Raw genomic sequence first — 56,609 nt, forward strand, 5'->3', positions numbered from 1 at the left:
TGGATCTCCCTCATGGTCTCGCCGAGTGGTGGAGCATTCTGTACCCAACCCCTGACGCCTGATTCTTGCCGCTGCTTCGCTTCCGCAGGGATCAGGCGTCCACCCGCGTGGTTATTTGTTGACGGCATCCTTGAACTTCTGGCCCGCCTTGAACTTCACGGTCTTGGCCGCGCTAACCTTAATTTCCTCGCCAGTCTGAGGGTTGCGCGCCATACGTTCGGCGCGGTCGCCCTTGCTGAAGCTGCCGAATCCGATCAAGTTCAAGGTGTCACCCTTGGCCACGGCGTCCATGATGCTGTTGAGGGTAACGTTCAGTGCCTGTTCCGCTTTGGCTTTCGTCATACCGTCCACACCAGCAGCGATGGCGTCGATCAATTCGGTTTTCGTCATGTATTGCTCCTTCTAAAGTTGATAAGAATTTCAGCTCTACGCTTCTTCCAACGCCTTGAGTTGAACCTGCATGAACTTCGATGCCGTGGAGCCCACGGAGTCCCTGTACACCGCCATCGTTTTCCATGGCTTGATGAACTTCAACACGCTCTCTTCGATGTTGAGCTTTTTGCAGGACGCGCTCCAGTAGTAGCTATCGATGCCTAACAGGATCTTGGTGCCCACTGTTGTGATAACCGCCTCCGGGAAATGGGACGGTGCTTGCGAAACAACCCATAGCGCCATTCCAAATTTGCGAAGTTCAAGACAAATTTTATTGTAGATGCTGTCGGGGTCGTCATCGAAGAGGTTGTGGGCCTCGTCCGCGCCGAGTATCTCCCGCACTTGGGGAACCGGGCCCAGCAGTTTCCGACGACGGGCGATGTACTGCGCTCGGACCATGCAAAAGAGCGTCTTTTCTTCTTCCGACAAACTCGTCAGGTCATACGACCAAACCTTGGCGTCGGGATTGAATGGCGGAGGATTCGCATTGAAGATGCCGCGCGCCTCGAAGTTCTTCAGCCGGTCGATCACACCTTTAAGCGTTTCCTTGCTGTCGTACTTGATAAGGTTGTCGAATTCCAGTCCGTTCTCGATGGATGCGATGTACTCGTCTACCTTGTCGCGGAACATTGCGACCGCCGCGTCGAAGTCCTTCTGCGCCTTCTCTTTTTCCTCCGAGGAAAAGGCCTTCTCCTGCTTCACCTGGGCCCGGTACTTGCGGGCCGCAGCACTGTTCATGGCCTCCAGCGCGCCCACGGCACGGAAGCCGGATTCGCTACCGTTCAAGCCGCCGTACATGGCCTTCAGGCGACGCTCCGCAAAGCCAATGGCATCACGCAGCGTCGGGTAGTAGAGGTTCAATTCGCCCCACCGGCGCTGCTCCCAGATCTCGTCACGCAGCGCTTCGGTCATCTCCTTGCGCACCCAGGTGTCAGGCTGACGTTCATGGATTCCATAAAAGGCGTACAGATCCGTCAGAAGGTTTCGTAGCGTGGCCTCCTGTCGATCCATCAGCTTGCGAGACGTCTGGTTGATGGTGGAGATCAAGAAATTGATCTGGCGGTTTACGCCGCCCGTTCTGGGGTCCGTATCAAGGACTAGCGGGTTGTATCCGTATCTGGTCTCCCCGTCGAACCTGACACGAGACTCTCCTTCGATGATCAGGTCGCCGTGCACGTCGAGGTTGTGGTACCGCTCGAACTCTTCCCCTGCAGTTGCGACCGCCTCAGCAATCATTTGCTTCAACCGAGTGCTCTTGCCAGTGCCAGACTTTCCACACACGAGTACGTGAGGGTTGATGATGCTCGCCGGGTCCCAATAGACGGGCACGTCTTGGGACTGGTGCTTTCGCTTGTAGTCGTCGTAGCCGAGGAAAACTCGCATGATATTGATGCCGAAGGCGGTGCTGGGTCGCGTGGCTTGTTAGCGGCGCAGCGCGTTCCCGGGAAATTTGATGTGAACCAGATAGCGAGGGCCGACAGTCACCAGCATGCCTAAGGCAGCGACAAGGCACGCGACGGATTTCTGCGCACCGTCAATCCCCATTACGGGAGCAAGGCGGTCAGCGAGATCCTCCGCCGCAATACATAGCCAGACTGGATGACTCGCCCAGATTGCGAACGACGCAGCAAGCCAGAGGCAAGCAATGACAACGATCCCACGAATCTTCATGCCGTCCGCACTGCCGCTGTGGGGCGCAGCTCGCTCACGTTGGTGGTCTCGCCGCCTTCGTCCCGATGCATTTCAACCCGCGCATTCGCACCGAGATCGATGCCCAGTTCCTTGACGGGGTCTGGGTTGGCAGAATGCTCGGCGACGACATTCGGAATCACCATGGTCAGTTTCCCGTCGAGTCGTGCGCCTTCTGCCATTGCCAGCGTGCTGTACCGAATGTCGCCTCGCACGGCTGCTGCCTCGGTGAGAATCACGCGCTCGGCTTCGATGTCACCTTCTACCTGGCAACTGACGATGACCGCCTTCCCCCGGATGTTCCCATGCACGCTTGATGTGTGAGTCAGGATGACCTGGTGATCACCAGTGACAGTAATGTTGCCGCGGACAGGGCCTTGAAAGACGACGTTCTCGCCAATCTCGATTTCACCGACAACGGTCATTGAGGCGGGTATCAGCGTGTGGACTACCTCTGTTCCATCCACGCCTGGAATCTTCACCTTGGTCGGGATCGCCGGAACGAGCGCCTTGCCCGCTTCCGGCTGAGCGGCATGCGGCGACGCAGCGAGCGGCGTGCGCCCTTGCTGGCGCTCTGCATCCTGGATCGATTTCATCGGCAGTTCCGCGGGCTTCTTGCGTACGATGCCCGCAGATAGGAGGATGCGCGTGAGGATGGGAGGATTGCTTTGCATACTGGCCTCAGTTCGGCACGTTGACAATGCGCTTGTCCGTTACGACCGTGCGCGATTGAGGATCAACAGCGACGAGCAGTTCGCCACTGGGAAGGCGGTGGCCGACTGGGTGCCGCGCGCCGGCTATCACGACAGATTCTTTGTCGAATGCGCTGATTCCGCTCTTCTCGGCGGTCATGAACTCAACGGGTAGAGCACTCACATCAACTTTCGCGGCCTTGGCTGTGGCCACCGTCTTTCGTGCCGCCTGCGTGGATACGGTGATCTCTTCCTTGCCCTTCTGGGTTGTCGCCTTCGACAGGGACGCCAGAAGCGTTTCCAGATCGGCCAGGGTTCGTTCTGCCTCGGCCAGCCGCACATTCTGCGCTTCTGCCGTCGCACGCAATGCTGCAAGCATGACGGTTGACGTGGCCTCTCGCTGAGCTTCACGAGGAGACTCCCTCGCATCGGGGTGTACCACCGGACCCGCCGCCTCCCACTTTTCTGGGCTTACTAGGGGTTGAGGTGTCCGAGTTTGCGCCTCTCGCAAGTCGGGACTTGCAGCCCAAGGCCAGCGCACTACCTGCGAATCGATGGACAGGTATCCCGCTATGCCAACACACAGGAGGATCACCAGAAGTACCCTTCCTGAAGCGGTCATCTCATACCCAGCTGTCTTGACTGCAGACTCTGTTGCCTGCGTCTTCAAATTGCCCTCGATCTCCATCTCGCCCCCTTCTGCATCTGCGTATCTTATATACGATACGGAAAACGAATGATGGCAATTATTTGCATACGAGTCAAGAAATGCAGGCCTGAGCGTTGTCGGGCAGCGTCGCAATGGGTCACGAGCTGCCCGCGCTTCGAATCCTTACAGCACCACTTCGATATCAGGATGCAGGCGTGCACTGGCGGCAACTATGTGCTTGTAATCGCTGGGAAACGAGGTTGCTGTAAGCGGCAGGGTGTGGAAACTAGTCATGGCTGGGTGCGTTACCACATGGACATGGGTAAAGCCTGGTAAGCGCAGGAGCCGTGGGATGAAGTCTGGCCGGCGAGCTATCAACTCCGCCTCTTTCAGAGAGCCGTAGTCCACGCCGCGACGGCCTTCTTCGGAGAGCCAGTCTAGCCAATGCTCTCGAATGCCTTGCATTAACTCCTTGCTGCTCCGTATAAGGTTCAGAAGGTCCACATTAGGCAGATCTTCGGGCTTCAGCACCTTCGGATACAGCGGCTTTTCGACCTCCACCGAGAGATCCACTACGATCATCTCCAGCTTCTTTTCATCGGCATACTTGCGCGCATGCATCATGCCGACAAGACCGGACTGCCCCGACAGTCCGGAAATAAAGCCTGGTATCCGGTTGACCAATGGCATCGAAAAGTCGCGGATTCGAATCTTGTCCGGAATCGCGGCCTTCTTGAAAAACAGCACAACGGCCACGTCGATGCCCGGTGCCCCTTTTGTCTTTGTCATTCAGCTCTCTCTCCCCGAGTTAGCCTTTTCGCCAGGTGGCCCGTTCAAACAGGTCTGAAATTCCTAGGCGTTCGGCAATCTTGATTGCGTGTGTCCGCAGCAAAGTCCTCTTCTTTGCTCCAACGAGGTGAATTCGGCTATAAGCCTCAATAAGTCGCTCGACTGGCTTGCTGTAGTTCCCCTCTCCAGCAAGCCAACGGTACACAGCTGCAGGCTCGCGCCCCACGAGCACTGCGAATTCCTTCTTGTCTGACGGATTTTCAGGATCGAAGCCCAGTTCGATCATGAATTGCTCAATGTCGAGTTGCCGGACACTCGGCATTGATTCCGGATGAGACTCGTATATTTCCAGAAGCTGACAGACCGCCTTGTCTTCGATTGGCTCTTGCGGCCTTGATCGCATCTCGGCAAATTTAGCGCGTTGCAAGCCCAGCTGCTCACATGCCGCGCTCACGGTCAGGCCATTCTTCAAGCGCCACTTCTCGACCTCAAGATTCTTGATTGGTTCGGCCAAGGTTCGGTCTGTCTTTTTCATAATTTAGGTTGTTGGTCGGCTCCCCTTTCCAAATCCGGAAAGGTCATCCGCCTGCATTTCCATCTCAAACAGGTCGTCGTTGCCCACCAGGGCTGCGTGTTGGGCGGCAACGCGCTCGATTCCTGCTTTTTCAGCCGGGGGCAAATGCCCAGCGGCTTCGAGTTTGCTCAATACATCCTGCACCGCCGCTGGCGGCTCCGAGACAGGGCGCAGCTGTCGAAACGGCTTCAATTCCACTACGTTTTCCGGCAGTTCCTTCGTGGCCTGATGCTTCAGGGCAAGCGCGTTCCTGAGCGCATCCTGCCCCACCCCGTACTTGTCAAGCAGGCCTGCCAACTCAGCTTCGCTGTAGCCGGCTTCTAGTGCGGTCGCGCAGATCTGCTCTCGCGCCCGACGCTGCGCTGCCAACGCAGAATCGAGCCGGTCCAGCTCAACAACGTAGGGCGTCATCTCGCCCTGCGGGTCGAATTCGCGAGCTAGCGTTCCGCCGCCGCGGCGAATGTCGCTGGCAAACACCGCTAGTGCATCCTCTGCGCTGACGTCCAGTCGGGCAGCAGCCGGCGAAATGTGGACCAGGATTCGCGATTCCAGATCAGAGACCACGCCATTCATTTGTCGATCCAGGTCGCAATTTGACTGGAGCAGTACCCGCAGAGCAATCTTCGGATCCGCGAGTTCCGGCGTGCTAAGCGCGGCCCGCAGGGAAGCAGACAAATTTTGTCCAGTAGCCGACTCCACCAGGCCGGACACCATGGTCTGGACCCGGTCAAGGATTTCCTGTGGCCCCTTGACTTGGAAGCCCTCGGGGGATTCCGTTGCCATCAAGGGAGGACCGTCATCGTAGCCACCGCCCTTGATCGGATCGGCCTGACCCTCGGCACTGGGACCGCTCGCGGCTTCCGGCCTGCCAGTAAAGAAACTCACGATTCGGCGCAGCAAGGCGCGAATGGCTTCGATCAAGTGACGCAGCGTGATGCCTTCGGCCTCCTGACCTTGCACGGGAGATTTCTTCACCCGGCTTGCCAGCGCGGCTTTGTCCAGCCAAAGCTCGCCGTTACCGGCTGTGGCCACCTCCTTCTCTGCGGGACTTCCAAAGTAACTTTCCGACATTACGCCCGGGGTCATAGAGTGCTCCAGCGCGATTCTGTATCGCTTCAATTATACGGGGTTGCAAACAGGGAGAGCCTAAAACAGCCTCATCCAAAAGAGTGAGAAGAAATTACGGAGTGCTTTCTAGATCACTATCGTGCCCTCCATGTCCTCACACGCTCATCGACGTCGTTGTGTACGAAGTCCCTCTGGGTGTAGAACCCAACCCCGCCCTGCCGCGCCAGATAGGCCAAGCGCCCCAGATATTCAGCAGAGATCTCGCGGGTGCTGAAATCTACGGCCCGGAACACTCCCATCTGATTCGGCAAGTGCCGCGAATTCTGAACCCCACCTTCGCGGCTATTGGTGGAAACCACGCGGCATCCGGAGTGGACGACAAACGGGATCGTGTAACCGTAGGCCGACAGCCACGCCTGCTCCCAGGCCAGCAGCCGAAGCAGCGCAGGATGCGGGCTACCAGTAAAGCCGGCCTGGACGTCCCGGAGTAGGTACGCCGCAGCACGATATCCCTCAGGCGTAGCGAAGTCGATGCGCGCCTGGTCCTTGCCGCGGCGCAGCCACAGAACAGAAGGCATCGCGGCCTCCTGCCCCAATGCCTCATGCACCCCCACAGAAGGGGCAATCGCGGCTGCCGCCACGGCTGCGCGGAGGAAGTCTCGCCTCAACATCACCGCGCCTTGTTCGCCGATTTCTCGATGTTCGCCTGCATGCTTCCGAAGAGTTGCTCAATGTCTTCGATGCTCATGTCTTCAGCAGGCTGACTCCACTTCAACTGCGCTGAGATCTCGCTCTCGGTGGCCTTCACCGCCTCCTGTGGCTGCTCGCTACCGAGTGCCTCTTCCATGCGCACCAGCATGTCTGCCGCCTCCTGCGTAAAGCCGATGACGACTGGATTGGTCTCGACCTGGTGCGCGGTTCTCTGCGGCGGCTCCGGGTTCACGAGATCAACCTGTGCAGGGGTCAGATTGTGCTCGCGCTCCATAGTGCGCTCACTGGACGTGTCGCCATCAGCCTGTGGGCTGTCTTGATACTGGGCGAGCCATTCGTTCAGGCCACCATCTGAACTGTCGCTCGCGCTGCTGGCTGGACTACTGCCGCCTTCCGCACCGCGGACCTGCGCACTCGCCGCTTGGGCTTCTGGCAACGTGTCATAGTCATCCGGCACAGTAGCACTGACCGTCTTCTCCTTGATGCTCGACAGCACCGATGCAGGTCGCTGTGTAGACTCGGCAAACTCACGCACCAACTCTGCAAACGCATTCGACGCGGCTTTCTCCTGCAGCGGGGGATTGTGGTACGGCTCCGTACGGACAGCCGCCTCCTGGTTCGGTGCGGCAGGCACGATAGCAGGTGCTTCAGCCGCGAAATCAACACCTTCATACTGCTCGATGGCAGAGGGCTCCGGAGCCTGCTCTTCCTCGCCACCGGTTGCCTTCCAGTAGCGGCCTTGCTCATCGGGCTGGTGCGCGCGCAAAGCTGCCACCGCAGCCTGGTAATAGGCAATGCCGCGATTCACAGCGCCTTCGTTCGGATTCGCATCCTCGATCCTTAGCCACGTCTCACGGACCGCTGCGACGATGGGGTCATCGTTGGCTGGGTACTTCTTTGCGGTGCCCTCTCGGATTTTCTGCAGGATATGGGCAATGGTTGTGAAGCGACGGTCCGTCGCCTTGATTGGCTTCACCTTGCCTTTCAACTCGAAGAACTGCGGACGGTCTACCTGCAGGAAGCGGTTCAGACGGAAAGGCAGTTTGGTCTTCTTGAACGAGTGGAACCAGGTGAAGCTCCGTGCTCGCGTCACCTGGTCCTTGAAGATCAAGATGCCCTCCATCTCCTTGAGGGCCTTCAACTCCTGCAGCTCGATGCGATCTCGGCGCTGGATGGACCCCGTTAGCGCCTGATTGAAGTTCGTTGGAAAGAGGTTTCCAACACTCCCCTCATAGGAGCCCGTCTCGACGGTGATCGCCTGGCCAGCAACCTTCTTGAAGACCTCTAGCGTCTTGTCTGGATCCTCCAATGCCAACGTGTACTTGATCTTCGTGTTGGCAATCATCGAATCCACTTCTTCCTTGTTCTCTCCCTTTGCCATAGCCGCCACGTCTTGGCCCGCGGCGATCATCATGAAACCAAGGCTTCGCGCCTGAGCGAACATGAGCGCGATGCCCTCGGCAAAGTAGTAGCCCAGTTCGTCCATCGTGATGATGTACGGGGCCGGAGAGTTCGTTGCCTTGGTGTCGATGATCTCTGCGTAGGTACCTTCGAGTCTGTGACCAAGGTTCATCGCCATCATGAGGCGAATACTCGCGACCACGAGCTTGCCAAGGTTGGCCGCTTCCTGCGCGGACTTCTCCAATGTCGGGATCATGACCACCAGGATGCGCCGGTTCAGCAGCACATCCATCATGTCCACTTCGGAGTATTTGTCCTTGAAGATGTAGCCATACGTATCCATCAGCATGGAAAGCGTTCGCGCATATTGGCCGGTCAGGTACCCGTGCTGGTCATAGACACCCTGATCCCACTTGTCTGGCTTGTCCGCGAGATCTGGGCGGAAGCCAGGCAGGCCTGTCTCAAGGTAGGCCTTGATCGGCAGGAAGGCATACTCCGGAATTTCGCCTTTTTTACCTTTCAGGTAGAGCTTCACCAAGTTCGGAAGCGCCAGGTATTCCCGGATGACGCCGATGGATAGGGTTAGATTGCCAACTGCTCGCTCGTAACACAGCGTACGCAGCACGGCGTCCATCATGTTCACCGCCTTTTGCTGCCACTGCGCCCCATCCCCGCCCGCCTTTGGCAACAACGACGACGAGAGCTGCGACAGGAAATCTGGCGTGCCCTCGTACCACGGGTTCATGCTGTTCGAATGCTTCTCCGTGGATTTCTTGCGCTTGTACGGATCCGCACCGCCAGTCATGAAGTTGAGGACAAGGTAATCGTCCTCCCGACCGGTTCTGCGGCACATGCTCCACACCGCAGCGTGAAGGCTGGAATCAGCCTTGCCGTCCGAGTAGAAGAAGCCCGACCCCCACGCCAGGGCATTGAAGCAGATCGAGAGCAGCGTGACAGTCTTACCGGAGCCTGTCGTGCCCATCAGCAGCATATGCGTGCGAGCATCCGAGTTCGTGACCCAAAGCTCTTTGAGATGCTCTGCCTGATCGACGGAACGCTGATTGCCGAGGTGCAGGATGCCGTCTGCTTCCTTGCGTTTGATCACCTCCCCGGTACCATCCTTGTTCGGCTCCGCCGCTTCCAGCGTAGGGTCAATACCGCCGAGATGCTTTGGCATTCGCATCGGCAGCTGGAAACGCTGCCACGAATACCAGAGCTGCGTAAGCAGCATCACTACTGTGATCGGAAGCCATAGAAATGACAGTGCTATGGAAGCAACGGCGGCTCCCAGCTGGAATTTTGCATAGTTCCGTGGCTGCTTGAGCCAATCCCCAATCTTTTGCGCGATGGGGCGAGGGTCGAGCGTGATCCCCTGCTGGGATAGCTCCCGATTAGGCGCGGTCTGGTATGGATTGTTCACGGTCGTTCACCGCATCATCGATACTGCTTCACCAGGTCATTCAGATCCAGCAGCTGACCGTCTGCGTTGACCACCGATGGCGTTTGCGTGAGTCCCATCGCTTCAAACGCCTGGCGGTTCTTTTCAAGCCATTCCTTCCCCTTTGCGCACAACTCGGGGGCACGACCCTGCTTCTGAAACAGCTCTTCGTTCAACGTGCTTTCCTTACCGCGAACGTCGACCGCCATCGCGTCCCCCCATGCCGCTGCCTGCTGCTTCGAATCCCCCCGGCACAGCGCATCGACAGCCACTTCATCCGACCCGGGCTTGTAGGCAACGGGTAGGACGACAACCGGTTGATGCCGGGCAAGCTCCTGGATAGCGGGCTCAACCGCTCTGCATGCGGGGCATTTCGGGTCGGAAAAGACGTAGATCGATGGCGTGCCTTTCGTAAAGAGGACCGGGCTTACAGAAATCTGCCCGTCCGTGCTCGCAACGGGCGAGGCATGGGAAGTCGGCGTAGAAGGCAGCGCGGTAGGCGCGGCGATTCGGTTTGCTTCGGCAAGGATCGCGGCAGTCAGCTCTGGTGATTGAGATTTCGCGGTAGCGAGAGTTGCGATACTGCTGTACATGCCAAGGACAAGCAGCGGAACACCGACGTATAGCCCCAGCGTGCGCAGCCTTGCTTTCAGCCGCTCCACGAACGAGCGGCGATGGAATGCTCTGACGATGAGTCCATGTGCACGCTCGGCGTCCTCGTGCGATTGGAACCTTTCGAGAATGCGCAGCTTTTCGCCCGCATCCTCCGTAACGAAAACGATGGCGTAAGGCGCGGTAGCTGCATCGTCTTGCGAAGTGTCCCCGGGCCTGGCGGAAGCGACAGAGAAGGCATTCAGCGACGCTTCATTCGCCGAGGTCAACCGAACACGCGACAACGCCTTCATATGCCCGGTACCGGCGAAGAATGATGAGAGGGAGCCATCCGGCTCGATGCGCACAAAATCCTTCGGCTTTCGCTCAAACGAGATCTTCATTTCCTTTCCTTCACGGTCGGTTCAATAGCGAGAATTCTTCTTGCTTGCTGGACTGTTCGATGACGCCTGTGTCCTCGAGATACTTCCGAAGGCCTGCCAGGGCGTTGTCGACGTGTGGCTCCAACAGGACGCACCCGGCATCCCAAGCCACCTCTTCGGCTTGCATGTGATTGAAGACCCCAGCCGACTCCATCATTGGGGCCTTCCGGCCAGCGGTGTTGAGTGGATACCAGAGTGCCCGGTCGTGCGGTTTGAGCCAGATGAACTCCGAGGATGGCAGCGTGCCTAGTTCGCGTGCTTGAATGAGCATCGCCATCAGTAAAGTGCGCGGATACCTGTGCCTCTTGATCCAGACATCTACTTCTTTGCATTTCATGCAACGCTGGAACGCAGGTGTGGCCAAGGAGAAGTCAGGCCGCGAGCCTTCATTTGACGCGCTGTAGTTCAGTGCATCCATGAGTGCGCGACATGCCTCGAGGTCCTTGAAGAACACGCGGAGGCCGAGCACGGCGAATAATGCGCGTTCGGTGGGAGCCAGTTTCGCCAGCTGACGACGGTCCGCGACAGGTTGCCCGAGCTGCCGCGCGAGCAGCTCTCTAGTCCGGTCCTCGTCCAGGTGGTCTGAATAGATCAGCCCGTGCTCAGCAACCCATTCTTCCGGATGCACAGACGATGCCCACTCTGGCGGGTCTTCCTGAGAAAGATCCCGGTGCAGGATCGGAGCAACCGCAGAAAAGTTCTGGCTCTGCGCTTCCAGCAGGCTTTGAATGGTGTAGACGCTTTTTGATTTGAGGATCGGGTTGCGCAAGGCCTTAATGGAAAACCAGATGCCGAGTGAAACAGGAACAAAGGCCCAGAGATACCCCACTGCTGACCCAGCTACCCAGATCTCTTTGAACGTCACGACACGTGCATACTTGAAGTATGTGATCAGCTGCCACTGACGATCCCTTGCGAAGTCGAAGAGCTTGGCCCATGGGTAGATCTCGTAGCCCTTCCAGATCAGCAGTCGCTGCGCCATGGCCTCATGCCGGAAGGTCCACAGGAACCAGAAGAGCGCGACCGCGATCAGAATGCACATGCCGACCAGCGGGGCTGCCGAGCGGTCGTTCTTTATTTGATCTGACATCCGAACCTCTTTGCCGCGTTAGCCACCCGCAAGACATAGCCATAACCGATGACGGGGTCTGGGTTGTGATACTTCGCTACCCCAGTCCAGAAATCACGCGCGCGGTTCATTTCGTATCGCAGGACGTAACCAGCGCCGCGGATAGCAAGACACCGGTCTTGGACGATCTGTTGCGCCGTAATGCCGAAGTTGCGCTGGAAATAGCGGATCCAGAAGTCGTTGTGTTGCATGATTCCGTAATCGCGCGATCCGTCCCGATTTGGCCGGGACACCATATTGGTGCTCTTCGACCCAGAGGTTTCCACCTGGTGGATGCCGCGGAGGATGCAAGACGGCACCTGGTACTCCGCCTCTGCTGCGGCAAAGCACGCCTCCAGTTCTACGTCGTCCGAAGCAGCAGCGGTGGTTGCGATCAGTGCCGTCGCCGCAGCGACAAGTAGCTTCCGCTGGGCCCCCGTCATTGCGTTTCCTCGATCTCTTGAATGCAGACCAGCAGATGGCGTAGCTTCTCGGTCGAGAACAGCAAGGCGTATTCGCCTCCCTTCCGAATGCGATCCAGGCGGCGGTTGGCTTCCGGAATGGTTTCGACGTGATGTGGCCACTTATGCTCGATGGCGATCACGACTGGTATCGCGGCGGTAAACGGCACTGCTGCGAAAAAGCGGTTCAGCTCGACATGGCATGCTTCCAGGTCATCTCGCGACATGGCTGCGACCATCTTGGCCATGCGATTGGCTGCGGCTGCGATCTGCTGCTTGGGCATGCCTTGGTGCGGTGCATCGATCTGCCTTGCAACCATCCGGCCTAGTTCCGACTGCAGCAGCTCGATCAACGCCTCCCGTGGCTCTCCGAGCGTTGAGGCCATGTGTTAGGATCTCCTATAGTTCCGTATCGATATATCGATACGCATTGTAACGCCAAACCTAAAGTTGACTGGGAGGAAAAATTGACTGAGTCGATGAAGCAGGAGCAACCGCGCGCCCAGACAGTTAAGCACGCGGAAGAGGAAGGCTCTACCCAGGAACTCAGCCACCTGGCGAGTCTTGCGGGTCTCGGGCTGATCGGACACGTGGCAGACCTTGCCGAGGCCGGTTGCGAGGAAATCGTCGGCGAGCGCCCGGGCGGTTCGGTCCTTGCAACTGATCCCCGCGCAGCGGTGGAGCCGCGCAAGCGCTACACCCCCAGGTGAAGTCAGACCGAGAATCGAGAGCCCGCCTCAAGGCGGGCTTCTTTTTTTTGTCACTGCTTGCCAACTGTCGTTTGCCACCGGGGCCCAGAGTCAAAGTCCTTTTGTGTCAATAACTTAGGATGACTCTTGCCATCTCCGAATGGCAGCCTTTCGCCACAAGGTTCGAGAGTTCCTCCATTGTTTGCCAAGTGGTCCCAGAGTTCTTGAAGTCGACGCGTCCAAGGCCCTACCGATGTGTTTTCCTCCGGCCAAGTCTCCCTTGGTACACAGAGGTGGCTAAAGTAGCTACTTTGACTAATGTGGCTGGAGTGACTAGAATAGGCTTGGGGCAACCCCATGATAGCGGTCGAACGGGTAGCAACTTGGGGCGGGTAGGCCCCTTATCTAGGACTATTCATCGCCATACTTCGTTTACGTGATGTCTAGGTCGCACCAGCGGCCAAAATGTTATGACTAATATTGCACTCGAGAAGACGGTCACGGCTAAGGAGGCGAAGAATCGCCTCGGAGAAGTGATCGACGAGAGCATTGCCCATCCAGTTGGCATTTCTCGCAATGGCCGGCTTGTCAGCGTCTTGGTCTCGGAGCGCCTGTTTCAGTCGATGCAGGCGCGTCTTGAGGAATTGGAAGATGCTGATTGGCTGCGTCGCGCGCGAGAAGCCCGGGCGGGGGGCTTTGCACCGGCCACGGAAGTCGCTGCCTTAATCGGCCGACTGGAACAGGATGCTGACGCTAAACCTAACGAATGACGCCGTAAAGTTTGTAAATGGGCTTCCGCCCAAGCAGTACACGCAGGTAATGCGCAAGGTCATTGACCTACTGCGCAATCCCCGGCCCAACGACTCAATCCAGTTGAAGGGTGCAACAGATGGCGAGCGGCGAACCGATATTGGTGAGTACCGCATCATCTACCGCCACGACGAGGGTGCTTTGTATATTGACGTAATTGGCAAGCGAAATGATGGAGCCGTATATCGCTAGCAATCCCAAGGCGCCCCAGGCGCCTTTTCTTAACCCGGGGCAAGCTGATAACCGCTTCTAGGCATGCGTTTGGATCCTATAAAGGACACTTCGGATTTGGCTCTGACCACCTAGTCAGGTCAGACACTTCACCATGCTTACCACCGACATCTATGCGGCCGACACACCGCGCGTATACCAGGATTTCGCCGCATTGGTGGGCGAGAAGTCGTGGCGCAAGCCCGCAGAGGACCTGCTAAGCCATACCCGACGCAGCCCCTTCTTGCGAGAGCACTATCGGCGCACTCACGCAATCACCTTTGCGATGCAACAGTGCAGTACGCTCGCGCACCGCCACGGCGTGCTACTGCCGCACCGGGTGAGCGAGCACGGACTGGAGAGAGCTGTCGCGTTCATGGCGCAGGTGGTCTCGCTGCACGCGGGCCTGTCCGCGCCGATGCGCCCACGCTTCCTGGCTCGCGTGCGCAATGCGCTGCGCAAGTCTGAAGAGATGCGTGGACTGCAGCTAGAGCTGAGTGCCGCGACGCATTTCGCCCGGCAAGGCAGGGCAGTTCGCTGGCCGGAACTGGAGCCCGACGCGCCGGCGATGGCCGGCGCCACCTACGATCTACTCGTCGAAGATCTCGGCAGCGCTGGGCTGGAAGTCGAGTGCAAGGCCGTGTCGCATGACAAGGGACGCGTCCTAGTGCGCGAATCGCTGACTGCGTTCTCGGAGGCATTGCGGCACGTGTGCGGCGCCGTTTCGCATGACCTGCGAGGCGGCCTGATGGTCGTGGTGACGGTCCCCGATCAGTTGCCCGCGTCCAGCCAGGACCAGCAGGCGCTGGCGCGCGACATCCATGCGGCAGTGCTTGCCAATCAGTCGCAGACCCGGGACGACGGCGTGCAAGTGCGCATCGAAGCTTTCGACATGGCGGCACTGCGCGATGTCGACTTGATTCACGACGGAGCCGCTGCTCGCGCGGTGGCTGAGGCGCTCACCGGCACCCGCAACCGGCACGTCGTCGTGATGGGCCGGCGAAATCGGGGCGCCCTATTGATTGTGGTGCAGAGCGCCAGGGCCGACAGCCTGCGCGATGCAATCCAAGCCACGCTGCGCACGGCACGGCGTCAGCTTACCGGACACCGCCCCGGCATGGTGCTGCTGGGGTTCGATGGCATTGAGGCTGAGCAGCTTATGCAGATCGCCCGTCAGGACCACACGCCCGGATTGCCGCCGACCGTATTAGCACTCGCGGCCAGCGCGGCACTTGGCGGCCCGGACCGCGAACACCTAGTCTGCGTGGGGTTCCTAAGCAACACCCATCAACGGGAGTGCGACGATCAGGGGCGGCTCGCCTACACTGGCGCGGCTTACCACTTTACCAATCGACATTCCCCATACTGGCACGTCGACTTCGGCCTAATGTTCGGCGGTGCTCAAGGACAGCCGGGGGCGAGCACGCAGAACACGCGAGCGGCCTGAGCGCGAGGGCGATTTCACCCTCCTGTGAGGGTCGGATAAAACGCCCCGAGTTGGCGACTAAGGCTAATCAAGGCAATTGGAGAAAGGCCAATGAGCAGCAGTGAAGTGCGAGTGAGAATTTTACTCAGACGAGCTGTGGACGATCCTGCAGTGGATTCGTCCGAATTTCAGGCTGAACTGCGCACCTTCAGCGGCGCGTTAAAGTCCGCGGGAGTCGCTTACTCCCAAACGGCAATGGCATTCGATTCTGCCGCGGTTATGGGTTATCCGCTGGCCGAGTTCGCCATCAAGGAATTGGCGCCATATGCAGCTTCAGTTGCGGCAGCGTTGACAGCGTGGATCGCGGGACGCTACGGGCGCAAAGTGCGACTCAAGGTCGGGGACCTGGAACTAGAAGCTAAAAGCCCGGAGGAGATTAAACAACTCCTACATCTGGCTCAGGAATATCAAACAAAGCGGATGCACCAAGATGTCGCGGTGGCAGGCTCAGATGAGCGAGTCGCGACGTATCGGCTATGGGTTGGAGTCCCAGGGAGCCGTCACGTTGAGATCGAAGATAATGACGCACGAAACTTTGCGAGAAAGGTACTATTGAAATACCCAGATGGCCTACCAAATTTCTCGACCAACACCGCACACACCATAGCGATAGTCGGGCAGGTGCCGCTGCAAGGGATTCGGGCACAACGCTGGCTCCTTAATAACGGAAAGTAGCCATCCAGCTGCACCAGGTGCGTGTTCAGACGCATCCGAGAGTTATCATTTCGGCTCGATCTCCATATGGGTAGCCATCCATGCCTGCAGCGATGACGCGTCGCGAGCCATCACAACATCCCACACGACCGGATCCCAACGCGGATCCGGCCAGTCGGTGAAGCGGATATGAAACGTCCTCGCTCCCTTGCTTCGGTCCCGCTCCGAAACGCTGTCAAACTGAACTGCAGCCACCGATGCAAGCGGCAGGACAAAAGTCATGTCGTTGGATGACAGGTGTGGTGGTCGAACAGATGTCGTATGGAGATGAATCAGTGCGATCTTTTTCCGCGGGGCGTCAACGGCTAAATGCCAATCGTCACCGTGGAAGGTGGCGGTCGCGGTGAACGGTTCCGCCTGATTGCGTTGCACTCCATCAAGGGAGTCGTTGGCCCGCTTTGAATCTCTGGACAGCACCCACAGGAGCGCGGAGAGCGCCACACAGAATCCTAGTATCAACCACATATTCCCCTCCCGCCGCGCGGTGGTTTTCCAGTTTTTGCCTTGAAGCGTCATTTTCAACTGACCACCGTCGCGCGATCAACCCTGTAGCGGTACAAGAATCAAGAGAGACCAAAAGCGATCCTATGCCCTACCGAAGGGGGGTGCACAGGTAGCGCGGAGCCGTGCGGAAATCTGCAGAAAGCCGGAAGGAAACGGAATCGATGGGCCAGAAACGTGGTTGGATCCTGCGCGGATGGCAATGCCTATCTGTACCCCGCTGTGAGCGACGTCGGCTTCACCACCGAGCTGAGCGAGGCCGGTGCCTTCGATTCGCGCGGGCAGGCAGAAATGGCGGCGCAGGACCACTGCAACCCGGGCTACGTCATCCTGCGCGAATCGCGCTGAGGTGAGGTGAGCTTCTGACATCCGAACAAGGCGTTCTGATATCAGAATTCCGACTGACAAGCAGCAAGAGTCGACAACATTACTCCTCAGGATTGGAGCCGCATGAAACGAATCACCGCATTGCTTTCGATACTCTGGCTAACGGGATGCCAAACGCAACCGGTCGACACGCAGCTTGCCGGAGACGCCGCAATCAGTCGTGTGGAAAACTGCGTGTGTTATGCCAGCGTCGAGGGCCAAAAGCTCAAGCCCTGGGAGTATGGCTGGAATGATCCTGCGAAGCTGCGGACCCAAATAGCGCGATGTACTTGCCAGGCAGATATTGATGTCAAGAATGTCCGCGATCCTAGCCGCTACGTTACCCCAGGCACCGTGCTCAAGTAGCGATTTTGCTGATTCAGCCGTCCGTCCGGACATCGAGGAGGGTGTTGCCGCAACTCTTTCCTTCCAGATACAGTGTGTCTTTCCCCTGCAAACCATTGGAATATGTCGGTATGGCCGATAACGCCCTGCACCTAGTCGATGCCCTCCACGGAGAAAAGGCCGCCGCTCCTGCAGAGATGGACCCTGCGGAGAAAAAGCGCCTCAAACTGGAGAATGAGAAGAAGAGCCTCCTCGCCTCGTTGGCTGGTGGCGACTTCTCCGACCAGCGCACGCGGGTCGCGATGATTCTCAACTTGTACCCACAGTCAAGAAACAGCGATGTCGTACTGGCACTAAAGTATTGGGAAACTTTCAACGCGGACGTCTACAACCCAGCCGGCATCCTGCCAGCTGACTTGTTCAAGCTTGAACGCATCCCGCTCCTCGCCCGCGCACGTGCGAAGATCCAGAACGAGTATGGCTTGTTTCAGGCCGACGACGGCGTGCGAAAACGTCGCAAGAACCGCGAGGAAGAGATGTTCGCCGCGGTGATCAACGACGTGGCTCCAACGCCGACTATGAACGTCTATGCCGATGAGACTGGGAAAACTGCGGCGTACGTCATTGTTGGCGCGGTATGGGTCCTCAATGGACGCGCGGTTTGGGAGGTGACCGACGCCATTGAGAAGTGGCGTAAGACCTCGGCATGTGCGTATTTCGGGGCGCGTGATCAGCGATTTCGGGGGAACGTGATCACCTGTTTCGGTGGGAAGCTGATCGCTGATTTCGGCGGAACGTGATCACTTCGGCGACGCCGCCGAAATCGATGATCACGATCCCGAAACGAGTGATCACGTTGCCGAAATAGGTGATCAAGCAGCCGAAACGGGTGATCACGCACCGTAATGGGGCCGGGCAAGGGCTGGGGGGTGGGACTGCGCATGGACTAGAACGCCGGCGATACGCTGCATCCTTTTTCCAAGGAAGCAAGCTGATGCCGGCCAACCGGATGACCATGCGCAAGATCAAGGAAGTGCTTCGCCTGAAGTGGGCGTGTGGCCTTTCGCACCGGCAGATCGCTAGGGCGACGGGTGTGAGTGTTGGCGCCGTTTCGCAGTACGCGGCGATGGCGAAGGCAGCGGGGCTGGATTGGCCGCTGGCGGACAGCCTGAACGAGGATACGCTGGAGCAGCGGCTGTTCGGCGCGCAGAAGCCGGCCAACACCCCGGGCGGGCGGGTGACGCCGGACTTCCCCCATCTGCATCGCGAGCTGCGCCGCAAGGGCGTGACCCTGCAGTTGCTGTGGGAGGAATACCTGGAGGCGAATCCAGGGGTTCCCATTTACCAATACACGCAGTTTTGCTGCCGTTACCGGGACTGGGCAGCGACACTCAAGCGGTCCATGCGCCAGCAGCACCGCGCCGGCGAAAAGCTGTTCACCGACTTCGCCGGTCAGATGGTGCCGATTCTGGATGCAGAGGGCGGCCTTGCCTTCGAAGCCAGCATCTTCGTCGCCGTGCTTGGCGCGTCGAATTACACATACGCGTGCGCCACCCGGGGGCAGACCACCGCCGACTGGATCGGGGGAATGGTCTGCGCGATGGAATTCGCCGGCGGCGTGCCCGAGCTGCTTGTGCCGGACAACCCGCGCGCGCTGGTGGCTCGCCCTGACCGATACGAGCCAGTGCTGTCCCGAACTGCAGAAGACTTCGTTCATCACTACGGCACGGCCATGCTGCCGGCACGGCCGCGCAAACCGCAAGACAAGGCCAAGGTCGAGACCGGCGTGCTGATCGTCGAGCGGTGGATCCTGGCGCGGCTGCGCAACCACCGCTTTTACAGCTTGGGCGAGCTCAACAAGGCTATCAAGAAGCTCGTCGCCGACCTGAACGACCGACCGTTCAAGAAGCTGCCCGGCACGCGCCGGGAGTGGTTCGAGCGGTTGGACCGGCCAGTGCTGCGACCGCTGCCGCCGCGGCGCTACGAAGTTGCAACATTCAAGCAGTGCCGCGTCAACGTCGATTACCACGTCGAGATCGACGGCCACTACTACAGCGTGCCGCATGCCCTGGTGCGCAAGGCGGTGGAGGCCCGCGTGACCCGCCACACCATCGAGATCTTGTACGGTGGCAAGCGCGTGGCGCTGCACGCGCGCAATACCCGCAAGGGCAGCCACAGCACAGTCAAGGAACATATGCCGGTGGCGCACCGAGCCCACCTCGAATGGACGCCAGGCCGGCTGCTCAACTGGGCAGCCTCGATCGGGCCCAGCGTCGCCGTCATCGTCCAATACCAGCTCACCCACAAGAGCCATCCTGAGATGGGCTATCGCGCCTGCCTGGGTCTGCTAAGTCTGGCCAAGAAGTACGGCAACGACCGACTCGAAGCCGCTTGCGCCCGCGCCGTTGCCATTGGCTCGCTCACGCGTAAGTCGGTGGTCTCCATCCTTGAAAACCATCTGGACCGGCAAGCCACTCTGCCGGTATCCCAAACCGAGTGGCATTCCCCCATGCACGACAACGTGCGCGGACCCGACTACTACCATTAGGAAAACTATGCTGATGCAACACACAGTCGGCCAGCTCAAGGCCCTCAAGCTCGACGGGATGGCACGGGCCTTCGAGGAACAGTCTGTCCTGACTGCCAGCTCCAGCCTGCCGTTCGAGGAACGCTTCTCCATGCTGGTCGACCGGGAGATTGCTTGGCGCGACACCCGGCGCCTGGAGCGGCTGCTGCGCACTGCCAAGCTCAAGCACACCCAGGCATGCCTTGAGGATGTGGTCTATGACGGCAGCCGCGGCCTTGATCAGCGGCTGGTCGCTACCCTGGCCAGTTGCGACTGGATCCGCAACGCTCAGAGCCTCATCCTGACCGGGGCGACCGGTGCCGGCAAGTCCTGGTTGGCCTGTGCGTTTGCCCAGCAGGCCTGTCGGCAGGGATTCTCTGCTCTCTATCTGCGGGTGCCTCGACTGTTCGAGGAGCTGCAGATCGCCCACGGCGACGGGAGCTTCACCCGCCGCCTGGCACAACTCGCGCGCATCGATGTCCTGGTGCTGGACGACTGGGGCCTACAGGAGCCTTCTGAAAGCGCTCGCGGCGATCTGCTGGAAGTTCTGGACGATCGCGTCGGCACCCGCTCGACCATCGTGACAAGCCAGCTCCCGATCGAGCATTGGCACCAGTGGCTGAATGATCCGACGCTGGCTGACGCCATCCTGGACCGGCTGGTCCACCAGGCGCACAAGGTGTCGCTCAAAGGCGAATCCATGCGCAAGCGCACGGCAACCGACGCCAATAAACGGGCATCGTGATCACCTACGCTACAATCTCCTGACCGCGCAGTACCACCTTCCTTCCCTGATCACGTTCGCCGAAACCGCTGATCACCTTCACCGAAATCCGCATCGGCATGGGCGGCGCGGGAAATCCACTTTGCCCGGTTTGGCAAGGGTGACATGGCCACGCTTCTCGAATACCTCGACACCATCCAGGCCCACCGAGAATTCCTAAGCTTCAAACTCATCGCCTTTGAGCGAGCCCGCACGAGACGAAGCATCGAAGAAGTGGTCGCGAAATTGCACGAGCACATGCTGTCGCAGGGTCTCCGACATGAAGTTGAGAATCGACGCGTTGCCCTACCACGCGATGTGCGCGTGACGCTTGATGAGGAACAGTCGCTGGACGGCATTGCGCTGGCGGAAATGAAGAATACCCTCGCCGCACACTTCCAGCGCGACTTCCCGGAGCAAGCAACCATCTCCGAGATCGCCACCATCTCGTCGCGCAAGAGTCCGCTGGTGCAGTTGGCCGATTTGATCGCCGGCGCGGCTAATCGTCGGCTCAATCCGCAGCCGGAGCGGAACCATAAGGACGAGATGGCGGATGCAGTGCTAGAACGCCTCGGCCTGGTGATGCGACAGGACGAGATTCCTGGCCTCGATGCTGCTGCTATGTTCGTCCTCTAGCTTCGCCGCTCACCACGGATTTGTGGCCTGGGGCGCGCGACTCGCCGCAGATCCAATTCGGTAACATCGTGGACTTGATGGCTGAGCGAGGATGGTTCTACCCACTCCTGAATCCATAAGAGCCAGCATGGGGTTTCCGGAGTCATGCAAGTTCGTGGGATATGTCGTGCATCTTCCCGACAGCGACGAATTTGTCGTAAGTGCTAGTGAACCACAGCCCGGCGTCATGTTCTACGAGTACGCGGTCACCCCGGGCCTTGCCAAGGTATATCCAAATCTCCGCTTGGCCCTCAAGGGTAGTTGACGGCATCCAGAAACATCGAACGCTCGTCGGATACCTCTTTGATCACGGCACGCAGTGGCTGGTTGGCTCCCAGGGCGGGGAGGTCGAACGGCAAATAGCCATCAATACCTATGCCTGCGCTGTCGGCGATCCACCAGATCTGGCACGCAGCGCCTCGTATAGCTGTGCGGGCCCGAGCAGAATATCTCTCAGCCCTTCGCGGACTCGTTCCGAGCTGAGTGCCTGTGTACTCATGGCGGTATGCGCATCCAACGCGTCCATAACGGCGTGCATCAGCGCGTCCTTCAGGTCGGGGGAGTTGGCAAACTGCTCCTTGCTATTGCTCATGGCCTGCCGCACGAGCGTCTCGTTCTCTAGCAGCTTACCCTTGAGCACGCCATTCACATACACGAGTTGGTCGTCATCGGTGAGGTCGCCCTCAAACAGGCCATTGACCTTCTGGATGATCTCGTCAAGGAAGTCCTTCTGCTTGTCCTGCACGGCTCCACTGCCGACGGCATCCATTGGCGGCAGCTTTGGCGCTTCGCCATAATTCAGGCTCAACGGCTGGCGGCCCGCATTCCTCAGGCTGTGATGGGTCAGCACCACTTTGGACAGGTCGACGGTATCGCGCTCGCGGCCGAATTCCAGCAGCGGGATGAGCCGTTTGAAGAACAGGAAGCGCTTTTCGATATCGGTATTACCGTAGTCGAAAATCTGCGATAGGAAAGCATATAGGCGCACAAACGCACCCATGTCGTTCTTGAAGAGTACCAGCGCATCGAGCGTGTCCTTGGCCGCCTGGGCGGCCTTGTCGTCGTGCTGAGCCTCGGTGGCGGTCTTGTCCTGCTGTGCCGCCTTGTAACGCTTGAGTAGGCGGTCCGCCACCGGTGCAATGGCGGTGCTCAATTGTCCCTGCGTCCCCTTCGGGTCCAGTTCCACCTTCGCCACTCGGTCGACCTCGAACTCATCGTAGTAGCCAGTGGCGTCGAGCTTGGCCCGTAGGTCATAGACGTGATGCGGGTCGGTGGTGGCCTCCAATTCGGCGGTCTCGTAGTACGTCTTAAATGCCTTCAGAACTTCGCCAGCCTCGTTGACGAAATCGAGGATATAGGTAGTGTCCTTGCCGGGATGGGCGCGGTTCAGGCGCGAAAGCGTCTGCACGGCCTGGATGCCGCCGAGCATCTTGTCGATGTACATGCCACATAGCAACGGCTGGTCAAAACCGGTCTGGAACTTGTTGGCGACGAGCAGCAAGTGATACTCCGGCTCAGCAAAAGCATCGCGAATGTCGCGCCCCTTGAGGCCGGGGTTCAACTCCTTGCTGGTCTCGGACACCGGTGCCGGGAAGCTCTCAGGGTCGTCGATTTCACCGGAGAATGCCACCAGCACGCCCAAGGGATAGTTGCGCTTCTCAATGTAGGCGCGAATGGCCTTCTGCCAGCGTACGGCCTCTTTGCGACTGGCCACGACGACCATGGCCTTCGCTTTGCCCTCCAGCAGGGGCTGCACATTCTCGCGATAGTGCTCGACGACGATTTGCACCTTCTGCGCGATGTTGTATGGGTGCAGTCGTACCCATTGCATGATGCCTTTCATCGCAGCACTACGCTCGACCTCTTTCTCGTCATATTCCTGGCCATCATGGGCCAGCTTGAACGCGAGCTTGTAGGTCGTGTAGTTCTTCAGCACATCGAGAATGAAGCCTTCTTCGATGGCCTGGCGCATCGAATACACGTGGAAGGGCTGCGGCAGCCCGTCAGGGCCAGGTCGACCAAATAACTCCAACGTCTTCTGCTTGGGCGTGGCAGTGAAGGCTACATAGGTCAGACCCTTGGCCCCGGCGCGTGCCTCCATTTGGGCGGCCAATACCACCTCGGTGTCGATTTCACCGCCATCCTGCAGCTCGGCCCATTCTTCAGCCGACAGCAGCTGCTTAAGCTTGGCCGCCGCTTCGCCGGTCTGTGAGCTGTGGGCCTCGTCGGCGATGACCGCGAAGCGCTTGCCTTCGGTTGCCGCCAGCTCCTGCACCGCCTGCAAGGCGAACGGAAAGGTCTGGATGGTGCAGACGATGATTTTCTTACCATCCTTGAGCGCCTGACCCAGTTGTGCGCTCTTGCTGCCGTGCTCGTTGGTGATGGTAGCCACCACGCCTGTCGTGCGCTCGAAATCGAAGATAGCTTCCTGCAGCTGCGCGTCGAGCACCGTGCGGTCCGACACCACTAGCACGCTGTCGAACATCTTCTGGTGTTCGGCGTTGTGCAGGTCGGCGAGGAAGTGTGCGGTCCAGGCAATCGAATTGGTCTTACCCGAGCCCGCCGAATGTTGAATCAGGTAACGCTGGCCAGGACCCTGCGCCAGCACATCGGCCACTAGCTTGCGTGTTGCATCGAGCTGGTGATAGCGCGGGAAGATGACGGTCTTTGGCTGCTTCCTCTCGTCGCGCTTGCTAATCAGGTAGCGGTGCAAGATGTCGAGCCAGCTCTCGCGCGCCCATACCTCTTCCCACAGGTAGGCCGTGGCGAAGCCGTCGGGGTTCGGCGCGTTGCCCGCCGCGCCGACATTGCCCCGATTGAACGGCAGGAAGTGCGTGGCCGGACCGGCCAGTCGCGTCGTCATCATGACCTCGGCCTGGCTCACGGCGAAGTGCACCAGTGCCCCGCCAGGGAAGCTCAGTAGTGGCTCCGCCTGCCCGCCCTTGGGCTGGGGATGACGGTCAAAGCGATATTGGTCCACCGCATCCTGCACGCTTTGCGTGAAGTCCGACTTCAGCTCAGCGGTGGCGACCGGGATGCCGTTGACGAACAGCACCAAGTCCAGTGCGTCCTGCGCGTGGTTCGGCGAATGCCGCACCTGCCGAACCACGCGCAGGCGGTTGGCGGCGTAATGCTGCTGGATGGCCGGGTTGATGGCGAGCGCCGGTTTGAACTGCACCAGCGAGAGCGGTTCCTTCAACCCCAGCATTTCTACGCCACGGCGCAGCACGTCCAATGTGCCGCGCTCGTTCAGGCTCTTGCGCACCCGTTCAGCCAAGCGCTCCTTCATGGCCGGGCCGTGAGTTTTTACTAGGCGCTGCCACGTGTCGGGCTGAGTCGCCTCAATCCACGCCAGCAGGTCAGGCAGGTAAAGCGCGTTAGCGCGGTCATAGTGCGCGGCATCGCCGTCGGCGTAGAGCCAACCGTTGGCCGCCAGGGACTGGCAGATTTCCGCTTCGAAGTGGTGTTCCTGGTGCAGGTTGCTCATGCTTGACCCGTATGCATTCGATAATGTTCTTGGAATGGCAGGCAAGGGCCGCCTCTTAGCCTTCGGCGTAACTGCGCTCTATCAATGGTTTGGCTCGTTCGAGGTCCGCCAGTCTATAGAGGGTCAATTCGAGGTCACCGGTCCCCCAGTGACCGACCTGGCTGACATCGCGACTGAAGCCTTCCTCAAGCACAACCGACGCCGGGTCGAGCTTGAGCGTAATGAGTAGGCGATTCGGGTAGGCAATCACGCAGGCGAAGTTCTTCAGCCGCCGGAAGGCGGTATAGAGTTTCAGGCGCTTTTCCTGCACGTCGTCGCCGAACGCAGTCATGAAGCTAGTTGTTTGCGCGTACAACTCGCGAATCTCGGACGTGGCCAGCGCAAGCTGCTCTTCCAGGGACTTGTCTTTGCCTGTCGGCTTTGGCTTGTCCACCTCGGAAACTACTGCAGCTGCTGCCGGCTTAGCCGCCGTAGCGTCCGGAACACTCTGGGCGTTCACCAGTTCCAGCAGGAGCAGGTCGTCACCAAACAGCTTGTAGCGAATCAGCTCGATATTGCGCGGAATCTGCTGCACAGAATGCTGGTCATAGCGTGTGAAGTCGGCCGCAATACACAGCAGACGCGTGCCGGCCCACTCGATTTGCTCGGCCACGTCCTTGCCAAGCTTTTCCATCACCAGCCAGCGGAACTCCGCCTGGTGATCCAGCAGCCAATCCAAGTAGAAGAGACCCTGATTGATAACGTTCTCGTTGCTGTGGCGCTTGTACTCGATGATGACGGGGCAGCCGTTCTCATCGATACCCAGCGAGTCAATACGGCCCCTGTGGGTCTTGCCCGTAGCGTATTCGCTGGCCAGAAAACGCACGCCGAGAAAAGTCGGCATGTTCGTCTCAATGAGGCCTTGCAGTTGCTTCTCCAGCTTCGCTGCTTGGCTCGATAGCTCGTTTGCAGTGCCATTTGACAGGTGGAACAACTGGATGTCGCTCATGCGGCCAGCTCCTGCAACACCACGTCGCGCACGTGGATTTTGCCCGTGACGGCGGCGGCAATCAGGGCGCTGCGACGTTCCTTGAGCAGGTCGATGGCGCGCTCGGCTTCAGCTTTCAACGCATCGAGCCTGGAGGTTTCGGCGTCGAGAAACGCGGCAATGGAATCCTGCTCTTGCGTGTCGGGCAATGGGATTGCTAAGCGTCCGAGTTGCTCACATGTGATTGCGCCTTTAGTGCTACCCGCACCATCGCTCTCTGTGCGCAAATGCCCATAGGCCTTCTCAAGGACGCGAAGCAAGAACGGAACGATGAGTTCACGCTCTGGCTTGATATAGGCAAGATGCTGATTTACGGTGGCTTCAAACATGAGCTTCGTCGCCATACCCCGTGTTTTGCCCTGACCTGTGATGCCAACTAAAACGGCGGGGGGTTCAATAATCGGCAAATGGCATTCATCCAAGGCGAGGCGTGTAACGAATTGGTCAGCCTGCGTTACTTCATCGAGGTTAGCCACGGAGCTATTTAGCCACGGATAACCTTCCTCTGCCCAGTAGTCAGGGTTGTCGCGATTTGGTGTCGAGCCGTTGCCAATTCGAGCAAGATGCTTGATGGGACAAACTCGCCAATGTGCCGGAACCTCCCCCAGCCAAGCCACGCCGGAATCCCTCATCGGCGCGTTCGGGTTGAGGCCTCGTGCGATGGCGTGGGAGATGGTCGCCAAGCGCTTTTCCGCCAGCAGGGCGAGAAGCTTTTCCTGCTCCGCAATCAGCGTGTCAATTTTGCCGATCTCACGGTCGAGGAAGGTGGCGATGGCGGATTGTTCTTCTGGGCGTGGAAGCGCCAACACGATGTTGCGCATCTCCGAGTAATTGGTGCTCCACAGGTCGGCAACTATGCCCTTGCCGTACCGGTAGAATTCCTCCTGAAAGGGAATGCTTCTGAGTAAATGGTGAGCGAACTCAATATCAATGCCACCCGTTGGTTGAAGGACCGTGTTGATGAGCGAGACTGACCCTTCGAGCCTTGAGGCGCCCGCCGAGCCTTTTCGGTCGGAGCGGCTGTTGATTACAAAATCGCCTGTACAGACTCTCCTTCGGTTATCGCCATCGTCCGTCTTGGCAGCAGTCTCGAGTTGAGGGACGACCCCGGCTTTAGTAACCGAAAGGGCTGGATAGTCCTTGTCGCTGACTTTTTCGCGACGCTCATCGAAATAGAAGCCAAGCCGTCGCACTTGCCAATGGGCCGGCACCTGACCCAGCCAGGCCACCCCGCTGTCCTTGTATTGGGGATATCTCGGCAAGCTCATTCTGCAAGCTCCTCGAGCATCTTCATGATGTTGGCCGAAACAGCCTTCAACTCTTCATCGATGGTATGCAAGTCGCGGGGCGGCTCGAACACGTAGAAATGCCGGTTGAACGGTATTTCGTAGCCAATCTTGCTCCTTTCTTCGTCTATCCAGGCATCCGACGCATGTGGCAACACTTCGCGCTTGAAGTAGGCGTGGATGTCCTCAGTCAGCGGCACATTCTCGGTATCTCGCAAGGCGCTGTCAGGCTGCGGTTTGCCCTTTTGCTTGCCTTTGACACCAAGTACCACCTGGCCTTGCTCGTCGCGCAGTGGTCGCTCAACAGTTATTGTGGTGTAGCCAAAGTTTTCGTTGCTAAAAATGCGAGAGATAGGCGTCAGCTTGACCTGGCCTCCAGCAGGCACCCCAGGTGCGTCTGCTGTGGCCGGCACTACATAACGGCCGACTTCCTTGCCCTCAGCGTCCAGCACTGTTGCGAGATCAGCCTCAAGGAAATCGCCAAACAGCCTGGTCACCATGGCGATATGGTCGTCGCCAAGCTCCTTGCGCTTGCTGCCCAGGCTCTTGCGCATCTTCTGCCAAAAACTAGAGGCATCGATGAGCTGAACGTAGCCCTTGCGGTCATCAGGTTTCTTGTTCGACAGAATCCACACGTACGTAGAAATACCCGTGTTGTAGAACATGTCAGTCGGTAGACCGACGATGGCTTCCACCAGGTCGTTCTCCAGCACGTAACGGCGGATTTCGCTCTCGCCGCTGCCCGCGCCTCCAGTGAACAGCGGAGAGCCATTCAATACAATGCCGAAGCGGCTGCCGCCCTCCTGCGCGGGGCGCATCTTCGAAAGCAGGTGCATCAGGAACAGCATCGAGCCATCTGACACACGCGGCAGGCCCGGCCCGAAGCGCCCGTCGAAGCCTTTTTGTTCGTGCTCCGTGCGCACGGCCTTCTCGACCTTCTTCCACTCGACACCAAACGGCGGATTAGACAGCATGTAGTCGAACTTATGTCCGCCATGCCCGTCATCTGACAGCGTGTTGCCTGCAACGATGTTCGCGACGTCTTGGCCCTTGATGAGCATGTCTGCCTTGCAGATGGCGTAGGACTCGTCGTTGAGTTCTTGGCCGAACATGGTCAGGCGCGCGGCCGGGTTGTGTTCCAGCAGGTACTCGCCGGCCACCGAGAGCATGCCGCCCGTGCCGGCCGTGGGGTCGTAGATGGTACGGACAACGGCATTGCCAGGCGTGAGCACATCGTCGTCTTCGATGAACAGCAAGTTCACCATGAGCCGGATGACTTCCCGCGGCGTGAAGTGCTCCCCGGCGGTCTCATTGGAAATTTCGGCAAACTTGCGAATCAGCTCTTCGAAAACCAGCCCCATCTGGGCATTGTCCACGGTGGCCGGATGCAGGTCGATATTGGCGAATTTCTCGGTCACCAGATAAAGCAAGTTGGCCTTGGCGAGCCGTTCGACCTGGGTATAGAAATCGAAGCGTTCAAAGATGTCGCGCGCGGCTGGCGAGAACGCCTGGATATAGGCGTAGAGGTTCTGCCGGATGTGGTCCTGATCGCCCAGCAGTTTGACGAGATCGAGCGGGGATGTGTTGTAGAAGGACTGTCCGGCCTTGCGGGTCAGGAATGCGTCTGGATTCAGGCCGGCCTTGGTTTTGGCATCGAACTCGGTTAGTACCGCCGTCTTGGTGGACTCGAGAACACAGTCCAGTCGACGTAGCACGGTAAAAGGCAGGATGACTCGGCCGTACTCGGATTGTTTGTAGTCGCCACGCAGCAGGTCAGCTACGGACCAGATGAAAGATGAGAGAGCTTGGTGGTTCATGACGTCAGTGGATGTGCCTATCTCTGGATTCCGAACCGTTCAGACGTGCAGAGGGGAGCCAATCAGAAGGTGTCTTGCAGCAAAAAAAATGTTACGGCATTTTACCTTGGTAGCCGACACGGCCGAGCCATTGCTCCCGCCGCTACTTTGCCAATTCAATGGCCGAAGCTACCCATGAGCCGCCCGGCCAGCAGCTATCGAACGACGGGGTTGAGGCTCGCCAGTGCAACGGCTTTCAAGCTGACCGCGAATCACTGAGTGCTCCGGTACCGTTTGTCATTCACCCAGCGGTATCGGTTCGGATCTTCCGTCAGCAGGAAAGCCTTCATGGCTTCGCGCTTCGCCTTGTCCCCTCTTAGGAAGATGCCTCGCAGATCTGAGTCGATGGTTCGCTCGCTAGCGCCGCGCTCCTCAGCCTGGGCATACCAGTTGCGGGCTTCGCCAAAATTACCCATTTCCATATGCACGGCGCCAAGCAGGGTGCATGGACGGAAGTCCTGCGGCTGTAACGCATGTCCCTGCTCGCCCAGCTGGCAAGCGTCGTTCAGCCGGCCCATGTCGCGCATGACGCCGCCGCGCGTGGTGCACATGGCTGCCTTGGTCTTAGGGTTTTTGAGACGGTTGGCCGGCACGCTGTCGAGCAGTTCGAGCGCCGCATCCGTCTGATTGCATTTACGATAGTGGCCGCTGGCATTGACCGCGTTCCACGGGTCTTGGGTGCGACGGTACTCGTCAGCGAAGAACTCGGCCTCGCGCAGGTGGTAGGTAAACTGCAACTCTTCCGTGAAGTGCTCCGTTGCCGCGGTAGTGAGCCAGATGAAGTCGTCGACGGTCAGGCGACTGCCAGAGTCGATACGCTTGAGGATGTCCATCATCCGTGCGAACAGAGGCTGTTCAATGAAGTCCATCCCGTACCTTCTGCGTAGGGCTTGACTCTTCATCTTGGCGATGTATTTGGGATCGCTCTCGCGGACTTTGCGGGCGAGTTCCGCTGCTTCGCACTCGCGCTTGTATTTTGCTGCCCACTCCGCCTCTCGAGCCACAAGTTCGGCTTCCTTGGTCTGGCGTTCTGTTTCGGCGGCTTGAATCCGGGCCTGCAGCTCGAGGCTGGAGGCCGCAATGAACGCCTCATAGGTGATCTGGCCGGTCGCCAACAGGTGCAATCCGACGAGGTTCTGCTCCTGCAGGAACTTCAGGGACAGTTCCGTGAGCGGTCGCCCATGATGCATGCTGTTTAGGATATTGCTGAGGCGGGTTGCCGGGATGGTCGCGCTGGCGATGTCGCTCACGCAGAAGTGACGGGCGATGTCGAGGAGGGTCGAATTGCTCATAGTGGTGGTTGACACGTCCCTCAGTCCCTAGTGGTTCCGAGAAGGCACTTGTGTCTTCGACCCATACTCTCTGGCGGGAAGATGCCACGCCTACCCAACTTTGGTGGGGTAGGCTCTTCAACGCACGCGTGCGTGTGTAAGTGCTTGATCCCTAAAGTATCTGCCTCTGACGTGCCTGGCAAAGCTCTAGGATGAAATGGCAAACGACACCAACACCCGGCCAAGCCGTGAAAGCACAGTATTTGACATATCGCCTCCCTCCCTCTATCGTTTACGTGTCATAGCATCGATACGGAATTCAGTATGGTCGAACTGGAACTGGTTGCGCCCGCCGCCAAAGCGAGAACAAAGGTCTGTGCGGGCGAAAAGATCATTCAAGCGTCAAGCGTAATCGCTGCTCGCAAGCCCGGAAGTGATGAGGTGGGGTTCGGCGCGAAATGCCTCGTCTCTGCTTCTCTGCCATACCGAAATCCGAAGCCGGAGCAGTTGATCAACGGCGCCTGGCTCAGGCACAACGGAAACTACGCTCTTTGGATACAGGGCGGCATCAACGGGATTCCCTACGGCATCTACCCGCGCCTGTTTGTCATGTGGCTGACTTCAGAGGCGCTTCGGACGGGCAGCCGGAAGATTCATACCGGTGGTACGTTCGCCGAGTTTTGCCGCAAGCTGAACATTGATCGGAGTCGAGGCAAGCGCGGTGCGGGCAAAGCCTTGATCGAACAAGCGGATCGCTTTTTGCAGAGCCGTGCTGCGTTTGTAACGCTTCCAGCCCATCTTGCCACGGGCAAGCGAGCGGACATTCTCAGTGCAAAGCTCAAGCACACCGATCTTCTCAACTTTGCAGACGAATACTCCCTCTTTTTTGACCCGGATGAGCAGGCGTCGCAACAGGGTTCGTTGTTCGGGTCCGAAATCACCCTCACGGAAAATTTCTTCAACGAGATCACGACTCACTGCATTCCAGTGGATCTGCGAGCTGTTTCCGCCCTCCAGCGCTCGCCGATGGATCTCGATATTTATCAGTGGCTGGCTTACCGGATGTTCAAGCTGACCAAGCCGGCTCGCCCGACCTGGGAACAGCTGTATCAGCAGTTCGGGTCTAACTACGGTCGACTTCGAGACTTCCGAAGCGAGTTCATCGAATCCCTCAAACGTGTCGAACTCGTCTACCCCGGGCTTCGCGTATGCGAAGCGGAGGGTGGCAGTGGGCTGGTGCTCTATCCCTCGCCGACTCCGGTGGCTCCGACTTCCCTCCCCTCTGGCCGTAGCGGTGACGAATTGCCTCAGCTCCTACTCGCGAGTTAATTTTCAGCCAGCGTCCGGGAGTGGGCCGCACGAATCCCATCCGGGGTGAAATGGTCGCGCTTGGCGATGCATAGTCGATTTATATAGGCCCTACTCCGCCGCGCCCCGAATCCTTGCCGCTTGTTGGGTGGACCAGTCCGCCAGAATGGCCAGGCGCTCCGGCGAGTCGCGCCATGCGCTAGCTATTCCGTCCTTTGCGGCATCGATATCGTCGCCCAAGGCTTCGAGTTCCGCCGCCAGCTCCTGCTCCAAGGCGGCGAGATGCACGGCTGTCACGGCGCTCTTGTCGGACGCTGTGCGCCCCGGTGTTCCGAACGCTGCCCGCGCGGCCCGCCTGGCGATGCCGCGCCCGAGGAGACGCTGCGCGCAGCGCAGCGCCACCGTTGGTGTGATATCCAGTGTGCAGCCCGCCAGGCGCACCACTATCTGTCGCCGCTTCGCACGCTTCACAGCCGCGGAGACCATAGCCCCACAGCGGCGCGCCGCCTGCCGCATCACTCGATCAACCTCCGATGGCTCGGGCAGCACCGGCCTGCCCTCGCTGTCGCGGCCAAGGCGTCGCATGGGTCGCAGTCAGGAGAACATACACGCCGCGCGAACGAACCCCAGCAATCGGTTGGCCCTCTAATGTCGCGGTAGGAATGCCCATTACTGAGCACCCCCCGCACAGATCCCGGCGTGCGCAATTCACGCACCGGGCTCCTGCCTCGGGTATTTGGCGGTGAACCGCACAACGGGCCATGGGTGAAGGACTCGGGGTGGGGGCAGCCAGTCCCTTGCCAGCCTTTTCATCAGAGCCCACGTGGTGCCGTCTTTCTGGCTGCGACGCCGTAGCGCCCGCCGCCAGAGGTCGGTCACGTGTGCCCGGAAGGCGTGAAGGGTTGGGGTGTTTGTCGGCACGGCGTGGTAGTTGAAGTACCCTTGCACCACACGCCGCAGCCAGCGCCCTTGCTCCGAGATCGGCTGATGCCATCTGCGTCTCAACTCCTCTTTGATTTCCCCTAGCTTGGCCTGCATCCGGTCTCGCCGGGAGCGCCGCCTGAGCATGAACTTGCCGTCTTTGGCCCGTCCACAGATGTGGGTGAACCCCAGGAAGTTGAAGGTCTCGGGCTTGCCCGCCCCACGCCTAGCTCGGTTCTCGGCTGCAAAGCGACCGAATTCGATCAGGCGGGTTTTCTCCGGGTGTAGCTCAAGCGCAAACTGCTCCAGCCTTTGCTGCATGTCACGCTTAAAGCGCTTGGCGTCATAAGCCTTGGCGACACCGACAACGATGTCGTCGGCATATCGCACGATGATGATGTTCCCCTCGGCACGGCGGTTTCGCCACCGGTTCGCCCAGAGGTCGAAGACGTAATGCAGGTAGATATTGGCCAGCAAGGGTGAGATGACCGACCCCTGTGGCGTACCTTCCTCGGTGGCTGACACCACCCCATCTTCCATCGCACCAGCCTTTAGCCATTTGCTAATCAGGCGCAACACGCGCCGGTCGCCGATGCGGTGCTCCAAGAACCGGATTAGCCAGTCATGGCTGACGGTATCGAAGAACCGGCTGATGTCGGCGTCCAGTATCCAGCTCACATTGGTACGCGCTATTCCGGTGGCCAGTGCATCCAGCGCATCGTGCTGACTGCGCTTTGGCCGGAACCCATACGAGAACCCAAGGAAGTCCGTCTCATAGACCGCGTTGAGAACCTCCACCACCGCGCGCTGGACGATCTTGTCCTCCAGCGCGGCAATGCCCAGTGGGCGCAGCTTGCCATCCGCCTTCGGTATGTACTGCCGGCGGCTGGGCTGTGCCCGGTAGGCTTGGCGGTGAAGGCGCCCGTGCAAGTCGCTCAGGTTTGCCTCTAGGTCTTGCTCGTAGTCGCTCCATGTCACCCCATCGACCCCCGCCGCCGCCTTCCGTTTCAGCCAGAAGAACGACGTCTGCAATAACTCAAGGTCGATCAGGTGGAACAGCGCTGTGAACCGCTCCTTCTTCCTTTGCCTTGCGGCTTCCCGCACACGGACCAATCGCTGGGACACGCTTAACCGGCTCAGCGTCCGGGACGTGCGTGACCAGTCCATGTTCCCCTTGGCCTCCCCCCTTGGCTCCACCGACTCCGCCTCCGGTTGCCCGGACTTGTTCGCCAGCTTCGTCGCTACTATGGGGAAGTCCGACTTCTCCTGACCGTTCATCATCGGCTTCGGCTCCTCGCCTTCCCGATGCGGACCGCGCAGCAATACCACCACCGCGGGCCAGTCAGGAGATCTCCCGGTTCCCGCACAAGGAGCGTACGTACATGCCAGGGTCTCAGACCGCGCCGAGTCGAGTGGACGCTCGCGCAAGCGCGCCCACCCGTGTTGCCTTCCGCATACAGTAGTACGTCGGCACTCGGGACTGAATATGCTTTTCGCGGCTCAATGGCTGGCCTATACGCACCCCTGTCAACGCTTCGCTGCGTGCCTCGCGGCCCGCAACGCATGACTCGGGGACAGTGTGATTCGCTAAATCTTCTGCTGTCAGGGACTTTCACCCTTTACTCCTTGCCGGTTAGCCGGCGCACACTGTATATTCATACAGTTATGCCTAAGAAGAAATTCCCTATCGGGCCGGACGGAAAATACTGTAGGAAACCGGAATTAGCTGGACTACAGATCAGTTTGCTGGACTGGAAATCCGGAATTAGCTGGACTGCCGTGCAATTCTCGCCGACGCTGAGCCAGGATCTGTTGGTCGGTTCGCCCTTTGCTCACTGGGCGTGGCTCAAGAAGTCGGCGAGGCGGCCGTCAATACGGAACTCCATTCCGTGTCTTGCCATGCGTTACATCCCGATCCGCGACCAGCACCTTACTATCCTCGCCCGCAACCGCGACGCCTGGCGGGCTCGGGCGGAACGACGCTTTGACGTCGAAGATCTCATTCAGGCATGCGTTCCGGATGCCGCCACTTGCGATCCAAGCATTGTGGCCGACGCGATCCGGGAGTGGTTCGATAGTTTTGACGACGGAATTCCGGCATGGCGGCTGGCATCGCAAGATCGATAAGATGCCGGCCCAAACGGCTCCAGCCCGAGGTTCGGCGCGCCAGGGAGGACCGTTGTCGGCCACGAGGCGACATTCGCTCCTACCGTCGACCGGATGCTCAGGCGTCAGTTCCTCGCCGCAAACCGGTCCTCGGAGCGCCGAAGGCCCGCCCCATTGGTAGGCGTGATCATCAGCATGAAGCGCCGTGGGGAGCCGGGAATAGCCGGACTACCCCCAGCTCGTCCCACACGGAACTGCAGAAGGCGCTCTAATCTCCGTAGCAATGAATCGTACTGCCGGTTCTGCCGGTAACGGAGGTCGCCAATATGCCCTGGTCGATTGATGAAAAGAATCTATTGATCAGCATTCCATCAGCCCCCCGAGGCGCGTACGCTTTGTAGGGAATGGCTTCAGGCGACTCACGGAACGAGACGGCAAGGAACAGTGGTGGCGATGTTCCAGGGCCGCGAGAGAAGGGATCGGCGACTTTGCCATTGGCCTCAAACTGCCAACCGGCCAAGTAGGTAACGCGCCTCCCAAAGACGGTAAGCGGCCCGGATGGCTCGAAGACCGGGATGCCATCATAACCGTCGACATACTTGAGAAGGCCGGCCTTCAGCATCCCTCGAATAATGTCTCCAGGATTTGGCGGTCTCCTGCACGCCAACTGCTCCTCCAATGCTTTGCCGGCGACGTCAAGGCGATGTTCTGGTTCACTTGCAGAAATGACAGAGCCGGTTATTTGGAACGGTCGCGTGTTTTCCGCGCTGTCGTACGCTACTGGGGAATTGACGGTATTGGCACCCGCGACGCCGAGTCGATCTTCCCCTTGGGAGGGGGCATTCGCCACTTCCGTTGCTTGGGCGAGTAGCGTCGGCGGAATGGTCACCGGCTGCGAGCCGGATGCCCCTACGGGGTCATATGCGTTTCTCTTGCTTGATGGCATAAAACAGATCGCGATTAGCAAAGAAATGCCAATCAAGCAAGCAGAGACGCTTCCGCTGATTCCCTGACTTTCTTCCTTCGGCTTCGGGTTGTATCGCGGCTCATACGCCGGCGCTGCTCGCATGCCAGCAGCGGCAGCTTCCCTGCGTTCGCGCTCGGATTCCTCCCGCATGCGAGCAGCGGCCTCTTCCCTACGCCGTTCACGCTCGGCGTCCTCCTGCATGCGAGTAGCGGTCTCTTCCCTGCGCTTACGTGCGGCTTCCTCTCGCGCATGACGCGCTTCTGCTTCCTGTTCTTGCTGCGGGGCAGGCCTTGGCGGTTGCTGTGACTTAGCTGAACTGTGGTGCCTCATCGATGCCTCTTCGGCAGCCAGTTTGCGATCGTATTCCGCACGCGCCACTTCGTTGCCAAGGACCGCGAATGCAGCGTTAAGGTCCTTCATGATTCGATCCGCATCCGGGTGAGTGCTCTTGTCCGGGTGATACTGCTGACTCAGTGCGCGATAGGCGGCCTTAATGACAGCCAGCGGCGCATTGCGCGCTACCTTCAGGTTGTCGTAGTGCGTGTGCATTCTGTACCAGCGCTCCCCTGATTATGTGGACCTGTTCTCGTTATTCTTTCGAAAAGTCTTGCAGACCTACCAAACTAGGTCGAGAATTCTACTGGATTCCGTCGATTACTAATTATCGCAGGGCGGCTCATCGGCCAAGCGTGCTCGAGACTCTACGACAGTCGAGCTTGCAGGGCGCGGATACGTAGACCGTATTATAAGTTTCACCGTTGCGACAGTATATGTGTCAATCCACCTGGCGAAGGCAGTTTCAGTCATCCCTGGGTTCTGGAACACATCCCGATGGATAAGACGGTTCTGCGCAAATGGCTGGAGGCCGGGTACATCGATGAGGGATCTCTGTTCGAGACACGGGCGGGTACACCCCAGGGGGGCATCATCTCACCTGTGATCGCGAATATGGCGCTGGAACTGAATGTGTCACCGGCAAGCTGGGGTCAATGGGCCAGGCCCCTGCCGGGCCCCGACCGAAGGCAGAGATCGGCCACGAGCTGTCGTCGCAAGCGTGGCCGCCTGCGTCATTCGAATGACCGCTTCTTCGGGAGCCGACCGTCAACAAGGACGGATTCCTGGTTGGCACCCTTGTCAACCGCAACTCGGTGGCATGCAGGGTTGCCCTCGACGTGAGCTCGTTCGACAAAAACGGCACACTGGTCGATACCAATGGGGGGATGGCTTGGCCCGCCAGTACCAGCAACATCGAGCCGGAAACGCCCTACAACTTCTCACTCAATAGAACAGGGAGGAAAAGTCCCATCTTCCTTTCGGGAGCTCTCCTGGCGACGAAGCCGCTTGGCGAGTTCGTGCGTTCCATCGCGCAGCAGTGAGCCCTTCGCCGCCAGTCCTCCACTACTCACCGCCTGGCGGTGTAGCAGTTCTTCGCGTAGTCCTGAATCTTTCCCTTGACGCCGCTGATGTCGACTGCGGCCGTGTATCCCACGGCCCCGTCCGCGGCAATCCAGGCGGTAATGGTCTTGGATGATAACAAGGTCCGCATTTCGGCGGATAGCAATTCCCGATGTACCCACACGACGGACTCCCTGCGCTGGAGCCCCTGCGCAGTGGCCCCCTTTCTCTGAGGCTGAATCTCTGTTCCGTCGAACGTAAAATACGAGTTTGTGGCCCACTCGAATTTACCTTTGGCATCCGCTTCAGTGGTGACCAGCCCACCGCCCAACCCCATTTTTCCATCAAAGCACGTGAACAGGAAACGGGCACTCCAGTTTGTATACTCCTGCTCCACTTTCAAATAGGTTGCACCTTGCGCCTGTTTCAGCTCCGCGGTTGCCGGCTGTGTCCCGTTATTCGAGAATCGCAGCTTCGCCGCATCTTGCGCGGTCAACCAAAGAATGCCCTCAGGACGCACTGAGGCTGACGCAGAAAATGCCAAGGCATCGACGCCCATATTCTGTAGATATGCCACGATGAGACCGCTCGTTTCCTGGCTCGTGCCATTGTCTATCGTTGTGCTTTTGGCCGAAAACTGATGAAGCCCGAGCTTTGTCTCCTTGCCTGAGAAGTATCGCCCACGACCGCCCGCAAATGCGTAGGCGCACGCGCTCGCACAATATCCCCGTTCAACCATCTGGCCTTGCGAATACGTCGCGATGCCCGTGTCGAATCCGAGGCTGCGGATTTTGGTGCCGAGTTGTATGCCACCAAACAGGGATCCGCCCGGGGAATTAAACAGCACGGTCGCGGAGGTTATATTGTTTGCCTTGACGAACCGCTCAAAGTCCATCGCCGTGGACGAGGCAATCTCACCGTCCGCGTAGATTCTCGTTTCGCCGCCCCCGCGATTGATCCATGACAGGACGTCATACGCCTCATGCTTCGGAGCGGAGAATGTCATGGCATCGGCATTACCCACCAACATGGCAATGGCTAATAACGAAGCCTTAGCGAAGATTTTCATTTTGGTTACCTGGCGAGCTAGATTCGCAACGACTGGCAGTGTAGCTGAACTGCCTTCCCTTTTTGCACCCCTCTCTGCGCGGGCTGACGGCCGCATCCACCGGCTTGACAGCCCTCTTGCGAACGGGCGATATGAACAAGGCTGAGAATTTCACCTGCTCGGCCAGTTAAGCGAAAGCCGTTCCGTGGAGAGGCGACGCCGACTGGCGTCGTCGCCTCCGACGACCGGTAAACGCTCAAGAGCGGCCACAGTTGGCTTACATGTTCACCGGCAGTTAAGGGTCGTGGACGGCCCGTACGATCTCCGCCACCGAGTTGTGGAAGCCTCGAACGGCACAGAAGGATCGGGCAACAGGATGTCGAGAGGGTGTAGCGCCAGCCCGCATGCCGTAAAACGGCGGGAGTGCGGCGTGCGTCAAGGTACCTGTCGCCTCGTCATGCCGCCCCGCGCTGCAATCGCGCGCCGGGACCTGACCGCCTGTTGGCGCGCACACCACCAAATTGCCGGTATCCTTTAGCCCCGGAAGCGGCAGGAGGCAATTGATGAGCGAAGCAAAGAAATGTAAAGACTGCGGGAAGATGCTGCCCGTCACGCGCGAGTATTTCGGTCAGTTCAAGAACCGCAAGGCAAACGGCGAAGTCGTCATTGGATTTCGCAACTCTTGCCGCACCTGTATGGCCGCGAACACAGCCCGACACTCGGCCAACAATCCTGACCTAGTGCAAGAAAGGAATAGGCTTCGCCGGGAGCGCAATCTGCAAGGGGGTGGAGACTATACCGTCGAGGACATCGAGGCAATTCGCCGGGAGCTTGCGGACGCCTGTCGATTTTGTGCTTTGCCTCTCAACAGGCAAGGCGAAGTCGAACACCTTACGCCAGTTGCACGAGGGGGCACAAGCAATCCAAATAACCTCACGCTGGCATGTTCCCGCTGCAATCTTGCAAAAGGAAACAAGACGTTGACCGAGTTCAACGAATGGAGGAAGGAACGGGGATTGTCAGTACGCCAGATTTCGCCTAAAGGTGAGGCCCCTGACTTTCCGGTGGGACTTCCTGGGAAGGGCAGCAAGGCGGAGAGAAGATAGGCTGTCTAACAGCCTGGTGCACCGTCTTTTAGTTCCGGCGCGCAGAAGCAGCCAATATCCCGGGCCGGCGGTTGACTCCGTAAATTGTGTGCACGGCAGACGGCGAGCGCGCGCCAGACGGGCGCCGCTCGAGTGCAAACGTTATGAATGTCCGTTTGCATCGACGGGTTGAATCCACGGTCGGCAAGCGCCGATGAGAACCGGCAGAGGCTACCGATAACGAACGAGTTCGCACTTGGCGGCCTGGGATGGAAATCTGTGAAATATGCGCAAAACTGCGCGTGCACGGCAGTCCAGCTAATTCGCGCTTGTCGGTCACGGCAGTCCGGCTAATTCCGGTTTTAAGACGGCCGAGCGGCGACGGAATTAGCTGTTAAGTCATTGATTTTTCGTAGAATGCAGTTCAGCTAATTCCGGTTCCTCACAATACGAATACCCCCGGCTGACCGCCGCCCAATTGCGCGCCATCTACGAACGCAATCCGTCCGCAGAGGTGCGCGAGCTGCTATGGGAAATCCACCGGCTGCGCCTACTGATCCTGCGCGCCAATCAGCTCCAGGTGGCGTTGGACGGCGGCTGTGCGAACTCCACCGAATTCATCCTGGACATCTTTAGGCGCGAGCTGGCCGGCGAGCCATGCGTCGCCGAGAGACGCGAGTGGGAACGGCAGTTCTTTGGGCCTCCCCGCTCAGGCGGTGCGCATTGGCAGGAATGATCCCGCTGGGGTGAAATGGTCGCGGCTTCTCTGGCGGCGCTGTCTGTGGCCGGAAGTGTCGTTTGCCGTTCGGACGCGCCTTGCCGATAACAATCAGTTATCGGCATGGGCCACGGCGACGAAGAAGCCGCCCGCAGGCGGCGCTTTGCCCTCGTCATTCCTCGGACGTGTAAAACGCCCGGCCGCACGCCGGGCACTGCCATATGGGGGATTTACCCGGCGGTTGCGAGGCGTCCTCGTCAGGATAGCCGCAGGTCGCACAGGTGCCAACCGTGGCGCGGATCCGCGCCTGGCGCTCCGGTGGCAGGCGCTGAAATTCGGCGCGATTCCGCCGCACCATCTCTCGGTATTCCTCGGTTGTCATATCCGGGAACAGGGCTCGCCGGATTTCTTCTTCGTCGGCTGGTTCCATAGCGACCTCCTTTTTGAGGTTGTCCCGAGGGGGCGTTTTTCAATCTATCTACTGCTGCTTCAGGAAATCGCTCATGCGTGGCGGCCGGTACGGTTTCCCATACCCGACGAAGCATGCGGCATAGGCTACGGCGATGGCCACGAGCGGATAAACACGCGTGGCATGAAACCTTCGTACACATAGTCGTATGGAACGAGCGTTGAGCGCACCGGCCAGCTGCCGTACGTCGAAAACCAAAACCACCAGCCAAACACCACCGCAGCTAGCCATAGGGTCGTAGCCCACCACAACAGCAGGAAGAATCGTCGCTTCATTGTTCGCGCCCTCCTTGGTGCTTGTTTGAGCACCCCAATGGAGCGTAGTCAGTTATCGCCATGTCAAATTTTGCTGGCCAGCGCCAAGAATTCCTCAAAGGTGTCCGGCCATATCAGGCCGTCTCGCTCCACGGCCTGGCGCAGAGTTGTGGTCCCTGCCGCGCCAAAACGGTTTGCCACGTCCTTGAAGCTCAACCCATCGGCCAACAGAACGAGCGTCTCGCCCCTCCGCTGGTACAGCGCATACGCATCCGCGGTCCGCTGCAGACGCCAGCCGCGTAATGCTGCAGCGATGAAGATAGGCCGGTCCAGAGGATGCGTTTCCAGCAGTTCAGGTTCATAACGCATAGCGTCCATCCCATGGGAGCATTTCAGAGGTCGCCATCCGCGTCCTGCCGTCCCATCATTTGCGGGGGCCATTCCCATATGCCGCCGATGACAGCAACCCGCGGAATGTCGCCACGAACAATGACCTGGCGCATTGCCTGCAATAAATCGGGCGGAACTCCGTCGCTTGTCGCGCGCTTAAACGCCGTCTTGCCAATGCTATAGCGTCCGCCGCAGGCCGGGCAGTCGTACATGTAGCCATCCGAGGCCTGCCGCAAGGCCCAGCGCGACGCCGGCATATGGCACAGCGCGCAATCGACGGATTCGGTGATTCTCTCCACGTCGCCCCTCTCGCCTTGGTCCTAGACTGCTGGAGCTGGTTGGCTTCTTGACGCGCTGGCCAACCAGCGCACCCAGGCTCAGCCTTCCAGTGCTCTGGCGATGCTCTGAAGGCTTTCCGCAATCTCTTGCAGCGCGGCCCCTTGGACCTTCCCGGTGGTGCTCGCACTCAAATCCGCCGCCGCGGTCTGCATGAACGCTGCAACCAGGGAGGGATTCTTTTCGGCATAGCCGACACCGAACACTTCATCGATCTCCCGCTTCGCTGCGCGAAGATAGGACCCAGCCGTGGACTTGGCATCTTCCATCAGGTCGGTGAAACTGGCTTCAACGTAGTGGCTCACGGTACCCTCCTTGAGAAGGCTACTAGTGTGCCATCAATTCCCTTCGTACCCGGTACCCCGAACGGGGACAACTCAGTCAGCCGGGCACAGGTTGCGCTAGTCGAGATCCGGCGCAGCCGCGCCCCCAGCTTTCTATGCCATGTCTCGCTTGAACGCCCCATGGCCGTGCACACCCGGGCGCTTGATCTTGAGCCAGTTGTCCGAGGGGCCCGCGGTATAACAGCTGCCGGCGCGCTTGGCGACCACCCCTTCGAGTTTCAGGGCAAGAACTTGCTGGTAAAGCCAGACGCCGTCATCGACTGCCGAAACGTAGAGCAGACCACTGTCGGTGCCAAGAAGGGCATGCAGCTTTGCCTTGCGCCTCTCGATGGGCCAGCCCCGGATGTCCTTGCCGTTGAGAATCAATAGGTCAAAAGCGCCCAGCGTAACGTGGGGAGCGCCTCGATACCAGCGCCTGCGCCTCGCCCTCTCATGCAGCGCCTCAAAGTTCGACCGTCCGATGTCATCGAGCACCACCGCCTCACAGTCCAGTGCGCACCCCGCTGGCAATTGCTTCAGTACCTCCACCACTTCTGGAAACCAAGCTGTAGCGATGGCGCCCGCGCGCGTGCGCAACGCTGGCTGATTCCCCGTGCCTGCCAGTATTCGGTATCCATCTAACTTCAGCTCGAAGTGCCAATCCCCAGTTCGCGGCAATTGAAGACTCCGCTTTGCCAGCATGAGGGGTATGGCGGCAAGGTCCACGCTCACGGCTCCCATGACACCAGCCTTTGACGAGTTATCGCCCCATGAACATTCTTCATGTTAGTTTCCCATGATGGCGCCCGCCCCGCACTGTGCTGGGGGAGGACCTGCCGGGAAAGCGCGACCAAATCACCCCGCACAATTTAATGCCAGCACCCGAGGTGATTTGGTCGCGCGTCTAAAGCTTCACATGAGGTGGATTGGTCGCGCCCGCTCCAGACGTAGACTATGAATCACTTTTTTTGGGGAGGGTGATTTGGTCGCGCCCCCCTGGCGAGGTGATTTGGTCGCGCGTTTGTACACTAGGGGGTGAAATGGTCGCGCTACCAGAAAGAGGTGAAATGGTCGCGGTATTATGCTCTGGATAAGCCTGTGGATAATCAAAGTTATCCTAGGTGAAATGGTCGCGCTATTTGAGGTGAAATGGTCGCGAGCCCTTGGGTGAAATGGTCGCGCTGTGTGGGTGAAGTGGTCGCGCATGCGGGGTGAAATGGTCGCGCCACATCCCCGCAAAGCCAAGCTGGAGGCGGCTTGGCACGTATACCCTGTAGTACCTGTATTTTGCCTTTATGGTTTACCTATATATCCCGGTAGCTAACCTGCCCATCGCTGTGGAAATCCTGTCGGGCGAAGACTTGCCCGACCAACCTATGGACAGCCCGCTTCGCGGGTTCCCGCCTAACCGCTTCGCGGTTCCCCGTGGAGAAGCACAGGACAACCCTCCGGGTTGCCCTGCCCTTCCCCACAGGTCGGCGGCTGCCCACAGGTTCCCCGGGCGCGATCATCAAGGTTGATATATGGCTCTAAATGACCACTGCGGTTTGCACGAAGGAGCGTGCAGCATCCAGAAGGGCCTAGGCGAGCTGAGAAATTCGGCTTGCGAGGTGCGCTGTGAGACCTTTATAGTTTCGATGTGGAGGAAAAATTGGGAGAGTCGTGATGCTAGATTCGTTGAACCTTAACCTGGCGCGTGCACAAGGCCGGCGCGCAGATGATTGGGCAGCGTATGCGCGCGAACTCGAAGCGCAGCTCCGAGAGGCTGAGGCGAACTTGCGGGGAGTCCGTGCGGTGCGGGACGCAGCGCTGGCCGAACTCAGCAAGGTAGACCCGAAGAACTACATGCTTGTCCAGGCAAATCGACAGGCTATCGGTCAAGCGGCCTACGATGACGAAATGCGTCGACGTAGAGCCTCGTAGTAGCGCCCACTAACAAAGGGAAAAGCCCGCTGATTTGCGGGCTTTTTGGTTTTTGGCGGCGGAAGCCTCATTCCACAAAGCCTTTCGGCTTTGTGGCGACAGGAGGCTTCTTTTGACTCTTCGGATCGTCCCCCAGATTCTTCGCTCCGTTGAAGGCTGATTGCTGTACTGCCCCCTTGCCAGTTGCGATGCCGCCCAGGAATACCTGCTTCGCGCGATCTTCGGTATCGCGGCCCAGTTGCCCGGACATATGCCCACCAATCCACGCGAAGACCTGATCGGGCACAACGTGGATCAGGTTGAAGCAGCCGTGAATCAGTGTCAGACAGAGGGAAATGTAGATCGCGATAAAGCCAATGATGCTCACGAGGCCTGTGATGCTGTCGAACTGAGCGTTTGCCATGGCAACACCAAACATCGTGTTTAGCAGTGTTCCAAGCACGATAACGCCCGCACCGCCGAGGGCGAATCCGATCATCATCAACGCAGGTCGAAAGAGAACATTCAAGAGGAAGATATAGCCATGCGTTGACCGCTGGCCCACACCTTCACCATCTCCGTCAAGGTGCGTAATACCCCAGAGCGGCGACGCGATCAACGCTTCCCCGACCACTGCATACCAAGACGTAACCCCTCCAAACCAGACGATGAATGGCACCATCGGAATATAGATCGACAACATGGCGCCAAAGAAGAAGAGCGAGACAAGGGCTATGATGATGAACGGCCCAAGGGCCTCCAGGACACCCATCGCAGCCTTCTTGACCGCGCCTGCATATCCAAACGTGACGACATCCAGTACGCCCGTCAAAGCCTTCCCAACTGGAGAGTCGGAGGCTGCCATGCCGCCCTTGACGGCTGTGTACATTCCCAGTGCGCTCCATCCCCCGATCAGGATGTAGTCGCCAAGGTTCTTCATCCCGATCATCGGGTTCGTGGTCCCGCCCCCGCCGTTGTTCCCGTTCAGATTGATGGCGGCCTTGACCCACTCTTGCCCACTGAAGATGCTGGCGACAAAGCCTTTTGCATCCGTGGATTCCGTCTTCAATGCGGCGACAGCATTCGCAGTGCTGGATGCGTTCGACCCGTCCATCGCACGCTGCTGCTGGTATGCGCTCAAAACCTTGCGGTATAGCTGGGGGTATGCCAAGTTATTCGGGTCGGTGCCGGCCACGCCCGAGGCTGTGGCGTTTGCCAGTGCCGTGGCTTGTGCGTTGGCCTGCGCGAACGTCTGATACCACGCCCCGGTCATAATCCAGCCGTCGCGCTTGAGATTCTGCTCAATCTTGCTGGTGAGGGAATCGATAGATCCACGGGATCCGGCGATGGCCTGGCGAATCGTGTTCTCATACGCTTGTGCTGACGAGGCCAGTGCCGCGCTTACGTCGGGCGGAGAGCTACCACTGTTCACAGCATTCACGTACTGCTGGGCGAGTCCGCTGAGGGTGGATTGCATGGCAGCCAGTCCCGCCTCGTGCGCCGTCTGCATAGGGCTAAATAGTGTCGAGGTATCGAGCCCATAGCCCGCGATACTCTCTGCCCCGGCTGTCATGGATACGGGCTGCGGAAGCTCAAGCTTAGCTCCACCGCAAGACTGACCTCGCCCATTCACGATGTTGATGCTCTTGCTGGAGAGAGAGGGCGAGAATCGTTCCGCCGCATCGGCGCTTACTCCACCCTCTGCTGGCATCTGCGCTATAGCGGTGTTCACTGACTCGCCGCAGAGGTTCGCTTCGAATAGAGACTGGGCCAGGGTATTGACAGCTGGAGCGGCTGGCGTCGCGACCATGGAACCGCCCGACTTGAGCACGGCGATGGTCGCGTCCTGAGTGAGGTTGGCAACGCCGACACCCATCATCGTGCCCCAGAGCATGACAACCTGCGCGCCGCAGTAGCCGCCGAAGATGGGGACCAGAGAGCAGAAGCCAATCACCATGCGGATCATGAACCACGGTGACGACTTCTTCTGCCCAAGAAATTCACCATCCTGGCCGGTGGCGATCATGCTGGATGCGAAATGGTAGATCGCCCAGATCACGCCCACCGCAAGGATGCAGGAAGTGATGACAAGGAAGATGCTCGCCAGCATACCGCCACCCGCTCCGCCAGAAGCTGAGAGCGGGTTTCGGACAATGCTGCCGAACACCAGCTCGAGGAGCGCCATGGACTTGTCGCCGGATCGATTGGCCGCATTCTGGATCTCCCCTACCGACGTCTGCGCAAACGACGCCGAACTGGCCAGAGCAACAGCGAGAGTGCAGGCTGAGCGGATCAGTGCACGCGGGAAAAGGCTCATTGTCTTGCCTCGTTCTGTATGAATGCATGGATACATAAACATACGCCTAGTCAAACAACTGTGGATCGAAGATCTTCCGCAAGGAGCCATCGGTGCGCAGAAAGTCGCGAACACCGCCGAGCGGCTCATCGGGAGAGGTCTGGCCCCTACCGATCTGCCAAGCTCTGTGGGCGTATCGCGTCGCCAGGATTGCGCAGAGCATCGTGAAAAGCAGGCCGGTCAGGGCCCCGAACAGATTCCCGGGCACCAGACTGGCAAGCGCATACACCAGCGCCAGGAAGCCGAACGCGAGTGCGATGCGCTTGTTTATCAGACAGGTACGTTGGATCTGTTCCAGAGGCACTGCATCCGCGGGGCGCGCTGCCATGGCCTCCCGGAAGGTTCGAATCCGAGGATTTCGACGCTGATGTGCAAGGTCGTCCTGCAGATCCTGAATCGTTTGCCAGCCGCTGCTGACCGTCCGCTTCATCGACGTCAGCGGTGAAAAAGGGTTCATGACCCGTCCAACTGTGCGCAGGACGCCCCGCTTCTTTCCTTCGCTCATGCTGCCATCCTTTCCGCTTGAATATCTGCCTGGTACTTCGCCATCAATTCGTTGGCGACGATGTCGATGACGCCATCCGATTCGCTTTCGCTCAACTCCTTCTGCCGCTGCTCCATATACGCTTCGGCAGTACCTGCTGGGAACTCCTTGGCGAGGATCTTCCGGGCCGTGGCGGGCATCATGTGCCGATACAGCCGTCGACGCAGCCCAGCATCCTTCGGTGTTGTGGAAAAGGCCCACAACTCAATCGCCCCCGGCGCGTTGTGCAACACCTGGGTGACAACGCCTGACTTGACCTGGTGCCAAACTAAGAATTTACCGGGGCCGTGCACATCCCGCTTCAAGCGCTCGATAGCTGAATCAGAAAGGCCGAACAATTCTTGCGCAGCTCTCTGCGTTTCGCTGGTACCGGCATTCATGATGTAGACGGAGAATGCGGATTCCGTGATGGACTCACCATCGGTGTTGAAGTCGTTCATGAACTGGGATGCGAGCGACACGCGGATTCCCCACTTTCGACCCTCACGCCGATCCAGCGACAGCAACTTGCGGAAAGCCTTCTTGCCGCCAGTGCGATGCAACTCATCGACACAAAGCCCCTTCATCTGATCGCGGATCTCTTCGATGCGCTCCTGGTGATAGCGCTGATAGAGCGCCGGGCACAGCTTGAGAATCTCCTCTGAGAGGTAATACTGACGAGCCGCAATCTGCCGTGCGAATACGAACATGATGCCGGCGCGACGCTCGCCGTCCTCGCCGCCGCCGCGCGCCACTTCGTCCAGGTCCAGCGCCACAACACGCGAGTTCTCGTTGATCTCGAAGCGGCTGTGACTCGAAATGATGCGGAAGTCTCGCAGTGCAGTCGTCAGGACCTGCGCCATCTTGTCGATCAGCGTCAGCCCGGAAGCCGTGCGAGCCTGCGAATCTTCGCTAGGTGAGAAGATGGAACGAATTGGGGCGCTGCGCACAACGTCAATGAGGTCCGACAGAACTGGCACCGCAAATCGCTGCGCCAACCTGGCCTCACGCGGCTTGCCAGCGGCCATCAGCGCATCGGTGACTTCCCACCAGGTCGTCATGTCGTCTGATGCGAACTGGATGTCAGCAAGCGCCAGATCGACGGCCTCGTCTGTCATGGCGTCGTAGCGCTTCATGGATCCCGGCGAGGCATACAGTTTGTAAGCCTCATCGATCATCATCGCCGCCAGTTCCGGGGCGCTTTCAGGTGGATCCGTATGACCTGCCGGCGTCGCAAGCATGCTGATCAGCGCAATCTGAAACTCGCGCTCGAACTGGGTTGGATAGCGGCAACCGAGTTGGGTATCAAAAGGATTGATCGCGAATTCATCGGTATTGCGCAGACGCACGTAGATCGCCTCGTGCTTGCGGTCTTCAGGGAGTGCGCTTTGCAGAAGGTCGATGAGGCCCGCCGAACTCGGTCCCACGTCGATGATCGTGATCAGCGGGATGCGCTTCAGGCCCGGCGAGAGGATCGATCCTAGGTTGAGGGTGTTCAGCCAAACCGACTTCCCGGAGCCCATGATGGCCCAAATGAGATCGATCCAGGCGGTCTGCTTTGACGACGTCGGCTGGTAGGGGTAGAGCTTGCCATCCAGCGACCGGAGGGGAATCGAGCCACCTTCGAACCAAGGCGATGCGGGTCGCTGCCAAGGAAGCATTCGAACCACGTCGCTCAGAAGTGCAACCATCCGGGGCGCGATATTCTTCTCGCTGAACCCCGGCAGCGTTGATACCAGGCCCTGGATCGGATCTCCAGCGTCGGTGGTCACTTGTGTAATACCCCACCCCTCCAGCGCCTTCGCGATGGTCGATACCTGACGCTGGCAGTCGGCCTTACTGTTTGCCCATGTGGACGCGCAAATCTTCACGGTGACGGCATGCTCACCGTCTTCAATTGCCTCCTGCAGGGCATCGAACGAGCGCTTGATTGCCGCATTGGTCGAACTCAGGAAGGCCGTGATATCCACGATGGTCTTCTTCATGGCCATGGAGTCAATACCGCCAGGTTCAATGGTCCACTTCACGCGCCATGGGAGTTGATCGCCCATGCGGCGGAATAGCGTCATGAAGTCGCGCGGATCTTGAGGGCCCAGCTCCATAAAGCAATAGCCATGGTACTGGCCGTTGATGACGACAAACTCGCCATCGGTTTCGACTTTAGACTTGCACAGCTGCTGAGATAACTTCGGCAGCAACAGATTGGACGCATCATCCTTGCGCGACGAGGCCCGCGGCGTGTAGCGGTCACCTGGCAACGCTGCCTTCCAATCCAAACCAGTATTCCACCGATCAAAGGATCGGCGGATCTCGCGCAGCGCATGGTGAGTAGAGAGACGACCAACGTGCATCTTTGCCGAGCGGAGGTCCTCCTCGATGGCCTCGATGAGAGTCTCGTGCGTGTGGAGCAGCCCTTTGATCAATGCAGTTGGGGACTGCGCAAACTTCGCTGCGGGGACAGCGTGCTCCTTAATCCGCTGGCGGTGGTCAGCCATTTCACGCTTGAGTTCGTCCGATGACATGGACGACAGATGCGTATAGACGAGCAGCAGGCAGGATTCGTGCTGGCACAGAGCAGCAACGCGCGCGCATCGGTCGTCCAGCACATCACACAGACCGTCCAATCCTAGCCGCCTCGCCGTGGCATATGCAGGCTCCATCATCCCGTCGACATGGGCCCGCATAAGTGCGGGATCCCGCTCAAAGGAAATTTCGATGCTGTGACCTGGTCGCTGAAAGTAGGACGCTAGTGCGTCGTGAACCTTTTGGGTGATGGACTGGAACTCCGCCTCGCCGACCACGTCCATCGAGCCCGTCAGCTCGAATGCGGTAAGCATGGAGCATTCGCGCGTGAGAAGAATGTATGGCTTGACCCCTTCCGGGTTCTTCGCGCGCGCCGCAATAGTGCGTGGATCGTCTTCGTCCAGCCCGATGGCGGATTCGAGATGGCAGTACGACGGGAGATCTGCGCCAAGTCCGAAGCTGGCGAGCCACGCCAGGATCGATTCCACGCCTTCCACTACGTTTGTCGCAAGTGCCCTGCTCATTGTGCGTTCCTTCTCTTCATGAATTCAACTTTCAGTAGGGGGGCTGCTTGCGTCTCGCTCAGCACCTTGGCGACCACCGGATCTGCGCTCAGGGATTCATTCGCTGTCTTCACCGCGTGCATCACCCGCTGCAAGGGCGACATCGTGGCAAGTACGTCGAGGCTAAGAAAATCACCAGCCCGAATTGCCACCGCGCAGAGGATCTCGCTTAGGTCCTCGAGGTTGATGGAATGGTCATGCTGCTGCGGCTGCATGGACGTCTCCTGCATGAATGATCCGAGAGAAATTTGGCGCAACAAGCTGGTTCTCAATGGCGAATTCCAGCGCTTGAAACAACTCGGATCGCTGGATGCGCACCCGGACAGCACCAGTTCCGTAGCCCGTCACCACGAATCCCTTGTCGACGGCCTTCTTCGCCAGCGCGAAGCACAGTGCCCGGTCTGCTGCGCGCAACCAGACAGCACGAGAGGAAAGTGCCTTTCTTTTCGTGATCTTGTTGTACTCGTCGGTGGCAAGGCTCATCCAGTGGTTCTCCGCTAGGAGTCCTGCCGAGTACGACAACTCCAGCAATGGGTCGGATGTCAGCGCCACCGGCAACTGCATTCGCTCTGGCAGGGCAACGTATCGTGATGACCGAAACACCGATTTGATCTCAAGAGGCGCGAAGCGCGACAGCCACAGCAGCTCGGGATGAGAAACCCACTCTCGCAATACCATGCGGCTGCTGGCCTTCTGACCAAATGCTGCCAGGGCCGCATACTGTGAGTCGGCTCTCGACATGTCCACCAGCACTTCGGCCAGAACAGGGTGTTCGTGGCTTAGGCAGAAGGCGAGACGCTCCCGCTGGCCGCTCGGTAGTGCCACGCCGGGGATGTACTCCCATGCGTCTTCAGGGACCGGACAGGACATGACCCGTTTCGCATGGGCGAGACGGTTCATGCGAAGCGTGAGAAAGACCGAATCCGCGATGAAGTCTGCTTTGGAAGTGGCGGAGTCGGTCTGATAGGCCGCTTGCAGGCCCCGCTCAAGCGCGGGGTTGTTGAGATTTACATCGCGCGGAAACCGCGACTTGATGTTCTGATGGAGTTTCTCCGCGTTGGCGAGTTCGTTCGGCTTCCACTCGTAGCACTCCGCAAGCAGCTTGAACGTCCGCGCGGCGATGAGGCTTATCGTCGGCGCAACCTGGGCGGAGTTTGTCGTGCTCATGTCCAGGCCGAGATCCGCGCCGATCTGGGTGACATTGGTACGAAAGAAGTCGGAGCCCCGGAGGTTGTGAACATTGCGATGGCCTTGGACCATAAATTGGCTCCAAGCGCCATTGGTTATCCAGATGACGTTGTTTGCCAGATCGGAATGCTGACGAACGTGGGTGGCAGGCGATCCATTGACGGACGCATGCCCGGAAGTGCATTCGTTAGGGTTGTCGTACAGGAGGACGCCTACCTCAGGGATGACGATGTCATTGTCCGCTGCAGTGGATGCCGCCTCCACTCTATTGATTGCCGACTGCACGGTCATGGATGCGCTGCCAGGTGTTCGTGGGAAGCGACTTGTACAACTCGTCTATCCAACGACCGATGTACTCGACAAAGCGAGAAGGTCGATAGAGTAGACCGAGGCCGGCGAAAGCGCTTTCCCGCTTTTCCATCTCGTGATCCTTCAGTTCGAGCATTGCATTTGCAAAGTCGGACGGGTTCGCGCTGCCCCATACCTTGATGACCAGTTCCCCTCGGCTAGCTAGATGTTGAAGAAGTGTGGACGCTTCGCGCTTTTCCGCGTCTGTGCCGATCTCCAACACCACTGCAATCGTTCGCTGCAAGTGATTCAGCTCGGCCTGCGGCAGACCACCCGCGTCAATCATCAAACCATGCCGCTTCGAGCCCACCTGGCCGATGTGCTGGGTGCCATGACAGAGCGGGTCAGCGACAATCAGGTTCTCGCTTCGGTTATCAGCATGGTTGTCGTTCTTGTGGTGGATCTCCGTATGCTTGGAGCGGAAGCCGCAGAAGACGCACTGATAGTTGCCCTTCTGCAGGCGGGATTCTCGCTTTGCGCGGTACTCGGCGTCAGCGGCTTCCATGTTGTCGTCGTTCTTGCGCCAGAGATGGCGCTTGACGGAGAACACAATGGGCGCAAAGCGGCGCACTGCGAAGTTCGCGCCCAGCGACTCAGAGGGAGGCGACATCCCCTTTGTCGCCCTCTCCCACGAGATGCCTGTTGCAACGCCATCCACCGACTCGTCGCCCATGCCCTCGATGTTCTCTGTCATTAGCGGGGCTCCTTACAGGCCGCCAGGCATCCGGTTCATCTGGCCGGCGCTGCCACCGACAGACTCGGCGAGGGAGTTCGCCAGGTAGCCGAGCATCATGAGTGCCACGCCGCCAAGGCCATTGCCGTAGATGCTGGCGGTCTTGATGCTTTGGTCGCCGTTCGACTTCTTCTTGCCGTTCACCACGCTGGTAATCAGGCCGACCATGCCGCCACCGTAGGAGCCGTAGATCAGCAGGTCATAGACGTCGCCAAGTTGTGCCTTGATGGCGCGAGCCCACCCAGCAATTCCACCGGCGGCGTGCGCAACATCGGGCGAGAGCAACATCGTCAGCGTGAGCGAAGCGGCGGCGACTGCAGCCATGCTGCCTGCCTCGAACTGCAGCTTCTTGCCAGTCGAGGCGAGAACGTACAAGCAGATGGCGGTCGACAGGAGAAGCGTGCAAGCCAGAGTTGGATTGCGATACAGGAGCCCACCAAGAATGATGGCCACTGCGGTCCCATACTTCAATGCATGGGCATGCGTCTGCGCGGCGATGTGCGCCTTGTTAATCCAGTGTTGCATTTTGATCTCCATCGGGAGGATTGAGTTAAAAGGTCAAGCCAACGGTTTCTTTGAACGCATCCACGGTGCTGCCGATGTTGACCATCGCGGCTCCGCCGATGGCATGGATGAATCCTTTCCAGGCGTAGTCTTCGTATCCGCCGCTTCCGTGTCCCTCCGATGCTTTCTTGAACATGGTCAGTCCCTTAAATCCGTACCACCAGCCGAATGTGGAGACGATGGTGAAGATTGCGTTGATGGCCGGCGCAAAAACACCTGCAGCGCTTGCCCCCGAATAAGACACCATTCCGAAACCAGCACCACGCTCACCGGTCATGGTTTCCCATAGATCTCCCATGGTATTGGTGAGGTTGAGCAACACCGCACCGATAAGAAGCGTCGTGAAGATCGCTGCACCAGACGTTTCCGCGCCACCCGGTTGACTGGACGCTTTGATCCCTCGATTCACCGCCTTAGCGATGTACCAGAGGCCGACTGCATAGGCAGCGGCGGCGGCAAGCGATTGGAACTCGACAATCGTGGCGCCGAGCTGGGTGACGATAGTTGTCAGGTCCATCAGCGGATGACGCCAGCAGTCGTGCGAACGATGAACTTGTCGGCGTCGATCTCAACGATTTCACTTCCGCCGAGCTTGTCACCCTTGGCTTTCACATACTGCTTGCCCGTGTCGTCTTCGAGCCAGGCCTGTCCAGGAATGACTTGCTTGATCTTGTAGCCGAGTTGCACCTCCTCCTTCGAGTTCGTGCGAGAACGCGTCGCCTTTGTGCGGACCACGCCGGCAGCCTTCTCTCTCGCGCGGTCCTCGTCTGAGAGAGGCTTACTAGCGCGGGCAGGCTTCGAAGCGGTCTTGGCATCAACGCGGCGAGTCTCGAGTGCGGAAAGGCGCTTTCCCATGTCCTCAAGCTGCACTGTCTGCGCCTTTAGCTGCTGCAGGATGGCAGCATCTGCGTCGCTCATCTCCTTTCGGTCCGAATTTTTGAGGCCAGGCTTGCCGGTTGCGATCTCGGCTGCGTCATTGGTTGCGCTAGCCGCCAGTGACGCGACGAAAGGGACGCTCGCCGAAGCGGAATTCACCGACTCTGACGCGGACGCCGGCAGGCTGCTATTGCTCATCGCGGGATCTGCGCCACTAGGGGCGAAACCCTGCGCTGCCGTCTCTTGCTGCGCTTGACGGACCGGAGCAAATGAGCCCGGTGCGGGGCGTTCGGGATTCGCTGCAGCGCCCATCATGCCGCCGTCGTTCATAGGCGCGCTGGCAGCAAAGCCAGCCGGACTGGATGGCTTCGTCATCTTCTTGAAGCCCCAGAAGCCCAGCACAGCCACGGCTACCGCACCGTAGATCAGATAGTTTGTCGGCAGCTTGCGCTTCGGCTTCTCCGAAGTTGAAACGTCGGTGACGTCATCCTGCGAAATATCGTGTTGGGGGTCGTCGTGCTCGCTGGTTTCGAGGTGGGCGTCAAAGTGGTTGGTCTGGCTCATCGGGTGCCCCTAGTGCGTATCCATGCAATTATACGTAAGAATCGGGATGCGAATTCTACTCTTTCAGATAGGCATCGGCCTTGAACAGCACCATGATCGGCGTGCCCCGTTTGATCCGTCCTCGACGCGGCGGGATGGTCGCATTCTCCTGCTGGATCACTTGCTGCGTAGCTTGCAGGCCGGATGAAACCGCTGCGCCGCCAAGTTGCTTTCCGCTAGGATTCGGGTTCGTCGTCGTGGTCACGCCCCCTAGCGGTGTCTGTTGCACTATGGACCCTGCATTCTGGTAAACCGAACCTGCAGCTCCCAACGCGCCAAGAAGAGCCGGCACGCCAACTCGCTGCACGTACCGATGATCGATGTCTGCCGGCTGGGCCGTGCGCATCTCTTCCTCGTCCAGAGCCACTGCCGTGATGGAGATCATCTCGCCAGTCGGGACCTTCATCTTGGTGAAGTCAGTGACAACGACTTCGTTGGAGAGGCGCGCCGTGCCGTAGAACACGCTGCCAGCATATTTGCCGGTCTCGACGCGTGCGAGAACATCGGACGGTGCATCGGTATCGATGCTGTTTTGGTACACCGCAGGGATCTGATCCAAGCCACGAATATAGGGAACGGCCTGGCGCTTCGTGTTGGTATCGTCCGCTGCTATCGTCGTGTTTCCTCCCGCGGCGGCAGTCGCTGCAGCTGCGTTTGTGTTGCGTGCGTCACCGGCTTGCGCGGCAATGTTCAGGCTCTGCTGCGAAGACTCATCGCGTGTCCATAATGCTCGCAGCCCTTGCACTTGGTCGCCCAGACCTGTTGACGTCGGCTGTGCTTGTTGAGAATCAGCCGATGTTGTTGCCGCATAGGGTTGATTCGGGCGGGCCATATCGCGCGGCTGCGCCGGAGGGGTGGCCTGGGCACGCTTGGCAAGCTCGTCTTCAAGGTTTGTCGTCTTGCCACTGTTCTCCGATAGCGTAGGAATAAACGTACCGTCCGCATGTTCGGCCTGCTGGAAGCCTTTGTCATTAGCGCGATTGAGCGCCCGCGAGTAGTTCGGTGTCTCTTCGGTCTTCTTGCCGCCTTGCGTGTCAAGTGCCGGCACCTCAACCGTTGCGGCTTGGGAGGCGCGCCCTTGCATCGCCATGTATGCGACCCCTACCCCGACCACCGCTACACCTGTAACGACCGCCATGACTTTGGCATTCTTCTTGAATCCGGGATGCAGCTTCTTTCGTTCAGACATGGTCATTCCAAGTCGAAGTAGACGTTGCGCAGCGAGCCATTCTCACTGAGCGTGGCGACGGGGGTGGGAGCCATCTCGTACACACGCGTACCGTCCGCTGCAGCAATCGTTGCCTGGTAGGCTGGGTTGTTCAGAAATAGACTCGTGCGGAGGACCATGTTGCCTCCGACCATCCATGCGCGCGTTCCAGGCGGTGCGTTTTCCACGCGGATCGACTTCGCATTCGGCGTGTCGATGCCATCCAGTAAAGTCTGCAGATAGTTGGCAGGAAGGTTGATCGATGGCGTGCCGGCAATCGGATCAATGGCATTGGGCCCACGCCGGGGAATACGGAGATCCAGCCGATAGTCGGTTTCACGCTGACCAGCGACCATGCGGAGCATCACTGGGATCGAAAGACCTTTCAGGAAGATGGCGACGTTGCCTTCCACGTAGTCGCCCATGGCCGTGATCGTAATGGTGGGAACATCCTTGGCCGGCTGCTTCACTTCGAAAGAGCGCTTGGCGAGGTTGTTGACTTCCAAGATGTCCCACGGTGCCCCTGTGATATCGACCAGGGAAACTGCCGCGCCCTGGTTGCTCACGCGCACAATCGGCGGGGTCGAGCCAGGCGAAAGATCGACGGTGGTGGTCGAAATGACCGGCTTCGGCGGCACGCCCGGATAGGTCGCGGCGGCGCGTCGGGCGCTGTCTACACGTTTGCGCAGGTCCAAGATCTCGTTGTTCGACAGTGGCGAGACCGTGTCTACGGCGCTATTGAAGTTGGCCGAGCCAACCGGAGGCGCTTTGAGAGGCGGGAGCGCGCGCGGCGCGTTAGCATCGTCCGCTCCTGCGGCGGGCGACGGCGTTCCGGGCCTGTTCGACTCACCGGGACTGCCTTGCGCGGCGGCGTGGCCACAGGCAGTCGTAATCGACAAGATCAACAGTGCGTAGAGCCGCGGGATCGAAAGGCGCATGGCTAGAATGGCACTCCAGTTACGGCGGCAACCATGCAGCGGGTGTCGATGATGCCTTGCAGCCAATCATGGCACCGCCGCGACGGTGCGCTCTGCTGCAACTCGGTCAGGGTATCCCGTGATGCCGCGAAGACGTCGATGAGGTCGAGCTGGGTTGCCCAGTCGGTTTGCATTGCTGTGCTGAGAGGATGACCGTGTTCCCCGCAGGCGGCGTGCTGAACGATGTCCAGCGACGTCGGCAAGGAGAATTCTTCTGCTTCTTGTGGCATGACTTCACCTAGTTGATTTTTGTGTTGCAAGTAAGCCGCAGGGACTGGGTAGCAATGCCTGCCGGGTTGTCTTCGACCGGCAGACGCTTGACCGTTTGCTTGACCAGGCATTCGTAGGTCTTGCGCTCGCTCTGGCCGGTGATGGTGATGGCGATGGGCATCTCGGTTTCCCATGTGTACACGCCGTCCCGCTCATACTCGTTTGCGATCACCCCCGCACCAGTGGCTACGGCTGACGTCACCAACCGGCGCGAGCGGATCTTCTCGATGAGGCCCGACGTGTCGTACTGCTCCATCAGGGAGGCGTATCCGTCGCGGGTGAACTGTGGCCGCAGCGCAACCAACTTCGCTTTGAGATTGGTGTCATCGAAGTCGAGTGAGAAGGCCCCGGTCGCAGTCTTCTGTACCTTCTGCAAGACCGCTTCGCTACTGACGAACGGCTTCGACAGCGGGACGATTTGGATCAGACGGCCCCCTTCTGTCATGCCGACGAGGACCGGCGCGGGCCGCGTCACGAACTGCGTAATGTTCAGGGCCACTGATCCGACCAAGGCGAAACCGATGACGAGGTTGTTTCGGAGCTGACGACTGAACCCTG

57 protein-coding genes and 1 pseudogene (1 of these 58 only partly in view) are annotated in these 56,609 nt (G+C 59.1%); 17 read left to right on the forward strand and 41 right to left on the reverse strand.

Annotation, left to right across the window (positions count from 1 at the left end; genetic code table 11):
• Window positions 1–111: 111 nt before the first annotated feature.
• From E0W60_RS33835 to E0W60_RS33895, 13 genes are all read right to left on the reverse strand, one after another.
• Complete coding sequence (locus E0W60_RS33835) at window positions 112–390, reverse strand: HU family DNA-binding protein (RefSeq protein WP_116298402.1); 279 nt, start codon at window positions 388–390, stop codon at window positions 112–114.
• A gap of 36 nt (window positions 391–426) precedes the next feature.
• The gene (locus E0W60_RS33840) at window positions 427–1,815 is read right to left on the reverse strand and encodes a helicase HerA-like domain-containing protein (protein WP_135707208.1); all 1,389 of its coding nucleotides are present in this window, start codon (window positions 1,813–1,815) and stop codon (window positions 427–429) included.
• Window positions 1,816–2,099: 284 nt separating this feature from the next.
• Window positions 2,100–2,795, reverse strand: coding sequence for a bactofilin family protein (locus E0W60_RS33845; protein ID WP_135707209.1), 696 nt, complete (start codon window positions 2,793–2,795; stop codon window positions 2,100–2,102).
• 7 nt (window positions 2,796–2,802) lie between these two features.
• Complete coding sequence (locus E0W60_RS33850; protein WP_135707210.1) at window positions 2,803–3,192, reverse strand: hypothetical protein; 390 nt, start codon at window positions 3,190–3,192, stop codon at window positions 2,803–2,805.
• A gap of 453 nt (window positions 3,193–3,645) precedes the next feature.
• A complete protein-coding gene (locus tag E0W60_RS33855; protein ID WP_116298398.1) occupies window positions 3,646–4,251 on the reverse strand; it encodes a hypothetical protein in 606 nt (201 codons plus the stop codon).
• A 19-nt stretch (window positions 4,252–4,270) separates the two neighbouring features.
• Window positions 4,271–4,786: a hypothetical protein gene (locus E0W60_RS33860; protein ID WP_135707211.1), complete on the reverse strand. Its 516-nt coding sequence runs from the start codon at window positions 4,784–4,786 to the stop codon at window positions 4,271–4,273.
• Window positions 4,787–4,789: 3 nt separating this feature from the next.
• Entirely contained in the window at window positions 4,790–5,911 is a 1,122-nt protein-coding gene (locus tag E0W60_RS33865; protein WP_135707212.1) for a hypothetical protein, read from the reverse strand.
• A gap of 116 nt (window positions 5,912–6,027) precedes the next feature.
• Window positions 6,028–6,471 carry a YcbK family protein gene (locus tag E0W60_RS33870; protein ID WP_167884681.1) on the reverse strand — a complete coding sequence of 148 codons (444 nt, stop codon included), beginning with the start codon at window positions 6,469–6,471 and terminating at the stop codon, window positions 6,028–6,030.
• 92 nt (window positions 6,472–6,563) lie between these two features.
• On the reverse strand, window positions 6,564–9,425 hold the full coding sequence (locus E0W60_RS33875) for a hypothetical protein (protein ID WP_135707214.1): 2,862 nt from the start codon (window positions 9,423–9,425) through the stop codon (window positions 6,564–6,566).
• Window positions 9,426–9,439: 14 nt separating this feature from the next.
• Window positions 9,440–10,438: a thioredoxin fold domain-containing protein gene (locus tag E0W60_RS33880; protein WP_135707215.1), complete on the reverse strand. Its 999-nt coding sequence runs from the start codon at window positions 10,436–10,438 to the stop codon at window positions 9,440–9,442.
• A gap of 10 nt (window positions 10,439–10,448) precedes the next feature.
• Window positions 10,449–11,567 (reverse strand): hypothetical protein, encoded by a 1,119-nt coding sequence (locus tag E0W60_RS33885; protein WP_135707216.1) that lies wholly within the window; start codon window positions 11,565–11,567, stop codon window positions 10,449–10,451.
• Window positions 11,552–12,028 (reverse strand): lytic transglycosylase domain-containing protein, encoded by a 477-nt coding sequence (locus E0W60_RS33890; protein WP_135707217.1) that lies wholly within the window; start codon window positions 12,026–12,028, stop codon window positions 11,552–11,554. Before E0W60_RS33890 ends, E0W60_RS33885 begins: the two co-directional genes overlap by 16 nt.
• On the reverse strand, window positions 12,025–12,432 hold the full coding sequence (locus tag E0W60_RS33895; protein ID WP_135707218.1) for a hypothetical protein: 408 nt from the start codon (window positions 12,430–12,432) through the stop codon (window positions 12,025–12,027). The genes E0W60_RS33890 and E0W60_RS33895 overlap by 4 nt, the downstream gene beginning before the upstream one ends.
• A 93-nt stretch (window positions 12,433–12,525) precedes the next feature.
• Between E0W60_RS33895 and E0W60_RS33900 the strand changes: the two genes are divergently transcribed.
• From E0W60_RS33900 to E0W60_RS33920, 5 genes are all read left to right on the forward strand, one after another.
• Window positions 12,526–12,756 carry a hypothetical protein gene (locus E0W60_RS33900; protein ID WP_135707219.1) on the forward strand — a complete coding sequence of 77 codons (231 nt, stop codon included), beginning with the start codon at window positions 12,526–12,528 and terminating at the stop codon, window positions 12,754–12,756.
• Between the two features lie 449 nt (window positions 12,757–13,205).
• Window positions 13,206–13,505, forward strand: coding sequence for a type II toxin-antitoxin system Phd/YefM family antitoxin (locus tag E0W60_RS33905; protein ID WP_135707220.1), 300 nt, complete (start codon window positions 13,206–13,208; stop codon window positions 13,503–13,505).
• On the forward strand, window positions 13,480–13,737 hold the full coding sequence (locus tag E0W60_RS33910; protein ID WP_135707221.1) for a type II toxin-antitoxin system RelE family toxin: 258 nt from the start codon (window positions 13,480–13,482) through the stop codon (window positions 13,735–13,737). The genes E0W60_RS33905 and E0W60_RS33910 overlap by 26 nt, the downstream gene beginning before the upstream one ends.
• Before the next feature lie 133 nt (window positions 13,738–13,870).
• Window positions 13,871–15,202 carry a hypothetical protein gene (locus tag E0W60_RS33915; protein ID WP_135707222.1) on the forward strand — a complete coding sequence of 444 codons (1,332 nt, stop codon included), beginning with the start codon at window positions 13,871–13,873 and terminating at the stop codon, window positions 15,200–15,202.
• Window positions 15,203–15,292: 90 nt separating this feature from the next.
• Complete coding sequence (locus E0W60_RS33920) at window positions 15,293–15,916, forward strand: hypothetical protein (protein WP_135707223.1); 624 nt, start codon at window positions 15,293–15,295, stop codon at window positions 15,914–15,916.
• A 45-nt stretch (window positions 15,917–15,961) separates the two neighbouring features.
• On the opposite strand, the gene E0W60_RS33925 is transcribed toward E0W60_RS33920, so the two are convergent.
• The gene (locus E0W60_RS33925; protein ID WP_135707224.1) at window positions 15,962–16,477 is read right to left on the reverse strand and encodes a hypothetical protein; all 516 of its coding nucleotides are present in this window, start codon (window positions 16,475–16,477) and stop codon (window positions 15,962–15,964) included.
• A 156-nt stretch (window positions 16,478–16,633) separates the two neighbouring features.
• Between E0W60_RS33925 and E0W60_RS37245 the strand changes: the two genes are divergently transcribed.
• The 6 genes from E0W60_RS37245 to E0W60_RS33950 all read left to right on the forward strand — a co-directional run bounded on the left by E0W60_RS37245 (window position 16,634) and on the right by E0W60_RS33950 (window position 21,132).
• Window positions 16,634–16,804 carry a hypothetical protein gene (locus E0W60_RS37245; protein WP_167884682.1) on the forward strand — a complete coding sequence of 57 codons (171 nt, stop codon included), beginning with the start codon at window positions 16,634–16,636 and terminating at the stop codon, window positions 16,802–16,804.
• A 102-nt stretch (window positions 16,805–16,906) separates the two neighbouring features.
• Complete coding sequence (locus tag E0W60_RS33930) at window positions 16,907–17,188, forward strand: hypothetical protein (protein ID WP_135707225.1); 282 nt, start codon at window positions 16,907–16,909, stop codon at window positions 17,186–17,188.
• A gap of 110 nt (window positions 17,189–17,298) precedes the next feature.
• The gene (locus E0W60_RS33935; protein WP_135707226.1) at window positions 17,299–17,967 is read left to right on the forward strand and encodes a hypothetical protein; all 669 of its coding nucleotides are present in this window, start codon (window positions 17,299–17,301) and stop codon (window positions 17,965–17,967) included.
• A gap of 194 nt (window positions 17,968–18,161) precedes the next feature.
• Complete coding sequence (istA, locus tag E0W60_RS33940) at window positions 18,162–19,715, forward strand: IS21 family transposase (protein ID WP_135707227.1); 1,554 nt, start codon at window positions 18,162–18,164, stop codon at window positions 19,713–19,715.
• A 7-nt stretch (window positions 19,716–19,722) separates the two neighbouring features.
• Window positions 19,723–20,478, forward strand: coding sequence for an IS21-like element ISRme9 family helper ATPase IstB (gene istB / locus E0W60_RS33945; protein WP_135707228.1), 756 nt, complete (start codon window positions 19,723–19,725; stop codon window positions 20,476–20,478).
• A 144-nt stretch (window positions 20,479–20,622) separates the two neighbouring features.
• Window positions 20,623–21,132 carry a DUF3800 domain-containing protein gene (locus tag E0W60_RS33950; RefSeq protein WP_135707229.1) on the forward strand — a complete coding sequence of 170 codons (510 nt, stop codon included), beginning with the start codon at window positions 20,623–20,625 and terminating at the stop codon, window positions 21,130–21,132.
• A 412-nt stretch (window positions 21,133–21,544) separates the two neighbouring features.
• Here the strand turns inward: E0W60_RS33950 and E0W60_RS33955 are convergent, their stop codons facing one another.
• From E0W60_RS33955 to E0W60_RS33975, 5 genes are all read right to left on the reverse strand, one after another.
• Window positions 21,545–24,658 (reverse strand): type I restriction endonuclease subunit R, encoded by a 3,114-nt coding sequence (locus E0W60_RS33955; RefSeq protein WP_135707230.1) that lies wholly within the window; start codon window positions 24,656–24,658, stop codon window positions 21,545–21,547.
• A gap of 55 nt (window positions 24,659–24,713) precedes the next feature.
• Complete coding sequence (locus E0W60_RS33960) at window positions 24,714–25,646, reverse strand: DUF5655 domain-containing protein (protein WP_135707231.1); 933 nt, start codon at window positions 25,644–25,646, stop codon at window positions 24,714–24,716.
• The gene (locus tag E0W60_RS33965; protein ID WP_135707232.1) at window positions 25,643–26,953 is read right to left on the reverse strand and encodes a restriction endonuclease subunit S; all 1,311 of its coding nucleotides are present in this window, start codon (window positions 26,951–26,953) and stop codon (window positions 25,643–25,645) included. Before E0W60_RS33965 ends, E0W60_RS33960 begins: the two co-directional genes overlap by 4 nt.
• On the reverse strand, window positions 26,950–28,788 hold the full coding sequence (locus E0W60_RS33970; protein WP_135707233.1) for a type I restriction-modification system subunit M: 1,839 nt from the start codon (window positions 28,786–28,788) through the stop codon (window positions 26,950–26,952). The genes E0W60_RS33965 and E0W60_RS33970 overlap by 4 nt, the downstream gene beginning before the upstream one ends.
• 251 nt (window positions 28,789–29,039) lie before the next feature.
• Window positions 29,040–30,119: a hypothetical protein gene (locus E0W60_RS33975; protein WP_135707234.1), complete on the reverse strand. Its 1,080-nt coding sequence runs from the start codon at window positions 30,117–30,119 to the stop codon at window positions 29,040–29,042.
• Window positions 30,120–30,422: 303 nt separating this feature from the next.
• Here E0W60_RS33975 and E0W60_RS33980 point away from each other — a divergent pair, with 303 nt between their 5' ends.
• On the forward strand, window positions 30,423–31,427 hold the full coding sequence (locus E0W60_RS33980) for a replication protein RepA (protein WP_135707235.1): 1,005 nt from the start codon (window positions 30,423–30,425) through the stop codon (window positions 31,425–31,427).
• Window positions 31,428–31,517: 90 nt separating this feature from the next.
• Here the strand turns inward: E0W60_RS33980 and E0W60_RS33985 are convergent, their stop codons facing one another.
• Both E0W60_RS33985 and ltrA read right to left on the reverse strand, forming a co-directional pair.
• On the reverse strand, window positions 31,518–31,991 hold the full coding sequence (locus E0W60_RS33985; protein WP_167884683.1) for a hypothetical protein: 474 nt from the start codon (window positions 31,989–31,991) through the stop codon (window positions 31,518–31,520).
• A gap of 123 nt (window positions 31,992–32,114) precedes the next feature.
• Window positions 32,115–33,608 (reverse strand): group II intron reverse transcriptase/maturase, encoded by a 1,494-nt coding sequence (ltrA, locus tag E0W60_RS33995; protein ID WP_167884684.1) that lies wholly within the window; start codon window positions 33,606–33,608, stop codon window positions 32,115–32,117.
• A 384-nt stretch (window positions 33,609–33,992) separates the two neighbouring features.
• Here ltrA and E0W60_RS37890 point away from each other — a divergent pair, with 384 nt between their 5' ends.
• Window positions 33,993–34,454: a hypothetical protein gene (locus E0W60_RS37890; protein WP_240746124.1), complete on the forward strand. Its 462-nt coding sequence runs from the start codon at window positions 33,993–33,995 to the stop codon at window positions 34,452–34,454.
• Window positions 34,455–34,701: 247 nt separating this feature from the next.
• Here the strand turns inward: E0W60_RS37890 and E0W60_RS34010 are convergent, their stop codons facing one another.
• Window positions 34,702–35,949, reverse strand: a complete 1,248-nt coding sequence (locus tag E0W60_RS34010; RefSeq protein ID WP_135707238.1) for a J domain-containing protein — start codon at window positions 35,947–35,949, stop codon at window positions 34,702–34,704.
• 246 nt (window positions 35,950–36,195) lie between these two features.
• Between E0W60_RS34010 and E0W60_RS37895 the strand changes: the two are divergent.
• Window positions 36,196–36,360: pseudogene (locus E0W60_RS37895) on the forward strand (group II intron reverse transcriptase/maturase); the annotation flags it as partial.
• A gap of 212 nt (window positions 36,361–36,572) precedes the next feature.
• Complete coding sequence (locus tag E0W60_RS34020; RefSeq protein ID WP_135707239.1) at window positions 36,573–36,776, forward strand: hypothetical protein; 204 nt, start codon at window positions 36,573–36,575, stop codon at window positions 36,774–36,776.
• 26 nt (window positions 36,777–36,802) lie between these two features.
• Here the strand turns inward: E0W60_RS34020 and E0W60_RS34025 are convergent, their stop codons facing one another.
• Window positions 36,803–37,864 carry a hypothetical protein gene (locus E0W60_RS34025; RefSeq protein WP_135707240.1) on the reverse strand — a complete coding sequence of 354 codons (1,062 nt, stop codon included), beginning with the start codon at window positions 37,862–37,864 and terminating at the stop codon, window positions 36,803–36,805.
• A 542-nt stretch (window positions 37,865–38,406) separates the two neighbouring features.
• On the opposite strand from E0W60_RS34025, the gene E0W60_RS34030 reads away from it, so the two are divergent.
• Together E0W60_RS34030 and E0W60_RS34035 are read left to right on the forward strand one after the other, a co-directional pair.
• A complete protein-coding gene (locus E0W60_RS34030; protein ID WP_135707241.1) occupies window positions 38,407–38,949 on the forward strand; it encodes an HNH endonuclease in 543 nt (180 codons plus the stop codon).
• Between the two features lie 457 nt (window positions 38,950–39,406).
• Window positions 39,407–39,664, forward strand: a complete 258-nt coding sequence (locus tag E0W60_RS34035; RefSeq protein WP_135707242.1) for a hypothetical protein — start codon at window positions 39,407–39,409, stop codon at window positions 39,662–39,664.
• A gap of 154 nt (window positions 39,665–39,818) precedes the next feature.
• Here E0W60_RS34035 and E0W60_RS34040 read toward each other — a convergent pair whose 3' ends face one another.
• The 18 genes from E0W60_RS34040 to E0W60_RS34130 form a co-directional block, all read right to left on the reverse strand.
• Entirely contained in the window at window positions 39,819–40,076 is a 258-nt protein-coding gene (locus E0W60_RS34040; RefSeq protein WP_135707243.1) for a hypothetical protein, read from the reverse strand.
• 377 nt (window positions 40,077–40,453) lie between these two features.
• Window positions 40,454–40,738 carry a hypothetical protein gene (locus E0W60_RS34045; RefSeq protein ID WP_135707244.1) on the reverse strand — a complete coding sequence of 95 codons (285 nt, stop codon included), beginning with the start codon at window positions 40,736–40,738 and terminating at the stop codon, window positions 40,454–40,456.
• Between the two features lie 23 nt (window positions 40,739–40,761).
• Complete coding sequence (locus E0W60_RS34050; protein WP_135707245.1) at window positions 40,762–41,058, reverse strand: hypothetical protein; 297 nt, start codon at window positions 41,056–41,058, stop codon at window positions 40,762–40,764.
• Between the two features lie 78 nt (window positions 41,059–41,136).
• Window positions 41,137–41,400, reverse strand: coding sequence for a hypothetical protein (locus E0W60_RS34055; RefSeq protein ID WP_135707246.1), 264 nt, complete (start codon window positions 41,398–41,400; stop codon window positions 41,137–41,139).
• A gap of 132 nt (window positions 41,401–41,532) precedes the next feature.
• Window positions 41,533–42,144 carry a hypothetical protein gene (locus E0W60_RS34060; protein WP_240746125.1) on the reverse strand — a complete coding sequence of 204 codons (612 nt, stop codon included), beginning with the start codon at window positions 42,142–42,144 and terminating at the stop codon, window positions 41,533–41,535.
• A 1,264-nt stretch (window positions 42,145–43,408) separates the two neighbouring features.
• The gene (locus tag E0W60_RS34070) at window positions 43,409–45,679 is read right to left on the reverse strand and encodes a DotA/TraY family protein (RefSeq protein ID WP_240746126.1); all 2,271 of its coding nucleotides are present in this window, start codon (window positions 45,677–45,679) and stop codon (window positions 43,409–43,411) included.
• A gap of 4 nt (window positions 45,680–45,683) precedes the next feature.
• Complete coding sequence (locus E0W60_RS34075) at window positions 45,684–46,181, reverse strand: hypothetical protein (RefSeq protein WP_135707248.1); 498 nt, start codon at window positions 46,179–46,181, stop codon at window positions 45,684–45,686.
• Entirely contained in the window at window positions 46,178–49,246 is a 3,069-nt protein-coding gene (locus E0W60_RS34080) for a hypothetical protein (protein WP_135707249.1), read from the reverse strand. Before E0W60_RS34080 ends, E0W60_RS34075 begins: the two co-directional genes overlap by 4 nt.
• The gene (locus E0W60_RS34085; protein ID WP_135707250.1) at window positions 49,243–49,500 is read right to left on the reverse strand and encodes a hypothetical protein; all 258 of its coding nucleotides are present in this window, start codon (window positions 49,498–49,500) and stop codon (window positions 49,243–49,245) included. The genes E0W60_RS34080 and E0W60_RS34085 overlap by 4 nt, the downstream gene beginning before the upstream one ends.
• On the reverse strand, window positions 49,481–50,764 hold the full coding sequence (locus E0W60_RS34090; RefSeq protein ID WP_135707251.1) for a hypothetical protein: 1,284 nt from the start codon (window positions 50,762–50,764) through the stop codon (window positions 49,481–49,483). Before E0W60_RS34090 ends, E0W60_RS34085 begins: the two co-directional genes overlap by 20 nt.
• A complete protein-coding gene (locus E0W60_RS34095; protein WP_135707252.1) occupies window positions 50,739–51,515 on the reverse strand; it encodes an HNH endonuclease in 777 nt (258 codons plus the stop codon). The genes E0W60_RS34090 and E0W60_RS34095 overlap by 26 nt, the downstream gene beginning before the upstream one ends.
• 12 nt (window positions 51,516–51,527) lie before the next feature.
• Window positions 51,528–52,079 carry a hypothetical protein gene (locus tag E0W60_RS34100; RefSeq protein WP_135707253.1) on the reverse strand — a complete coding sequence of 184 codons (552 nt, stop codon included), beginning with the start codon at window positions 52,077–52,079 and terminating at the stop codon, window positions 51,528–51,530.
• A 25-nt stretch (window positions 52,080–52,104) separates the two neighbouring features.
• A complete protein-coding gene (traQ, locus tag E0W60_RS34105) occupies window positions 52,105–52,635 on the reverse strand; it encodes a conjugal transfer protein TraQ (RefSeq protein ID WP_116298368.1) in 531 nt (176 codons plus the stop codon).
• Entirely contained in the window at window positions 52,635–53,558 is a 924-nt protein-coding gene (locus E0W60_RS34110) for a hypothetical protein (protein WP_135707254.1), read from the reverse strand. The genes traQ and E0W60_RS34110 overlap by 1 nt, the downstream gene beginning before the upstream one ends.
• Before the next feature lie 55 nt (window positions 53,559–53,613).
• A complete protein-coding gene (locus tag E0W60_RS34115) occupies window positions 53,614–54,786 on the reverse strand; it encodes a DotG/IcmE/VirB10 family protein (protein ID WP_167884685.1) in 1,173 nt (390 codons plus the stop codon).
• A gap of 2 nt (window positions 54,787–54,788) precedes the next feature.
• Complete coding sequence (locus E0W60_RS34120) at window positions 54,789–55,742, reverse strand: DotH/IcmK family type IV secretion protein (RefSeq protein ID WP_135707256.1); 954 nt, start codon at window positions 55,740–55,742, stop codon at window positions 54,789–54,791.
• Window positions 55,743–55,744: 2 nt separating this feature from the next.
• Window positions 55,745–56,011, reverse strand: a complete 267-nt coding sequence (locus E0W60_RS34125; protein ID WP_135707257.1) for a hypothetical protein — start codon at window positions 56,009–56,011, stop codon at window positions 55,745–55,747.
• Window positions 56,012–56,019: 8 nt separating this feature from the next.
• Window positions 56,020–56,609: the 3' portion of a DotI/IcmL/TraM family protein gene (locus tag E0W60_RS34130; RefSeq protein WP_167884686.1), read on the reverse strand. It continues 34 nt past the right edge of the window; 590 of the gene's 624 nt are visible here — the last part of the coding sequence; its start codon lies beyond the right edge, outside the window; its stop codon occupies window positions 56,020–56,022.

It is taken from the genome of Cupriavidus oxalaticus (assembly GCF_004768545.1).
Lineage (GTDB): Bacteria > Pseudomonadota > Gammaproteobacteria > Burkholderiales > Burkholderiaceae > Cupriavidus > Cupriavidus oxalaticus_A.

Coding starts and splice junctions, on each gene's coding strand:
- E0W60_RS33835 (WP_116298402.1), bottom strand. CDS start 390: ATGACGAAAACCGAATTGATCGACGCCATCGCTGCTGGTGTGGACGGT.
- E0W60_RS33840 (WP_135707208.1), bottom strand. CDS start 1,815: ATGCGAGTTTTCCTCGGCTACGACGACTACAAGCGAAAGCACCAGTCC.
- E0W60_RS33845 (WP_135707209.1), bottom strand. CDS start 2,795: ATGCAAAGCAATCCTCCCATCCTCACGCGCATCCTCCTATCTGCGGGC.
- E0W60_RS33850 (WP_135707210.1), bottom strand. CDS start 3,192: ATGCTTGCAGCATTGCGTGCGACGGCAGAAGCGCAGAATGTGCGGCTG.
- E0W60_RS33855 (WP_116298398.1), bottom strand. CDS start 4,251: ATGACAAAGACAAAAGGGGCACCGGGCATCGACGTGGCCGTTGTGCTG.
- E0W60_RS33860 (WP_135707211.1), bottom strand. CDS start 4,786: ATGAAAAAGACAGACCGAACCTTGGCCGAACCAATCAAGAATCTTGAG.
- E0W60_RS33865 (WP_135707212.1), bottom strand. CDS start 5,911: ATGACCCCGGGCGTAATGTCGGAAAGTTACTTTGGAAGTCCCGCAGAG.
- E0W60_RS33870 (WP_167884681.1), bottom strand. CDS start 6,471: ATGCCTTCTGTTCTGTGGCTGCGCCGCGGCAAGGACCAGGCGCGCATC.
- E0W60_RS33880 (WP_135707215.1), bottom strand. CDS start 10,438: ATGAAGATCTCGTTTGAGCGAAAGCCGAAGGATTTTGTGCGCATCGAG.
- E0W60_RS33885 (WP_135707216.1), bottom strand. CDS start 11,567: ATGTCAGATCAAATAAAGAACGACCGCTCGGCAGCCCCGCTGGTCGGC.
- E0W60_RS33890 (WP_135707217.1), bottom strand. CDS start 12,028: ATGACGGGGGCCCAGCGGAAGCTACTTGTCGCTGCGGCGACGGCACTG.
- E0W60_RS33895 (WP_135707218.1), bottom strand. CDS start 12,432: ATGGCCTCAACGCTCGGAGAGCCACGGGAGGCGTTGATCGAGCTGCTG.
- E0W60_RS33900 (WP_135707219.1), top strand. CDS start 12,526: ATGAAGCAGGAGCAACCGCGCGCCCAGACAGTTAAGCACGCGGAAGAG.
- E0W60_RS33905 (WP_135707220.1), top strand. CDS start 13,206: ATGACTAATATTGCACTCGAGAAGACGGTCACGGCTAAGGAGGCGAAG.
- E0W60_RS33910 (WP_135707221.1), top strand. CDS start 13,480: ATGCTGACGCTAAACCTAACGAATGACGCCGTAAAGTTTGTAAATGGG.
- E0W60_RS33915 (WP_135707222.1), top strand. CDS start 13,871: ATGCTTACCACCGACATCTATGCGGCCGACACACCGCGCGTATACCAG.
- E0W60_RS33920 (WP_135707223.1), top strand. CDS start 15,293: ATGAGCAGCAGTGAAGTGCGAGTGAGAATTTTACTCAGACGAGCTGTG.
- E0W60_RS33930 (WP_135707225.1), top strand. CDS start 16,907: ATGAAACGAATCACCGCATTGCTTTCGATACTCTGGCTAACGGGATGC.
- E0W60_RS33935 (WP_135707226.1), top strand. CDS start 17,299: ATGGCCGATAACGCCCTGCACCTAGTCGATGCCCTCCACGGAGAAAAG.
- istA (WP_135707227.1), top strand. CDS start 18,162: ATGCCGGCCAACCGGATGACCATGCGCAAGATCAAGGAAGTGCTTCGC.
- istB (WP_135707228.1), top strand. CDS start 19,723: ATGCTGATGCAACACACAGTCGGCCAGCTCAAGGCCCTCAAGCTCGAC.
- E0W60_RS33950 (WP_135707229.1), top strand. CDS start 20,623: ATGGCCACGCTTCTCGAATACCTCGACACCATCCAGGCCCACCGAGAA.
- E0W60_RS33955 (WP_135707230.1), bottom strand. CDS start 24,658: ATGAGCAACCTGCACCAGGAACACCACTTCGAAGCGGAAATCTGCCAG.
- E0W60_RS33960 (WP_135707231.1), bottom strand. CDS start 25,646: ATGAGCGACATCCAGTTGTTCCACCTGTCAAATGGCACTGCAAACGAG.
- E0W60_RS33965 (WP_135707232.1), bottom strand. CDS start 26,953: ATGAGCTTGCCGAGATATCCCCAATACAAGGACAGCGGGGTGGCCTGG.
- E0W60_RS33970 (WP_135707233.1), bottom strand. CDS start 28,788: ATGAACCACCAAGCTCTCTCATCTTTCATCTGGTCCGTAGCTGACCTG.
- E0W60_RS33975 (WP_135707234.1), bottom strand. CDS start 30,119: ATGAGCAATTCGACCCTCCTCGACATCGCCCGTCACTTCTGCGTGAGC.
- E0W60_RS33980 (WP_135707235.1), top strand. CDS start 30,423: ATGGTCGAACTGGAACTGGTTGCGCCCGCCGCCAAAGCGAGAACAAAG.
- E0W60_RS33985 (WP_167884683.1), bottom strand. CDS start 31,991: ATGCGACGCCTTGGCCGCGACAGCGAGGGCAGGCCGGTGCTGCCCGAG.
- ltrA (WP_167884684.1), bottom strand. CDS start 33,608: ATGATGAACGGTCAGGAGAAGTCGGACTTCCCCATAGTAGCGACGAAG.
- E0W60_RS37890 (WP_240746124.1), top strand. CDS start 33,993: ATGCCTAAGAAGAAATTCCCTATCGGGCCGGACGGAAAATACTGTAGG.
- E0W60_RS34010 (WP_135707238.1), bottom strand. CDS start 35,949: ATGCACACGCACTACGACAACCTGAAGGTAGCGCGCAATGCGCCGCTG.
- E0W60_RS34025 (WP_135707240.1), bottom strand. CDS start 37,864: ATGAAAATCTTCGCTAAGGCTTCGTTATTAGCCATTGCCATGTTGGTG.
- E0W60_RS34030 (WP_135707241.1), top strand. CDS start 38,407: ATGAGCGAAGCAAAGAAATGTAAAGACTGCGGGAAGATGCTGCCCGTC.
- E0W60_RS34040 (WP_135707243.1), bottom strand. CDS start 40,076: ATGGAACCAGCCGACGAAGAAGAAATCCGGCGAGCCCTGTTCCCGGAT.
- E0W60_RS34045 (WP_135707244.1), bottom strand. CDS start 40,738: ATGCGTTATGAACCTGAACTGCTGGAAACGCATCCTCTGGACCGGCCT.
- E0W60_RS34070 (WP_240746126.1), bottom strand. CDS start 45,679: ATGTTTATGTATCCATGCATTCATACAGAACGAGGCAAGACAATGAGC.
- E0W60_RS34075 (WP_135707248.1), bottom strand. CDS start 46,181: ATGAGCGAAGGAAAGAAGCGGGGCGTCCTGCGCACAGTTGGACGGGTC.
- E0W60_RS34080 (WP_135707249.1), bottom strand. CDS start 49,246: ATGAGCAGGGCACTTGCGACAAACGTAGTGGAAGGCGTGGAATCGATC.
- E0W60_RS34085 (WP_135707250.1), bottom strand. CDS start 49,500: ATGCAGCCGCAGCAGCATGACCATTCCATCAACCTCGAGGACCTAAGC.
- E0W60_RS34090 (WP_135707251.1), bottom strand. CDS start 50,764: ATGACCGTGCAGTCGGCAATCAATAGAGTGGAGGCGGCATCCACTGCA.
- E0W60_RS34095 (WP_135707252.1), bottom strand. CDS start 51,515: ATGACAGAGAACATCGAGGGCATGGGCGACGAGTCGGTGGATGGCGTT.
- E0W60_RS34100 (WP_135707253.1), bottom strand. CDS start 52,079: ATGCAACACTGGATTAACAAGGCGCACATCGCCGCGCAGACGCATGCC.
- traQ (WP_116298368.1), bottom strand. CDS start 52,635: ATGGACCTGACAACTATCGTCACCCAGCTCGGCGCCACGATTGTCGAG.
- E0W60_RS34110 (WP_135707254.1), bottom strand. CDS start 53,558: ATGAGCCAGACCAACCACTTTGACGCCCACCTCGAAACCAGCGAGCAC.
- E0W60_RS34115 (WP_167884685.1), bottom strand. CDS start 54,786: ATGTCTGAACGAAAGAAGCTGCATCCCGGATTCAAGAAGAATGCCAAA.
- E0W60_RS34120 (WP_135707256.1), bottom strand. CDS start 55,742: ATGCGCCTTTCGATCCCGCGGCTCTACGCACTGTTGATCTTGTCGATT.
- E0W60_RS34125 (WP_135707257.1), bottom strand. CDS start 56,011: ATGCCACAAGAAGCAGAAGAATTCTCCTTGCCGACGTCGCTGGACATC.